At 69.4% G+C, this 56,144-nt stretch carries 47 protein-coding genes and 2 pseudogenes; 28 read left to right on the plus strand and 21 right to left on the minus strand.

Annotated elements, in window-relative coordinates:
* Window positions 1–128 (plus strand): annotated as a pseudogene (locus AB0395_RS32220) (ATP-binding protein); the annotation flags it as partial.
* A 154-nt stretch (window positions 129–282) separates the two neighbouring features.
* Here the strand turns inward: AB0395_RS32220 and AB0395_RS32225 are convergent.
* Both AB0395_RS32225 and AB0395_RS32230 read right to left on the minus strand, forming a co-directional pair.
* Entirely contained in the window at window positions 283–1,089 is an 807-nt protein-coding gene (locus AB0395_RS32225; RefSeq protein WP_366287625.1) for an SAM-dependent methyltransferase, read from the minus strand.
* 473 nt (window positions 1,090–1,562) lie between these two features.
* Window positions 1,563–2,309: a hypothetical protein gene (locus AB0395_RS32230; protein WP_366287627.1), complete on the minus strand. Its 747-nt coding sequence runs from the start codon at window positions 2,307–2,309 to the stop codon at window positions 1,563–1,565.
* 322 nt (window positions 2,310–2,631) lie between these two features.
* On the opposite strand from AB0395_RS32230, the gene AB0395_RS32235 reads away from it, so the two are divergent.
* Together AB0395_RS32235 and AB0395_RS32240 are read left to right on the plus strand one after the other, a co-directional pair.
* A complete protein-coding gene (locus tag AB0395_RS32235; RefSeq protein WP_366287629.1) occupies window positions 2,632–4,269 on the plus strand; it encodes an ABC-F family ATP-binding cassette domain-containing protein in 1,638 nt (545 codons plus the stop codon).
* An 87-nt stretch (window positions 4,270–4,356) separates the two neighbouring features.
* Window positions 4,357–5,337 (plus strand): LacI family DNA-binding transcriptional regulator, encoded by a 981-nt coding sequence (locus AB0395_RS32240; protein ID WP_366287631.1) that lies wholly within the window; start codon window positions 4,357–4,359, stop codon window positions 5,335–5,337.
* A 149-nt stretch (window positions 5,338–5,486) separates the two neighbouring features.
* Here the strand turns inward: AB0395_RS32240 and AB0395_RS32245 are convergent, their stop codons facing one another.
* Complete coding sequence (locus AB0395_RS32245; RefSeq protein WP_366287632.1) at window positions 5,487–5,981, minus strand: hypothetical protein; 495 nt, start codon at window positions 5,979–5,981, stop codon at window positions 5,487–5,489.
* A 130-nt stretch (window positions 5,982–6,111) separates the two neighbouring features.
* Between AB0395_RS32245 and ppgK the strand changes: the two genes are divergently transcribed.
* The 7 genes from ppgK to AB0395_RS32280 all read left to right on the plus strand — a co-directional run bounded on the left by ppgK (window position 6,112) and on the right by AB0395_RS32280 (window position 16,203).
* Entirely contained in the window at window positions 6,112–6,846 is a 735-nt protein-coding gene (gene ppgK / locus AB0395_RS32250) for a polyphosphate--glucose phosphotransferase (protein WP_366287634.1), read from the plus strand.
* Window positions 6,847–6,973: 127 nt separating this feature from the next.
* The gene (locus tag AB0395_RS32255; RefSeq protein WP_366287636.1) at window positions 6,974–7,534 is read left to right on the plus strand and encodes a hypothetical protein; all 561 of its coding nucleotides are present in this window, start codon (window positions 6,974–6,976) and stop codon (window positions 7,532–7,534) included.
* 3 nt (window positions 7,535–7,537) lie between these two features.
* Window positions 7,538–8,209, plus strand: coding sequence for a class F sortase (locus AB0395_RS32260; protein ID WP_366287637.1), 672 nt, complete (start codon window positions 7,538–7,540; stop codon window positions 8,207–8,209).
* Window positions 8,210–8,371: 162 nt separating this feature from the next.
* Window positions 8,372–12,265: an ATP-dependent RNA helicase HrpA gene (gene hrpA, locus AB0395_RS32265; protein WP_366287638.1), complete on the plus strand. Its 3,894-nt coding sequence runs from the start codon at window positions 8,372–8,374 to the stop codon at window positions 12,263–12,265.
* A 216-nt stretch (window positions 12,266–12,481) separates the two neighbouring features.
* Window positions 12,482–13,810, plus strand: coding sequence for a ricin-type beta-trefoil lectin domain protein (locus AB0395_RS32270; protein ID WP_366287640.1), 1,329 nt, complete (start codon window positions 12,482–12,484; stop codon window positions 13,808–13,810).
* A gap of 302 nt (window positions 13,811–14,112) precedes the next feature.
* Window positions 14,113–15,408: an RICIN domain-containing protein gene (locus AB0395_RS32275; RefSeq protein ID WP_366287642.1), complete on the plus strand. Its 1,296-nt coding sequence runs from the start codon at window positions 14,113–14,115 to the stop codon at window positions 15,406–15,408.
* A gap of 150 nt (window positions 15,409–15,558) precedes the next feature.
* Window positions 15,559–16,203, plus strand: a complete 645-nt coding sequence (locus tag AB0395_RS32280) for an HAD family hydrolase (RefSeq protein ID WP_366287643.1) — start codon at window positions 15,559–15,561, stop codon at window positions 16,201–16,203.
* Window positions 16,204–16,313: 110 nt separating this feature from the next.
* Here the strand turns inward: AB0395_RS32280 and AB0395_RS32285 are convergent, their stop codons facing one another.
* Entirely contained in the window at window positions 16,314–16,622 is a 309-nt protein-coding gene (locus AB0395_RS32285; protein WP_366287645.1) for a DUF5709 domain-containing protein, read from the minus strand.
* A 181-nt stretch (window positions 16,623–16,803) separates the two neighbouring features.
* On the opposite strand from AB0395_RS32285, the gene AB0395_RS32290 reads away from it, so the two are divergent.
* The 5 genes from AB0395_RS32290 (at window position 16,804) to AB0395_RS32310 (ending at window position 20,791) form a co-directional block, all read left to right on the plus strand.
* Window positions 16,804–17,349 carry a TetR/AcrR family transcriptional regulator gene (locus AB0395_RS32290; protein ID WP_366287647.1) on the plus strand — a complete coding sequence of 182 codons (546 nt, stop codon included), beginning with the start codon at window positions 16,804–16,806 and terminating at the stop codon, window positions 17,347–17,349.
* A 10-nt stretch (window positions 17,350–17,359) separates the two neighbouring features.
* Window positions 17,360–17,830, plus strand: coding sequence for a DUF5360 family protein (locus tag AB0395_RS32295; RefSeq protein ID WP_366287649.1), 471 nt, complete (start codon window positions 17,360–17,362; stop codon window positions 17,828–17,830).
* Window positions 17,831–17,908: 78 nt separating this feature from the next.
* Window positions 17,909–19,696 carry a SpoIIE family protein phosphatase gene (locus AB0395_RS32300; RefSeq protein WP_366287651.1) on the plus strand — a complete coding sequence of 596 codons (1,788 nt, stop codon included), beginning with the start codon at window positions 17,909–17,911 and terminating at the stop codon, window positions 19,694–19,696.
* A 46-nt stretch (window positions 19,697–19,742) separates the two neighbouring features.
* Window positions 19,743–20,114, plus strand: a complete 372-nt coding sequence (locus AB0395_RS32305; protein ID WP_366287653.1) for a metalloregulator ArsR/SmtB family transcription factor — start codon at window positions 19,743–19,745, stop codon at window positions 20,112–20,114.
* Window positions 20,111–20,791, plus strand: a complete 681-nt coding sequence (locus AB0395_RS32310; protein ID WP_366287655.1) for an SRPBCC family protein — start codon at window positions 20,111–20,113, stop codon at window positions 20,789–20,791. Before AB0395_RS32305 ends, AB0395_RS32310 begins: the two co-directional genes overlap by 4 nt.
* Window positions 20,792–20,915: 124 nt before the next feature.
* Here AB0395_RS32310 and AB0395_RS32315 read toward each other — a convergent pair whose 3' ends face one another.
* Together AB0395_RS32315 and AB0395_RS32320 are read right to left on the minus strand one after the other, a co-directional pair.
* Window positions 20,916–21,389, minus strand: coding sequence for an NUDIX hydrolase (locus AB0395_RS32315; RefSeq protein ID WP_366287657.1), 474 nt, complete (start codon window positions 21,387–21,389; stop codon window positions 20,916–20,918).
* A gap of 131 nt (window positions 21,390–21,520) precedes the next feature.
* The gene (locus tag AB0395_RS32320) at window positions 21,521–21,826 is read right to left on the minus strand and encodes a hypothetical protein (protein WP_366287658.1); all 306 of its coding nucleotides are present in this window, start codon (window positions 21,824–21,826) and stop codon (window positions 21,521–21,523) included.
* 255 nt (window positions 21,827–22,081) lie between these two features.
* On the opposite strand from AB0395_RS32320, the gene AB0395_RS32325 reads away from it, so the two are divergent.
* Window positions 22,082–22,939 (plus strand): helix-turn-helix transcriptional regulator, encoded by an 858-nt coding sequence (locus AB0395_RS32325; RefSeq protein WP_366287659.1) that lies wholly within the window; start codon window positions 22,082–22,084, stop codon window positions 22,937–22,939.
* Window positions 22,940–22,958: 19 nt separating this feature from the next.
* Window positions 22,959–23,198, plus strand: coding sequence for a DUF397 domain-containing protein (locus AB0395_RS32330; protein ID WP_366287660.1), 240 nt, complete (start codon window positions 22,959–22,961; stop codon window positions 23,196–23,198).
* 75 nt (window positions 23,199–23,273) lie between these two features.
* On the opposite strand, the gene AB0395_RS32335 is transcribed toward AB0395_RS32330, so the two are convergent.
* Window positions 23,274–23,627, minus strand: coding sequence for a PRC-barrel domain-containing protein (locus AB0395_RS32335; RefSeq protein WP_366287662.1), 354 nt, complete (start codon window positions 23,625–23,627; stop codon window positions 23,274–23,276).
* 179 nt (window positions 23,628–23,806) lie between these two features.
* The gene (locus AB0395_RS32340) at window positions 23,807–25,657 is read right to left on the minus strand and encodes an ABC transporter ATP-binding protein (RefSeq protein WP_366287664.1); all 1,851 of its coding nucleotides are present in this window, start codon (window positions 25,655–25,657) and stop codon (window positions 23,807–23,809) included.
* Window positions 25,658–25,734: 77 nt separating this feature from the next.
* Here AB0395_RS32340 and AB0395_RS32345 point away from each other — a divergent pair, with 77 nt between their 5' ends.
* Window positions 25,735–26,154: a MarR family transcriptional regulator gene (locus AB0395_RS32345; RefSeq protein WP_366287666.1), complete on the plus strand. Its 420-nt coding sequence runs from the start codon at window positions 25,735–25,737 to the stop codon at window positions 26,152–26,154.
* Entirely contained in the window at window positions 26,154–26,435 is a 282-nt protein-coding gene (locus tag AB0395_RS32350; protein WP_366287668.1) for a hypothetical protein, read from the plus strand. Before AB0395_RS32345 ends, AB0395_RS32350 begins: the two co-directional genes overlap by 1 nt.
* Window positions 26,436–26,633: 198 nt before the next feature.
* Here AB0395_RS32350 and AB0395_RS32355 read toward each other — a convergent pair whose 3' ends face one another.
* Complete coding sequence (locus AB0395_RS32355; RefSeq protein ID WP_366287670.1) at window positions 26,634–27,752, minus strand: hypothetical protein; 1,119 nt, start codon at window positions 27,750–27,752, stop codon at window positions 26,634–26,636.
* Between the two features lie 167 nt (window positions 27,753–27,919).
* On the opposite strand from AB0395_RS32355, the gene AB0395_RS32360 reads away from it, so the two are divergent.
* From AB0395_RS32360 to AB0395_RS32370, 3 genes are all read left to right on the plus strand, one after another.
* On the plus strand, window positions 27,920–30,016 hold the full coding sequence (locus AB0395_RS32360) for a M6 family metalloprotease domain-containing protein (protein WP_366287672.1): 2,097 nt from the start codon (window positions 27,920–27,922) through the stop codon (window positions 30,014–30,016).
* Window positions 30,017–30,353: 337 nt separating this feature from the next.
* A complete protein-coding gene (locus tag AB0395_RS32365; protein ID WP_366287674.1) occupies window positions 30,354–32,885 on the plus strand; it encodes a tetratricopeptide repeat protein in 2,532 nt (843 codons plus the stop codon).
* A gap of 335 nt (window positions 32,886–33,220) precedes the next feature.
* On the plus strand, window positions 33,221–34,018 hold the full coding sequence (locus tag AB0395_RS32370) for a tyrosine-protein phosphatase (RefSeq protein WP_366287676.1): 798 nt from the start codon (window positions 33,221–33,223) through the stop codon (window positions 34,016–34,018).
* 83 nt (window positions 34,019–34,101) lie between these two features.
* Here the strand turns inward: AB0395_RS32370 and AB0395_RS32375 are convergent, their stop codons facing one another.
* Window positions 34,102–35,139, minus strand: coding sequence for a Gfo/Idh/MocA family oxidoreductase (locus AB0395_RS32375; protein WP_366287706.1), 1,038 nt, complete (start codon window positions 35,137–35,139; stop codon window positions 34,102–34,104).
* 73 nt (window positions 35,140–35,212) lie between these two features.
* Window positions 35,213–36,121: a PAC2 family protein gene (locus AB0395_RS32380; RefSeq protein ID WP_366287678.1), complete on the minus strand. Its 909-nt coding sequence runs from the start codon at window positions 36,119–36,121 to the stop codon at window positions 35,213–35,215.
* A gap of 106 nt (window positions 36,122–36,227) precedes the next feature.
* On the opposite strand from AB0395_RS32380, the gene AB0395_RS32385 reads away from it, so the two are divergent.
* Window positions 36,228–36,620, plus strand: a complete 393-nt coding sequence (locus tag AB0395_RS32385; RefSeq protein WP_366287680.1) for an ankyrin repeat domain-containing protein — start codon at window positions 36,228–36,230, stop codon at window positions 36,618–36,620.
* A gap of 143 nt (window positions 36,621–36,763) precedes the next feature.
* Window positions 36,764–37,684: a 4-epi-cubebol synthase gene (locus AB0395_RS32390; RefSeq protein WP_366287682.1), complete on the plus strand. Its 921-nt coding sequence runs from the start codon at window positions 36,764–36,766 to the stop codon at window positions 37,682–37,684.
* Window positions 37,685–37,696: 12 nt separating this feature from the next.
* Here the strand turns inward: AB0395_RS32390 and AB0395_RS32395 are convergent, their stop codons facing one another.
* On the minus strand, window positions 37,697–39,814 hold the full coding sequence (locus AB0395_RS32395) for an AAA family ATPase (RefSeq protein WP_366287684.1): 2,118 nt from the start codon (window positions 39,812–39,814) through the stop codon (window positions 37,697–37,699).
* 152 nt (window positions 39,815–39,966) lie between these two features.
* Between AB0395_RS32395 and AB0395_RS32400 the strand changes: the two genes are divergently transcribed.
* On the plus strand, window positions 39,967–40,146 hold the full coding sequence (locus AB0395_RS32400; protein WP_366287686.1) for a hypothetical protein: 180 nt from the start codon (window positions 39,967–39,969) through the stop codon (window positions 40,144–40,146).
* A gap of 33 nt (window positions 40,147–40,179) precedes the next feature.
* Here the strand turns inward: AB0395_RS32400 and AB0395_RS32405 are convergent, their stop codons facing one another.
* Together AB0395_RS32405 and AB0395_RS32410 are read right to left on the minus strand one after the other, a co-directional pair.
* Window positions 40,180–41,121, minus strand: a complete 942-nt coding sequence (locus tag AB0395_RS32405) for an ABC transporter permease subunit (protein WP_366287687.1) — start codon at window positions 41,119–41,121, stop codon at window positions 40,180–40,182.
* Window positions 41,118–43,790, minus strand: coding sequence for a CocE/NonD family hydrolase (locus tag AB0395_RS32410; protein WP_366287688.1), 2,673 nt, complete (start codon window positions 43,788–43,790; stop codon window positions 41,118–41,120). Before AB0395_RS32410 ends, AB0395_RS32405 begins: the two co-directional genes overlap by 4 nt.
* Window positions 43,791–43,975: 185 nt before the next feature.
* Between AB0395_RS32410 and AB0395_RS32415 the strand changes: the two genes are divergently transcribed.
* Window positions 43,976–45,133 carry a hypothetical protein gene (locus AB0395_RS32415; protein WP_366287690.1) on the plus strand — a complete coding sequence of 386 codons (1,158 nt, stop codon included), beginning with the start codon at window positions 43,976–43,978 and terminating at the stop codon, window positions 45,131–45,133.
* Here AB0395_RS32415 and AB0395_RS32420 read toward each other — a convergent pair.
* From AB0395_RS32420 to AB0395_RS32435, 4 genes are all read right to left on the minus strand, one after another.
* Entirely contained in the window at window positions 45,091–46,125 is a 1,035-nt protein-coding gene (locus AB0395_RS32420; RefSeq protein WP_366287692.1) for a CopD family protein, read from the minus strand. The genes AB0395_RS32415 and AB0395_RS32420 overlap by 43 nt on opposite strands.
* Complete coding sequence (locus AB0395_RS32425; protein WP_366287693.1) at window positions 46,122–46,685, minus strand: copper resistance CopC family protein; 564 nt, start codon at window positions 46,683–46,685, stop codon at window positions 46,122–46,124. The genes AB0395_RS32420 and AB0395_RS32425 overlap by 4 nt, the downstream gene beginning before the upstream one ends.
* A 363-nt stretch (window positions 46,686–47,048) precedes the next feature.
* Window positions 47,049–49,682, minus strand: coding sequence for a glycosyl hydrolase family 18 protein (locus tag AB0395_RS32430; RefSeq protein WP_366287694.1), 2,634 nt, complete (start codon window positions 49,680–49,682; stop codon window positions 47,049–47,051).
* Window positions 49,683–50,176: 494 nt separating this feature from the next.
* Window positions 50,177–50,686: a hypothetical protein gene (locus AB0395_RS32435; RefSeq protein WP_366287696.1), complete on the minus strand. Its 510-nt coding sequence runs from the start codon at window positions 50,684–50,686 to the stop codon at window positions 50,177–50,179.
* A gap of 274 nt (window positions 50,687–50,960) precedes the next feature.
* Between AB0395_RS32435 and AB0395_RS32440 the strand changes: the two are divergent.
* Window positions 50,961–51,812, plus strand: a pseudogene (locus AB0395_RS32440) (DMT family transporter); the annotation flags it as partial.
* A 28-nt stretch (window positions 51,813–51,840) separates the two neighbouring features.
* Here the strand turns inward: AB0395_RS32440 and AB0395_RS32445 are convergent.
* Complete coding sequence (locus AB0395_RS32445; protein ID WP_366287698.1) at window positions 51,841–52,446, minus strand: TetR/AcrR family transcriptional regulator; 606 nt, start codon at window positions 52,444–52,446, stop codon at window positions 51,841–51,843.
* 10 nt (window positions 52,447–52,456) lie between these two features.
* Window positions 52,457–53,815, minus strand: a complete 1,359-nt coding sequence (locus AB0395_RS32450; protein WP_366287700.1) for a HAMP domain-containing sensor histidine kinase — start codon at window positions 53,813–53,815, stop codon at window positions 52,457–52,459.
* 188 nt (window positions 53,816–54,003) lie between these two features.
* On the opposite strand from AB0395_RS32450, the gene AB0395_RS32455 reads away from it, so the two are divergent.
* Entirely contained in the window at window positions 54,004–55,521 is a 1,518-nt protein-coding gene (locus AB0395_RS32455) for an AMP-binding protein (RefSeq protein ID WP_366287702.1), read from the plus strand.
* Here AB0395_RS32455 and menC read toward each other — a convergent pair.
* Window positions 55,511–56,144: o-succinylbenzoate synthase (menC, locus tag AB0395_RS32460; RefSeq protein ID WP_366287704.1), on the minus strand; the 634-nt coding region annotated here is incomplete at its 5' end. The genes AB0395_RS32455 and menC overlap by 11 nt on opposite strands.

Consider the following 56,144-nt stretch of genomic DNA (forward strand, 5'->3'; position numbering starts at 1 on the left):
TGGAGTTCCATCTGCGTAATGCCGGGGCCTGGGCGAACCGGGCCACGGGTGAGGATCTGGCGACCCAGATCGACCCCGACTTCGTCTTCGGGCCCCAGGTCTCGACCGTGGGCACCTCTGCGGCCTGACCTGGCCGATCTCGCTACGGCGAAGGCCGGCCAAGCACCCTTCCTGGTGTCCTGATCTCGAGGTTCCGCGCCATCGGCGACGGGACCACCAAGGCGTTGCCCAGGTGCCCGTGCTTGGTGCTGAAGGCGTCTAGGGAACTCGGGGGAAACGGTCTCAGGGCTTTCTGCCCACCCCGCACACGATCAGCGCCTGCGAGGGGTCGTCGTAGAGCGGGAAGTCGTCAGGCCGCCACTCCGGCAGCCAGACGAGCCCGGGATCCACCAGTTCGAAGCCGTCGAACAGCTCCCGGATGTCCGTCCTCGAGCGCAGCACGAGCGGTGAGTTGGCCCGCTCGTAGACCTTGGTGCCCTTTCTCGCGGCCTCGGCCCGTGAGTCGTGGGTCCCGTGGGAGAGGACCAGGTAGCTGCCGGACGGCAGGGCGTCCCGGAGCGTGGCGATGATGCGGCGGGGGTTCTCGGCCTCGGTGATGAAATGCATGATGGCCACCAGGAGCACGGCCACGGGCTTGGAGAAGTCGAGGTGTTTGTGGACCTCAGGGGACTGCAGGATCTCCTCCGGCCGTCGCAGGTCGCCTGCGGCCACCGTGACCTCGCCCTTGACCCCCCGCAGGAGTGCCCTGGCGTGCGCGAGGACGATCGGGTCGTAGTCGATGTAGGCGACCCGGGCCTCCGGCCTGATCTCCTGTGCGACCTCGTGGACGTTGCCTTGCGTCGGCAGTCCGGTGCCGATGTCCAGGAACTGCTCGATGCCCTCCTGCGCCAGGAACCTGACGGCCCTGCCGAGAAAGGCACGGTTCTCCCTGGCGGCGATCCGCACCTCGGGGACAGCGGCGAGGATCTCTTCCGCGGCGAGGCGGTCGGTGGGGAAGTTGTCCTTCCCGCCGAGGTAGTAGTCGTACAACCTGGCGACGCTTGGAGTGTTGACGTCGATCCCGCGTTGCGTCCACTCTTCGTCGGCCACGTTCACCCTCCGCCTGAACAGTCGTGAAGATCCCTAACCTGAGAGTAATGCCCAATCTGTAGCCGTAGGCAATATTTTCGGGGGAAAGTATTGTCGGTCTGTTGCCTCTGGGCTGCGGTCGGACCGGTTCCGGGCCGTCCCAAGGCGGGGTTTCGGGGCCCGGGTGGGGCTGACGGATTGTGCCGGGATGATGTGGGAGCGATACCAGCGGGGCGTATCGCGCTGAATCGGGGTATTCGGTGCCTGCGCCGTACCGGTCTGGCGGGTCGCCATGCGGGTTCCGTCGCTTCTTCCCGCGCGAGGCCTCCCCCGTCTGTTCGGTGAGGCGCCGGGACCTCGCGCGGGGCGGCGTTCGCACGGCGCGAAAAGCCTGCCCGGAGCGAGGGAAAGGCGGAAGCCCAGGGGCGCCCTGGGCTTCCGCTTTCACATGGGCCTGATGGCTGGGCGCCGTTCCTCGTGAAGGATCACAAGGACTAGCGGCGGTCCCAGCCGCCGCCCCAGACCCGGAGCCGGACCGCGCGGCTGCTGCTCTCGTCGAGCTCGTCGTTGCCCTCGAAGACGGCGCGGTATTCGCCGCTCTTGAAGGCGCGGGCCTTGGCGCGGAACTGGCCGCGCCACTCGCTGTCGGTCGAGGTGACCCACTTCCAGGCGCTGGAGCCGCGCGCACGGAAGTAGATGGCCACTTCCTCATTCTTCACGCCCTCCCAGTAGCGGTCCTCGCGGACCTCCAGGCGGCCGGTGAAGTAGACCCAGCGACCCTTGCGGACCGCGTCCGGGTTGACCCGGAAGCTGCCCAGGCGCGTCTCGGCCTTGCCCCGCTGCTCGTGCTTGACGGCGAAGTTGACCTGGTCGGTCACCTTCTTGCCGTCCTTGTCGTAGGCGTCGGCGATGGCGAGCCAGCGACCCTCGAGGTCGTTGGCGTCGAAGCTTGTGGTGAAGCGCCACAGGTCACCGTCGTGGATGAGCCTGGGCTCGTTGGCGTCCTGAGAGCGGAACTGGTTGGAGGCCGGCCTGAGGTGGAGCTCGACGCGGACCGCCTCCGTCGTGCGGACCTCAACCGTGACGTTCGTGTCCTGGTCGTCGGTGACCACGACCGGGTTGGGGTTCACGCTGTCGATGTGCACGCCGAGAGTGGCGCGCTGCGCGGAGGCCGGGCCCGCGGACAGGAGCAGCGACCCGCCCAGGGCCGCAGACAGGAGGCCGACGGTGATTCTCTTCATCAAGACGTTTCCTTTTCCCCGTTGTCGAAAACGATCAGGGGCGATCGCTTCCACCTCTATGAGACAGGCTCATCGGCGTAAAAGTTGCTTAAAGTCCGAAAAAAGTCCGAACAGAGTTGCCTTCAAGTAACGTTTGCCGGTAAACCCCCAGGTCAAAGCAGTGTGGGTAAGTCATCCCTTTCTTTGACCTCGAAGTAAAACTTGTCCGATTTGTCGGGAATGGGGGTTGTGGTGCCACCGACGCCCCGGATGGGAGGGGTCGCCCTCCTGGCGGAAGATCGGTGTGCGCCCTGAGCGGTGGATCACGGATAGCGTTTCCCCCATGAGTGCCACCATCGTCGCCAAGGACCTCGCCGCCGGGCACGGCGATCGCGCACTGTTCTCCGGCCTGGACCTGGTCGTCGCCCCGGGTGATGTGATCGGCCTGGTCGGCATGAACGGAGCGGGCAAGTCGACCCTGATGAGGATCCTGGCCGGATTGCTGCCCCCCGAGCACGGCACCGTCCGGCTCAGCCCGCCCACGGCGGTTGTTGGCTACCTGCCACAGGAGCGTGAGCGCCGGGCCGATGAGACGGTCGAGGCCTTCCTGGCGAGGCGGACCGGGGTCGCCGGGGCCCAGCGCGCGCTGGACGTGGCGACCGAAGGGCTGGTCGAGGGACGGCCGGGCGCCGACGACGACTATGCCGCGAGTCTGGAGAGATGGCTCGCCCTGGGCGGAGCCGACCTGGAGGAGCGCGCGGAGGAGGTCGTCGCGGAGCTGGGCCTGGCGGTCGACCTCGACCGGCCGATGACGGCGCTCTCCGGCGGCCAGGCGGCCAGGGCCGGGATGGCCTCCCTGCTGCTCAGCCGCTACGACGTCTTCCTGCTTGACGAGCCGACGAACGATCTCGATCTGGACGGCCTGGAACGTCTCGAACGCTTCGTGGCCGGGCTGCGCGCGGGGACAGTCCTGGTCAGCCATGATCGGGAGTTCCTGGCCAGGACCGTGAACCGGGTCGTCGAGATCGATCTTCCCCAGCAGCAGATCCGCTCCTACGGCGGCGGCTACGAGGCCTACCTCGCCGAACGCGAGGTCGCCAGGCAGCACGCCCGTGACGAGTACGACCAGTACGCGGGCACGGTCGCCTCGCTCAAGCAGCGGGCCGGGATGCAGCGTGCCTGGATGGAGAAGGGCGTCAAGAACGCGCGGCGCAAGGCGACGGACAACGACAAGATCGGCCGTAACTTCCGCAGTGAGGCGACCGAGAAGCAAGCGGCCAAGGCCAGGCAGACCGAGCGGCTGATCGAACGGCTTGAGGAGGTCGAGGAGCCGCGTAAGGAGTGGGAGCTCCGGATGGAGATCGCGATCGCACCGCGTGCCGGCGCGGTCGTGGCAACCCTGCGCGGTGCGACGGCCCGACGGGGAGCCTTCGCCCTCGGCCCCGTCGACCTGCAGATCGGCTGGGCCGAGCGGGTGGCGATCACCGGGGCCAACGGCTCGGGCAAGTCCACCCTGCTCGCTGCCCTCCTCGGCCGGATCCCGCTGGAGGAGGGGAACGCCTCACTCGGCCCCGGCGTGGTCGTCGGGGAGGTCGACCAGGCGCGTGGGCTGTTCCTCGGTGACGAGCCGCTGGCGGACGCGTTCGGCGCCGCGGTGGGCGACATGGCTCCGGCCGACGTGCGTACGCTGCTGGCCAAATTCGGGCTGCGCGCGGCACACGTGCTGCGCACGGGCGCGACCCTGTCGCCCGGGGAGCGGACCAGGGCCGCGCTCGCGCTGCTCCAGGCCAGGGGGGTGAACCTGCTCGTCCTCGACGAGCCGACCAACCACCTGGACCTGGCGGCGATCGAGCAGCTGGAGTCCGCGCTCGCCTCGTATCCCGGCACGCTCCTGCTGGTCACCCACGACCGCCGGATGCTCGACGCCGTGCACACCACGAGACATCTGCACGTCGAGCAGGGGAGGGTGACGGAGCGCTGAGGACCGCGATTGGCCGTGGCCTGCTCGCGCGAGGTGTTCTTCACAAGTCGTGATAAGCGGTGGCCCGCTCCGTCGTAGGGTTCCACCATGGCGCGACGGCTTGCGGAAGTGGCCAAGAAGGTCGGTATGAGCGAGGCGACGGTGAGTCGCGTGCTCAACGGCAAACCCGGGGTCTCCGAGGTCACGCGCGAGGCCGTGCTCACGGCGCTCGATGTGCTCGGTTACGAGCGGCCGACCCAGCTGCGCGGCGACAGGGCGCGGCTGGTCGGGCTCGTCCTCCCCGAGCTGCAGAATCCGATCTTTCCCGCGTTCGCCGAGGTCGTCGGGGGAGCGCTGGCCCGGCAGGGGTTCACCTCGGTGCTGTGCACCAGGACGCTGGGCGGGGTTTCCGAGGCGGAGTACGTCGACCTCCTCCTGCGGCAGCAGGTGTCCGGTGTGGTCTTTGCAGGCGGCCTTTTCGCCCTGGCCGACGCCCCCCACGCCCACTACGAGCTGCTGTTCGAGCGCGGGGTGCCGGCCGTTCTGGTCAACGCCGCGGTCGAGCACCTCACCTTTCCCCGGGTGTCCTGCGACGACGTCGCCGTCGTCGAGATGGCGCTCAGCCACCTGCGCTCGCTGGGACACGAGCGAGTCGGCATGGTGCTCGGGCCGCTGGGCCACGTCTCCTCACGGCGCAGGCTGGAGGCCGCGGGCCTGGAGCGGGAGTTCGTCGAGCACGCCATGTTTTCCCTGGAGGGCGGCCAGGCCGCGGCCACCAGGTTGGTACGGCGCGGCGTCACCGGCCTCTTCTGCGCCAGCGACCTCATGGCGCTGGGCGCGATACGGGCGGTGCGCCGTGCCGGGCTGTCCGTGCCCGGCGACGTTTCGGTCGTCGGGTGCGACGACTCGGCCCTGATGAGCTGCACCGACCCGCCGTTGACCACGCTGCGCCAGCCGATCGACGCGATGGGCCGCGCCGTCGTCGACCTTCTCTCGGCCCAGATCGACGAGGCGCCGGTCCCCTCGGACGAACTGCTCTTCGAGCCCGAGTTGGTGGTCAGGTCCTCGACGGGGCCGGCGAGGACTTAGCATCCACCCCTCCTACGGCTCGGGCGCGCGGCCCGGCGGTTATTGGTTGGATTTTTCGTAATGAGATCCATGTATTGCGGACTTACGGGGATTTCTTACAATGATCAGATCAAGGCGCCGGGGTGGGGGAAACGGTGGTTCCGGGGTGTTCACTTCGACACGTAGACGATCTTCCAGGCTCCGCCGTAGATGCAGTTGAGGGAGGGCTTCGCGGCCTTTCCTTCCGAGCAGACCTTCGCCTCAACCTCGTAGACATCGCGGTCGGTGAACGCGAAGGGCTTCGGCGTGCCGTACGAGCAGTTGCGGATGCTGTGGTGCTTGAACGGCAGGTTCCCGCCCGAGGTCCGGTAGGTGATGCGGAAGACGACCCAGCCGCAGGCCGAGTTCTTGGTCAGGTCGTGGAGCTTGCCGGAGATCCTGGCCGTCGCGGCGGCGGGGATGACCGCGTGGTCCTCACCCGAGACCGCCAGGGAGCCGAGCGCCCTGGCCCCGTGTCCCGGAGAGTCGTAGGGACCCCACTGGGTCGCGGCGGTCTCCTGCGAGCCGGTCGCGGCGTTGGCGGCGGCGGGGGCGACTGTGGCGAGGGCGCCTGTGGCGAGGGCGGCGGCCATGGCGAGACCGGTGAGGGCCCGGGTGATCGTCATTGGGGCGATCCTTTCCTGCTGTGGTGCCCTCAGTGTCCGGTGGACCGCTTTCAGCCTGGTTGACCGCTCACTGCAAACGAGTATCAGGCGCCTGCCAGAGGGAAGAAGCCGGAAACAGGAGGTGGTCGTCATGGAGACGCTGGGAATCGACATCGGCGGATCAGGCATCAAGGGGGCTCCGGTGGACGTCGCCAAGGGCGAGCTGACCGGAGAACGGCTGCGCATCCCCACTCCCGTCCCGTCCAAGCCGAAGGCGGTCGCCGAGGTGGTCGCGGAGATCGTCAAGCATTTCGGCTGGACCGGGCAGGTGGGGGTCACCTACCCCGGCGTCGTGGTCGACGGAGTCACTCGAACGGCCGCCAACGTGGACCACGAGTGGATCGGCACCGACGCGCGGGCGCTGTTCGCCAAGACGACGGGCCTGCCCGTGGTGGTGCTCAACGACGCGGACGCGGCAGGCGTGGCCGAGATGGCGATCGGCTCCGGCAGGGATCAGGCCGGAGTGGTGCTGATGCTGACCTTCGGCACCGGCATCGGCACCGCGCTGTTCGTCGACGGGCACCTGGTGCCCAACACCGAGCTGGGACACCTGGAGATCAGAGGCAAAGACGCCGAGACGCGGGCCTCCGACCATGCACGCGAGGAGGGCGGGCTGAGCTGGGGCAAGTGGGCCGGACGGGTCGAGGAGTATCTCCGGCACGTCGAGGCGCTGTTCTCCCCGTCGTTGATCGTCATCGGCGGCGGGGTCAGCAAGAAGGCCGACAAGTTCCTGCCCCTGGTGAAGGTGAACACCCGGATCGTTCCCGCGACGCTCCAGAACGAGGCGGGCATCGTGGGAGCTGCCATGGCCGCCGCGGCACCGTAGCGGGCATGGCGTGTCATATGCCGGAAAGGCCGTTCAGATTTTGATCTTCCTTTGACGGACACACCCTCTGACCTGGGTAGGTAGCGAGAGTTAGCAAGATCGCATCTGCTGGAGGCGGAGAGACGTGATGCAGTCGACTGGCGTGCTGGCCCGCTGGATCGTGGTCACCGGGATGGTGGCCCTCACGGCTGCCGGAGCGACGGGGACGGCCGTCGCGGACGGAGACGGGGACGGCGGTGAGGAGGTGAGGCTCTCGCCGTACCGCGCGGGACCGGGGGCGGATCTCAGGATCACCGCCTACGACTGTCAGGGACCCGCCTTCGCCAGATCGGAGGCCTTCCAGAACGAGCCGGAGCTCGAGGAGGACAGCTCGGGTGTCGCCGTCGGGTGGGCACAGGTGGACTACGGCGCGCAGAGCGGCTCGTACACCGTGGAGGTCAGCTGCCGAGGTGACGGCGGCACCCTCTACGGCGAGTTCTACGTCGTCGACGGATACGGTCCCAACACCGGTGGCGGCGGCCTTGCCCTGACCAAGGGCGCGGCACGGGCGGCGGAGGGCTGGAAGGCGGCTCCCCGGCGTGAGGCGCCCGGCTTCGCCCCCGGCTGGGAGACGGGCGCGGTCGCCGTGCTCGCGGGCGCGGGCGCGCTGGCGCTGATGAGGCGCCGCGGGGCAGCAGGGCGTGGCTGACCTGTGACTGACCCGTGGGCGGCGAGGGCTCTGAAACTCGGGGCCGCGGGGCTCGGGGCCGCACTGCTGCTGTCCGGCTGCAGAGCCGGGGCGGGCAGGCAGGCGCCCGCCGACCTGGTCCGCGCCCTGCCGCTCGTCGCGCCCACCGGCAGGGAGGGCGGAGGGTGGCCGAGGACGCTGCCCGGATCGCCGGGCAGGTCGGAGCCGGTGACGATCGTGCTGCCGCGCGCGAAGGTGAACGCCCCGATCACCCGGATCGACTCCGGTGCCGACGGCACGCTGGAGGCGCCGTCCCTCATGCGGGCCGACCTCGCGGGCTGGGACCGGCTGGGGCCGACGCCCGGTGAGCCGGGCTCCGCGGTCGTCGTCGGCCACCTCGACACCAGGACGGGACCCGCGGTGTTCGCCTGGCTGCCACAGGTTCGCAAGGGGGACTCCGTCGCCGTGATCCGCGAGGACAGGACCATGGCGGTCTTCCGGGTCTCCGCGGTCGAGCGCGTCCACAAGACGGCCTTCCCGGTGAGGAGGGTCTACGGGGCCCCGCCGTACCCGGCGATCAGGCTCGTGACCTGCGGCGGTCACTACGATCTCGAACGTCACTCCTACGACGACAACCTGATCGTCTACGGTGACCTCGCGGGCTGGTACCGGGTGTCCGACTTTCCGCCGGCGTGATCGCTCCTCTCACACCTCTGTGATGCCCGTTCTCGAGCCTGTGACCTTCACGATTCCGCCTGCTGCGCCCTCCCGCGAATATTGGAGTGCGGCGCGGCCGGACCTCGGGCACCATGGGCGGTTGGCTCGTGATCTGTGGGCTGAACGTATTCTGGTCGCAGTATGGGAACGCCTCCGTTGACATCTCCACTCGCAGAACTCCAGGCACGCCTGCCCGAGCTCACGCTGCGTGACCAGCGACGGCTACGGCGCAGGCTCGACGGCGTGCGCAGGGTCAGGAACCGCGCCGCGCAACAGAAGATCGCCGCGGAGATCGCCTCCGACATCGAGAGGGCGGAGCGCCGGGTCGCCGAGCGCCGGGCCGGTGTGCCCGCGGTCACCTATCCCGAGGCGCTGCCGGTCAGCCAACGCAAGGACGACATCCTTGCGGCGATCCGCGACAACCAGGTCGTGATCGTCGCCGGTGAGACAGGCTCCGGCAAAACGACCCAGCTGCCGAAGATCTGCCTGGAGCTTGGCCGGGGGGTCAGAGGCCTGATCGGGCACACCCAGCCTCGCCGGATCGCCGCCAGGACCGTGGCCGAGCGCGTCGCGGAGGAGCTGGACACGCCCCTGGGCGACGCCGTCGGCTACAAGGTGCGTTTCACCGACCAGGTCGGCGACGGCACGCTCGTCAAGGTGATGACCGACGGCATCCTCCTGGCCGAGCTGCAGACCGACCGCGACCTCGCCCAGTACGACACGCTGATCATCGACGAGGCGCACGAGCGCAGCCTCAACATCGACTTCATCCTCGGCTACCTCAAGCAGCTCCTGCCGAGGCGTCCCGATCTCAAGGTCGTCATCACCTCGGCCACCATCGACCCCGAGCGCTTCTCCAAGCACTTCGGCGACGCGCCGATCGTGGAGGTCTCGGGCCGGACCTACCCGGTCGAGGTCCGCTACCGTCCCGTCGGTGAGGACGACGACCAGATCCAGGCGATCGGCAACGCCGTCGACGAGCTGTGCGCGGAGGGCCCCGGCGACATCCTGGTCTTCCTGAGCGGTGAGCGCGAGATCCGTGACACCGCCGACGCGCTGTCCAAACGCAAGGACGCCGAGATCCTCCCGCTGTACGCACGGTTGTCCGCGGCCGAGCAGCACAGGGTGTTCCAGCGGCACTCGGGGCGCAGGGTCGTGCTGGCGACCAACGTGGCCGAGACCTCGCTGACCGTGCCCGGCATCAAATACGTGGTCGACCCCGGGTTCGCCCGCATCTCCCGATACAGCCACCGCACCAAGGTGCAGCGACTGCCGATCGAGGCGATCTCCCAGGCCTCCGCCAACCAGCGCAAGGGCCGCTGCGGACGCGTCTCCGAGGGCGTCTGCATCCGGCTCTACGAGGAGGACGACTTCCTCACCAGGCCGGAGTTCACCGACCCGGAGATCCTGCGCACCAACCTCGCCTCTGTCATCCTGCAGATGACCTCCATCGGCCTGGGCGACATCGCGGCCTTTCCGTTCGTCGAACCGCCGGACCAGCGCCAGGTCAGGGACGGCTACGACCTGCTGCTCGAGCTGGGCGCGTTCGACCAGGCCAGGCAGATGACCCCGCTCGGCCGTAAGCTCGCGGGCCTGCCGGTCGACCCCCGCCTCGCGCGCATGGTGCTGGAGGCCGACCACAACGGTTGCGTCCGTGAGGTCATGGTCATCGCCTCCGCGCTGTCCATCCAGGACCCCCGCGAGCGCCCGGCGGACAAGCAGCAGGCGGCGGACGAGAAACATCGCCGCTTCGCCGACAAGGAGTCGGATTTCGTCTCCTATCTGAACCTGTGGGACTACCTCCAGGAGCAGCAGAGGGAGCTGTCCTCAAGCGCGTTCCGGCGGCTGTGCAAGAGCGAGTTCCTGAACTACCTGCGTGTCCGCGAGTGGCAGGACGTCTACAGCCAGCTCCGCCAGATGTCGAAGTCCCTCGGCGTCACGCTGAACGGCACCCCGGGGGACGAGCAGAAGATCCATGTCTCGCTGCTGTCCGGTCTGCTGTCGCACGTCGGCGTCAAGGACATCGACAAGAAGACGACGAGCGAAGGTCCTCGCAAGCCGGGCGCCGAGCCGCGCAGGCCGTTCACGGAGTATGTCGGCGCCCGCAACGCCCGCTTCGCCATCTTCCCCGGCTCGGCGCTGGCCAAGAAGCAGCCGCTGTGGGTGATGTCCGCCGAGCTGGTCGAGACCTCCAGGCTCTGGGCCAGGGTCAACGCCAAGATCGAGCCGGAGTGGGTCGAGCCGCTCGCCCAGCACCTGATCAAACGCACCTACTCGGAGCCGCACTGGGAGAAGAACCAGGGTTCGGTGATGGCCTACGAGAAGGTCACCCTGTACGGCGTGCCGATCGTGGTGCAGCGCAAGGTCAACTACGGCCGCATCGACCCCGAGCTGAGCCGGGAGCTGTTCATCAGGCACGCTCTGGTCGAGGGCGACTGGGAGACCCATCACGCCTTCTTCAGGGAGAACCGCAGGCTCCTGGAGGAGGTCGAGGAGCTTGAGGAACGGGCCCGCCGCCGCGACATCCTGGTCGACGACGAGACGTTGTTCGACTTCTACGACCAGCGCGTCCCCGCCGACGTCGTCTCGGGACGCCACTTCGACTCCTGGTGGAAGAAGACCAGGGCCGGCCAGCCGGACCTGCTGAGCTTCGAGAAGTCGATGCTGATCAGCGAGGCGGCGGGTGACGTCAGCCAGCGCGACTATCCCGACGTGTGGCGCCAGGGCGGCCTGCGCTTCCCGCTGACCTACCAGTTCGAGCCCGGCACCGACGCGGACGGCGTCACCGCCCACATCCCGCTCTCGCTGCTCAACCAGGTCAACGCCGACGGCTTCGACTGGCAGATCCCCGGACTGCGCGAGGAACTGCTCACCGCGCTGATCCGGGCGCTGCCCAAGAACGTCCGCCGTAACTTCGTGCCCGCGCCCAACTACGCCAAGCAGGTGCTCCAGCGCGCCCAGCCGACCCAGGAGCCGCTGCTCGCGGTGCTGGAGCGGGAGCTGCTCAACCTGACCGGGATCCAGGTGCCGCGGGAGGCGTGGCAACTCGACCTGGTCCCCGACCACCTGAAGATCACCTTCAGGGTGATCGACGGCCGTAAGCACAAGCTGGCCGAGAGCAAGGACCTGGCCGAGCTGAAACGACGGCTCGCGCCCAAGCTGCGCCAGACCCTCTCCAAGGCGGCGGACGGCCTGGAGAAATCCGGGCTGACCACGTGGACCGTGGGGGAGCTGCCCAGGACGTTCGAGCAACGCAGGATGAAGGCCTATCCCGCGCTGGCCGACGAGGGCGCGACCGTGGCCGTACGGATGTTCGAGACCGAGGCCGAGCAGCGCAGAGCCATGTGGGAGGGCACCCGCAGGATGCTGCTGCTCAACACGCCCTCCCCGGTCAAGTGGGTGCTCGGCCGCCTGGACAACCAGTCCAAGCTCGCCCTCAGCCGCAGCCCGCACGCGGGCGCCGTCGCGTTGTTCGACGACTGCGTCGCCTGCGCCGCCGACGAGCTCATGAGTCGGTACGGCGGGCCCGTCTGGGACGGCCCCGCCTTCACCGCCCTGCATGACAAGGTCCGCGCCGAGCTGTTCGACACCACCGCGGAGGTGGTGACCCGGGTCCAGGACATCCTCAAGGTCTGGCACACGGTCGTCACCCTGCTGCCCGACAGTCGCTCGACCCCCGCGATCGAGGACGTCCGCGACCAGGTGGCCGATCTCGTCTACGCCGGGTTCGTCACCGAGACCGGCTACAAGCGCCTTCCCGACCTGCTCCGCTATCTCAAGGGCGCCCAGCGGCGCCTGGAGAAGATGTCCGAGGACCGATTCCGTGACGAGGAACGGATGCACAAGGTCCACGACATCGAGGACGACTATCACGAGCTGGTGGAGAAGCTTCCCCCCGCCCGCCGTTCGGACGACGACGTGCGGCAGATCCACTGGATGATCCAGGAACTGCGGGTCAGCTACTTCGCGCAGACCCTGGGCACCCCATACTCCGTCTCCGACAAGCGCATCCGCAAGGCGATGGACCAGCTCTGAGGCCGGGCCGCCGAGCCGGGCGCCCGGGTCTCCGGCCGGGCTGCCTGGTTTCTCCCGCGGTGGCCCGCCCTCTCCGGATCCGCTGACTCGCCGGTCAATTGATCTTCTTCGTTTCTCGGTGCATTCACGGTCGATTCATGAGCCGTACTCACTTTGCGCCCTACATTGCTCCTCGCAAGGCCAGGTTGTTCGGTCTTTTTGATTTTTTTGAGGAGCATGGTGAAACCGATTGTGCGTCGAACCGTCCGCGCGATCTTAGCGATCACGCTCGCCACGCTGGCGGCCGTGAGCGCCGGGGTCCTGACACCCGCCGCGCCCGCCTTGGCGGCCCGCTCGCCGGAGCGGATCGCCGATGACTGCTACAACGCGAGGGCGGCGCAGCAGGGAGGGCTGATCTACTGGGTGCCTGAGTGTGAGATCGAAGTGCTCTCCAGCGAGGAGGTGTACGCCGCCCCCAAGGTCGTGGGACAGGTGGCCCTCGCCTGCAACTCCAGTGGTGGCAGTACGACCGTCAACGCCTCCACCACCAGCTCGACCTCCTTCTCCTTCGGCCTCGACATCGGTGGCAAGCACAAGTTCGGCAATCTTGAGGAACAGGCCGGTCTCAAGCTCGGCTGGAGCTGGAGCTGGTCCGAGAGCCGAGGCTGGGCCACCACCGTGAACATCCCGGGCTGGTCTGTCGGCTGGATCGAGAGCCGGGACGCCCAGCGCAAGCTGACCGTGAACGTCAAGGCCGACTACGACGACGGCCGCGGCTTTGCCGAGGTGGCCAGGAAGCAGGTCATCTACACCCCGAACACGAAGCGCGACAACCTCTGGCTGCTGCGCAGCCGCCCGCTGTCCGACTGGGAGATCAAGAATCGCTGCGGCAGGAGTGCCGCCGCCGCCTCCGGTGAGGCCGGGCTCAAGGTCACCCCTGCCCCCTCGTTCGCCACGTCTGTCACGGACTCCGCGTCCCCGTCCGCAGCCCCGGCCGTCGTGCCGGATGCTGCCTCCGCGTCCGCGGCCCCGGCTGTCGTGCCGGACGGTGCCTCCGCCTCTGAGGTGTCGGCACAGGGGGGTGGCTACGGCCCCGACTTCCGCTTCTGGGTCAAGAGCCAGGGCCGCCTGCTCAGCACCTACAGCTCCAAGTGCATGACCGTGCACAACGGCGCCTCCGCCGACGGGACCAGAATCGTGCAGAACGACTGCAAGCCCGACCGGCCCAAGGAGCAGCTCTGGGAGACCGTGAACCTGACGGAGGGCCCGCCGTGCTGCCGGGTTCCCTACATCATGTACAAGAACTCCAAGACCAAGAAGTGTCTCGACATCAGCGGGAACGAGCGGGACGACGGGCTGAACCTGGAGCTGTACACCTGCGTGCCCTCGGCGCCGGTGCAGAGCTGGCTGGCGGAGTCCGTCACCGCGGGGATGCCGCCCTACTACGACGGTCAGCCCGCCTTCTTCCTCAGGAACAAGAAGACCGCCAAGTGTGGGGCCCTGGACTTCTATAACGGACTGCTGAAAGAGAGCAGCCCCCTGAAGCAGTACCCCTGCCACCGTTGATCTGACGAACCTTGATTCGAGGCGGGCGCGCGGCCACGGCCGGGCGCCCGCTCCGGGCCGTACGGCGCATGGGCGCCGCCGGAGGCCCCGTTCCGTGACCGGGAGTGAACGTCCACGGGCCACGACATCGAGGACGGATGCCGTGAGCGGCCGGAGAGGTTTCCCCCTGGACCTCGGTGGGATGACCGAGTGATCTTCTTCGTTTCACGGTGCATTCAGGACCGATTCATGAGTTGTGCTCACTTTGAGCTCTACATTGCCCCCTGTCAGGCCGGACTGTCCGGCCGCACTTCCTAAGGATCATGGTGAAACCACATCTGCGCCGAATCGTTCGCTCGTTCCTGGCGGTCGCGCTCACCGCGCTGGCGGTCGTGAGCGCCCTGGTCGCGACGCCGGTCGCGCCCGCCTCGGCGGCCCGCTCCCCGGAACAGATCGCCAGGGACTGCTACGACCCGCAGTGGCGACAGGCGGGAGGCCTCATCTACGCGGTCCCCGAATGCAGGATCACGGTGAAGAGCGGTGAGCGGGTGTACGGCTCCCCCGAAGTCGCGGGAAGCCCGTCCGTCATGTGCAACGGCAAGGGGGGCAGCACGACCATCAACGGCTCCAGCACCACCTCGACCTCCTTCTCCTTCGGCCTCGACCTCGGTGCCAAGAAGAAGTTCGGCGACCTCGAGGGACAGATCGGCGCCAAGCTCGGCTGGAGCTGGAGTTGGTCCCAGACCCGGGGCTGGGCCACCAGCGTGAACATCCCGAGGTGGGGCGTCGGCTGGGTCGGGTTCCAGAAAGCCCTGCGCAAGGTGGTCGTGGACGTCGTGGCCGACTACGACGACGGCCGCGGCTACGCCGAGTACGCCAAGAACCAGGTTGTCTACGGCCCGGACCCGGACAGCAAGGACAAGCCGGTGGGCAAGAGCCGTCTGCTGACCGACTGGGAGATCGAGCACTACTGCCACAGCCTCGCCTCCACCTCCGGCGAGGCCCAGGCCAAGTCCCTCCCCGTTCCCACGGACACCGCGGCCTCGACCTCGGACGGCGCTTCCGGTGCCCCCGCCACGGACGCCTCCGCCGCTCCCGTCTCTGAGGCCGCCGTCTCCGCCGCGGACCCCGCCTCAGCCGGCTCCAAGGTGTCGGCGCAGGGGGTGTACGGCCCCGACTTCCGCTTCTGGGCCGTCACCCAGGGCGGTCTGCTCAACAGCTACAGCAACAACTGCATGGCCGTGAAGGGGGGCAGCTCCGCCAACGGCGCCGCGATCGTTCAGGACGACTGCAACCCCAAGGGGCTCGCGGAGCAGCGCTGGAGTCCCACGCGTCAGTCGAACGGCTACTTCATCTACCAGAACGCCAAGAACAAGAAGTGCCTCGACGTGAGCGGATCCGAGACGGCGTCCGGGCAGCCTCTGGAGCAGAAAGCCTGCGCCCCCAAGGAGCCCGTGCAGAACTGGAACATCGTGCCCGTCACCCTGAAGCTCCCGCCCTACGACGACTCCCAGCCCGGTTACTTCTTCAGCAACAAGAAGAGCGGCAAGTGCATCGCCCTCGACTTCGGCAGCCTGCTGCAGGACGGCGGCCCGGTGGTGCAGCAGAACTGCCCGTGACCGTGAACCGCTGACCTGGTGATTCTCCCTGTCCGGGGCGGGCGTGCGGCAACGGCCGGGCGCCCGCCCCGGCGCACACGGCGCACGGGGCGCCGCGCCCCCTCTCCGGGAGGGAAAGTAGGATCGGGGGCCGATCAAAGGGGGAGTTCCGTGGTCAAGGCGCTGGTGTTCGACGTGGGGGAGACCCTCATCGACGAGACACGGATCTGGTCACGCTGGGCCGACCGGCTGGGCGTCACCCGGTTCACCATGCTCGGTGTGCTGGGCGGTATGGCGGCGCTCGGCAGGTCCTTCGAGGAGGCGTTCCAGGTTCTGCGGCCCGGCTTCGAGGTCGAGGCGGAGCAGGAGGCGTGGCGGCGGGAGGACCCGGAAGGGCTCAGGGTCAACTTCGACGCCGACGACCTCTACCCGGACGTACGGCCCGGCCTGGCCGCGCTGCGCGGCCTTGGCTACGAGCTGATCATCGCGGGCAACCAGCCGCCGCAGGCCTACGACGCGCTGGCCGCGATGGACCTTCCCGTCGACTCCATCCACACCTCCGACGGCTGGGGGGTGGCCAAGCCGGAGCCGGGGTTCTTCGCCAAGGTCGTGGCGGTCTCCGGGCGAGAACCCGGCGAGATCCTCTACGTGGGGGACCGGCTCGACAACGATGTTCTGCCCGCCCGCGCGGCGGGCATGCGCGCGGCCCTGATTCGCAGGGGTCCCTGGGGCCACCTGCACGCGCTGCGCCCGGAGGCGGCGGAGGCTGACCTCGTCGTCGACGACTTCCCCGCGCTCGTCGCCGCTCTGTCCTGACCTGGTTTCCGGGGTGTCCGTGACCCCTGCCCGGGGCGCGTCGCGCGACGATCCCGCGGTGGCTGAAGGGCATCGGCGCCGCGGGCCGTCTCGTGTGGGAGGTCAGGCGGTCAGACGTCCGGCTCGATGTGGATCGCGCGTTCCTCGGCCGACAGATCGCCGCCGTTGGGGCCGACGTCCGTGGCGTACGCCTCCGAGGTCTCGTCGGGACCGATGCCCTCGTCGGGCGCGACCAGCCGGTCCTCGGCGCGCGGGGTTCGCTCACGCTGCTGGGGCGCCTCGCGCCAGAGTCGCTCGTCGAGCGTGTCCTGGTGTGCGGGATCGTCCTCGATGATTTCGTGCTCGAAGCCGAGGTCGTCGGTCCACTCTTCGACCTCGGTCGCCTGCTCGTCGCTCAGACCCTCACGGTCCGGGGGCATTTCCCTCATACTGCCGCCCTACCCGTTTTGTGGATGGGAACCCAAGAAAACCGCCTTCCGCACCTTTTCGCGGTGTTCGATCCGGCTGCCACCCCGCTCGGTGGGAGACGTCGGAGGGAAGCCCTGATACGGGACGGGCTCGGGGTTTAAACTGTACCGGTCAGCCGGTATAGTTTCGGCTGTGCCGAGATCAAGTTCGAAAGACCGCCTGCTCGACGCCGCCGCCGAGGTGCTCCTGGGGGAGGGGGCCGAATCGCTGACCCTGGAGGCCGTCGCCCGGCGCGCCGGGGTCTCCAAGGGTGGGCTGTTCTACCACTTCCCGACCAAGCAGGCCCTGGTCGCCGGGATGGTCGAGCGCCTGGTCGGTGCCTTCGACGAGGCCCTGGCCGATCCGGGGACGCGTCCCGGCGACTTCCTGCGCGCCTACGTCGCCGCGACGATCCCCGAGACCCCCGCGTCCGGAGGGGTTCCGGCCGACCGGATCACCGCCGCCCTGCTCGCGGGCGTGCTCGTCGACCCGGGCGGCCTCGCGCCCCTGCGCGAGCGCTACGCGGCGTGGCAGCGCAGGCTCACCGAGGACGGGATCGATCCCGCCGTCGCCACGCTCGTGCGCCTGGCCGTCGACGGCTGGTGGGCGGCCCGTCTACTCGGCCTGGCCGAACCCGAGGCCGGACTGCACGAGCGGGTCCGCCGTCACCTCATGGAGATGATCGACAATGGTCTGTGACAATCTTCGCGTGCTCACGCCGGGGCGTGGCCGTACAGGGGCGGGCGCGCGCGGGACCGGGGGTTCCCTCGCGGTCACCAAGAGGCTCATGCTGTTCACCGACGTGGGTTTCCTGGTCTACTTCTCGATCACGGGGCTGGGCCTCATCCCGCCCGCGTGGGCTTTCGCCGACTACGCCAACCCGCTGATGGTCTCCTGGAACTGGTCGTTCCTCTGGATCGACCTGCCGGCCAGCGCCACCGGTCTCACCAGCCTCTACCTGCTGCGCAGGGGAGCGCGCAACGGCCCGCAGCTGATGCTCGTCTCCCTGGTCCTCACCTCGGCCTCCGGCCTGATGGCCGTCGCCTTCTGGACGCTGCGCGGAGACTTCTCCCTCGCCTGGTGGATCCCCAACCTCTACCTGCTGCTGTTCCCGCTGCCCGCGATCGCCCGCCTCACCGGTACGGCACGCGTGGGCGAACACGCCGAGAGGGGCCGGTAAAGCGTTATTTGTCCGTTTATCTGGCTTTCATGGAGTCGCCCAGGGAACAGGGTCAGCATCCAACCGGGGGAGGACGACATGATCACGCCGCAGTCGCCGGACGGCGAGCGCGCGGAGGAGGCCGAGGCGCTGATCCGTGACCGGTTGGTCCTGTTCAGGCGGCGCATGCGGCGGGAGGCGACCCTGGACCAGATAACGTGCCGCCTGGCCGTACGGATGAACGTGCGGCCGAGCGAGGCGGCGGCCTACCTGGCGCGTCTTTCGCACGACAGCGGGGTCGACCTGCTCGACGTCGCCCGTTCCGTCGACGAGCGCAACCCCCGCTCACCCGAGGAACTGCACGCCGAGGTGCCCTCGTGGGTCGGTGACGTCATGGGCGCGCTGCAGATGGCCGCCGCCTACCTGACCCCGGTCAGGGACGAGACGGGCCGCGTCGTGGACTTCCTGGTCGCCGCGACCACCGAGCACGCCCGGGACGTGACCGGACGCGGTCCCGAACTGCTCAGGGGACGCAGGATGATCGAGCTCAGCCCCGGAGTCGTCCGTTCCGGACTCCTCGAGGCCTATCTGCGGGTCTACGAGACAGGCAGGCCGTTCTCCAGAGGGCCCTTCGAATACGTCGAGATCAGGGACGACCGGTCCTGGCCCGTCTCGGCCAGTGTCAAGGCCGCGCGGGTCGGGGACGGGGTGCTGGCCACCTGGTGGATCCACGACGAGGAGGAGCGCCTCACCAGGGGCTGGGAACGCGCCCAGCGGCTCGCCGGGCTGGCCTGGGCGGAGTGGGACCTGGCGACCGGGCGGGTTTCCTGGACCCGGGGGATGTACGAGATGTTCGGCAGGGAGCCCTCCGAGGGGCCGACCCCGCTCGACCGGCTGCCGGGGATGGTCGCGGCGGACGACGTCCCCGCCGTCGGGGAGATGATGCGCACGCTGCTGGAGTACCGGGAGGCGGTCGAGGAGGAGTTGCGGATCCAGCACCGGCACGGCATCCGTCACCTCCGCCTGCTCGCCGAACCCGTGCTCGACCAGGACGGCCTGCCGGTGACGATCCGGGTCATGGCCCAGGACATCACGGCCGACCGCCGCAGGGAACGCGCGCTGGCCATGGCCCACGAGCAGGCGTCGCGTGCCAGGCGGCGCGCGGAGGAGGAGCACCGCGTCGCGGTCACCCTCCAGGACACCCTCGTGCCCCTGCGCAAGGGTGTGGTCGACCTGCCCGGTCTGCGCCTCGGGCTCAGGTACCGCCCCGGCGAGGAGGTCGGCAGTCTCGGCGGCGACTGGTTCAAGACCCGCCCGATGCCGGACGGACGGGTGCTGGTGGCCATCGGCGACGCGATGGGGCACGGGCTGACGGCGGCGAGCCTGATGGTCCAGATGCGCAGCGGGCTGGCCGGTCTCGCCTACACGGGGGCCGAGGCCGACCAGCTCGCCACCTGGCTCAACGAGCTGACCTACCACGCCAACCAGGGCATCACCGCCACGGGGACCGCGATCATCGGCCACTACGAACCCGCCGCCCGCACCTTGACCTGGACCTCGGCGGGTCATCCCGCCCCCGTCCTGGTCCGTGAGGGCAAGGCCTCCTTTCTCGAAGGCGACCCCGGCACCATGCTGGGGGCGTTCGAGGCCATGGAGTACACGCTCACCACGACGCGGCTCGAAGAAGGTGACGTGCTGCTGCTGTACACCGACGGCATCGTCGAACGCCGAGGGCGCGACATCGGCGACGGCCTGAACGCGCTGCTCGACGCGGCGGGCCGCTGTGTCGAGGGCGACCTGGACAACGACCTCACATGCCTGCTCGAACAGCTCGGGGACGAGCCCGCCCAGGACGACATCTGCGTGCTGGCCCTGCGGGTGTTGTGATATATCCGGATTGACTTATATAAGCGAAGGGCGATATTTTCCCGGTGTGCACGCGTTCGATGTGCTGGGTGATCCGGTGCGCCGCAGGATCCTGGAGTTGCTCGCCGACAGCGAGATGACCTCGGGCGCGGTGTGCGAGGTCATTCAGCGGGAGTTCGAGATCTCGCAGCCCGCCGTTTCCCAGCACCTCAAGGTGCTGCGCGACAACGGTTTCGCGACGGTGCGCCCGGAGGGGACCCGCCGCTTCTACGCGGTGCGGCACGAACCGCTCCGGGATCTGGACGCGTGGCTCGGCCGCTTCCGGAGCTTCTGGACCCCGCACCTCGACGCGCTGGCCACCGAGCTGGCCCGTGGCAGGCGCGAGCGCCGCCTGCGCGGGCCCGGCGAAGAACACCCCGACCCCAGGAGTAGTTCATGATCGAAACGACCCAGCAGATCAACGCCGTGCGGCGCCAGGTCGGCACACGCGTGCTCGACGCGGGTGAGGCGCGCGTCGCGACCATCAGCCAGACCTACGACGCCACCGTCGAGGACGTCTGGGACGCCTGCACCAACCCCGAGCGCATCCCCCGGTGGTTCCTGCCCGTCTCGGGCGATCTGCGACTGCACGGCCGCTACCAGCTGGAGGGCAACGCGGGCGGAGTGATCGAGTCCTGTGACCCGCCCAAGGGTTTCACCGCCACCTGGGAGTACGGCGGGGACGTCAGCTGGATCGAGGTCAGCCTCTCGAGCGAGCCGGACGGCAGGACACGCTTCACCCTGGAGCACATCGCCCACGTCGACCAGGAGCGATGGGACGAGTTCGGCCCCGGCGCGGTCGGCGTCGGCTGGGACCTGGGGCTGGTGGGCCTCACCCTTCACCTGTCGTCCGGCTCGTCGAGGGTGGCCGTCGACCCGCAGGAGAGCGCCGCCTGGGTGATCTCCGAGGAGGGCAGGCGGTTCATGACGCTCAGCAGCCTGCGGTGGTGCGAGGCGAACATCACGGCGGGCGCGGACGAGGCGGCGGCCCGTGCCGCCGAGGCCCGCACCACGGCCGCGTACACCACCCCTCCGGCTCCTCCCACCGAGTCATCCGAACAGACCGGGCCGTCCTGAGCCTGGCACCCCCGGGACCCGGCGCCGCTCCCGGGCCGACGCCCGGCGGCGGCCCGAGGGGGATACCCGCGCGGGGACGCCGTGGCCGTCCGCTGCCTGCCGTGGCACTCAGCGGTGCGCCGGATCATCCCGGGAGGTAGACGGTCCGCCCCTCCTCCCGGGCGCGGCGGGCAGAGGGGAGACGCGCCGCGGTCTGTGGGGGAAGAAGCATGGCCGCCTCGTCCCAGGGGAGGAAGAGCATGTCGTCGAGCTCGTCCGCCTGCAGCCGTATCCGGCCCGGATCGTCCACGACACCCCCGTCGAACAGGAAGTTCACCATGGGGCGCGGGCGGTCCCCGAACGGCGGCGACCAGTGCACCACCAGGAGCTCGCCCACCTCGACCGACAGGCCCAGCTCCTCGATGATCTCCCGCCTCGCGCAGCTCCGGGGCTCCTCCCCGAGATCGACGGTCCCGCCGGGGATGGCCCAGTACGGCCGGTAGTTCGGCTTGACCAGCAGGACGCGGTCCTCGACGTCGGTGAGCAGCAGGCATGCCGAGGTGAAGGCGCTGGGCAGAGTGGCGTACCACTCGGCGGGCTCAAGATAGGGCTTGCTCATTTCGATCACGCTACCCGCCGCGAGCCCGCTCTTCCCCCGGCCACGCTCTTCCCCGTCCTTCTCCGACCACACTCTTCCTCCGGCCACCTTTTCTCCGCTCCAGCGGAAGGGGGCCACCTCGGTGGGTGTGGCTACACGCCTGCCTCTCCCAGCCAGACGAGATCGGAGTCCAGTCTGGTGGCGGCGCTGAGGGCGCTGCTCCACCGGCCGAACCCCCGGTCGACGCCCACGGTCGCCGCCGTACCGCACGGCAGCTCAAGCCCGTAGGCCACCACCCCGGCCACGCCCTCCTCGTCGTCCTCGAACCCCTGGACCAGGGCGAAGACGCGCGGCAGCCCTCCGGCAAGTGCTCTCACCTCCTCCGCCGTCCAGAAACCGCCGTCCTGGGCCGGGTCGTGGTGGACAATCGGGTGGTCGGAACCAGTGGGGCGCTCCATGGTGGGTGCTTCCTTTCCGATGTCTGAGGCCGGGACGGGCCTGCCCTCCAAGCGAAGCCCGTCCCGGTCCTTACCTTCCTTCGACCCTCACGCGACCGCAGGGCTGTTCGACTGGCCTGAAGCTGTCGAACGGCGTACCCGGTGTGACGGTCTCATTACTTTGTGTATAGTGACACGCAGTTACGAGAGTTCACAAGCTGTGTGGGCCATGGCTGTGGGTTCCATAGCCGCACGGCACAGTTCGGAAGGAAGGGCATGGCTGCTCCGAAGTGGGTGACCCTCCGTGCGCAGTGGCTCGGCCAGCAGCTCCGTGAGCTGCGTGAGGCCAATGGGTTGTTGCTCAGGGACGCGGCCGAATACCTCCAGCGTGACCCGTCCACCGCGGGCCGCTTCGAGTCCGGGGAGTATCCGATCCGACGCCCCGACCTCCTGGCCCTCCTCGACCTGTACGGCGTCGCCGACGGCAGGCGGCGTGAGGACCTGATGAAGCTCAGTCAGGAGGTATGGCAGAAAGGCTGGTGGGACGGATATGCCGGAGAGGTCGCTGGGGCGTTCGTCGACTATGTGTGGTTGGAGTCCCGGGCACGCGAGATCCGTGCGTTCGACAACACGCTCCTACCGGGTCTGCTTCACATTTCAGAGTATGCGCGGGCGGCGATCACGGCGGCGGAGTACAAGGCAAAGAGCGAACGGATCGATCGCTGGGTCGAGCTTCGTATAGCCCGGCAAAGAGTTCTCGGAAGTGATGATCCGCCGCGCTTTTCGGCGATCATTGACGAGGCTGTGCTGCGTCGTGAGGTCGGAGGCCGGGAGTGCCTGGCAGCACAGCTTCGTCATCTCGTCGACCATGCTAACCGACCGAATGTCGAAATTCGGGTCCTGCCGTTCAGTGCGGGAGCTCATGCCAGTCCGACCGGCGCCTTCCGGATTTTCACGATGGCGAAGCCCTTCCCCGAGGTTGGTTATGCGGAGACGCCGAAGGGGGCCATCTATGTTGAATCGCCTGATGCCGAACGCTTTGCGCGGACGTACGATGAGTTGCGAGAGTCAGCGTTCGCGCCCGAGGAGTCGACTGATTTCATCTCCGCGATAGCCGAAAAGCTGTTGCGGTGAACGGATGGAAAGGTATGGCATGTCCAGTTCCGAGGATTTGACTCACGTCGCCTGGCACATCAGCACGAAGAGCGACAACGGCGGGGGAAGCTGCGTTGAGGCGGGCTCCTTCGGTGATGGGAGTGGGCGGGTGGCCGTGCGGCATAGTCATCGTCCTGACGGTGAGGTGATCGTCTATTCCCGGGCTGAGTGGGAGGCGTTCGTCGGCGGTGTCAAGGACGGCGAGTTCGACTTCCCGGTCGACCGCTCACCGTCCTGAGACTCGGGAGACCGGGCACACGGAAAGGGACCGCCCCCTCCCCGGAGCGGCCCCTTTCCTGTCCCACCCCTGGGCTCAGATGACGGGGAAACGGCCGTAGTAGCCGCCGAGGTCGTCGCGGTAGGCGGACGCCTTGTAGGTGGCGTCGTCGAACTCCGGGGCGTCCTTGATCTCGTCCTTTGTGCGGGCGACGTAGACCTTGCGCTCCTGGGGGTCGATCCTGGTGACGGTGCTGGCGGGCAGCACGACCTTCTTGCCGAAGATCCAGAAACCGGTGTCGACGACGACGTAGCTGTCGCCGACCACGTTGCTCTCCTCGTCGACGGAGCCGATCTTGCCGTCGGTGGCCTCGACGTCGAAGCCGATCACGCTCAGGCTCTCGTCACCGAAGACACCGGCGCGGTAGGTCCACAGGCTCTCAGTCGTCATGTTCCGGATCTCCTCGCTGATCATGGGGTCGGGCAGAGGATTGGCTACCCGACCTGGCAGCGATAAACGGATCCGGAGAACGATTTCTCGAAAGCGCCGGCCCGGCGTCTCGTTCTCTCCCGGCTTCCCGCCCGCCGTACCGGCTCATCGCCGGGGCTCGTGGCCCGGCGCGGGGACGGTCAGGCGGCGGGGACCAGGGGGGCGTCGCGCCGGACGAGGGCGGCGTAGCGGCCGTCGGCGGCCAGCAGTTCGTCGTGGGTGCCGCGCTCGACGACACGTCCGTGGTCGAGGACCGCGATCTGGTCGGCGTCGCGGATCGTGGACAGGCGGTGGGCGATCGTGATGGTGGTACGGCCCCGCGACAGGCCGTCCAGAGCCTCCTGGACCGCGCGTTCGGTCTGGGTGTCCAGGGCGCTGGTCGCCTCGTCGAGGATCAGCACGGGCGGGTTGCGCAGCAGCGTGCGCGCGATGGCCAGGCGCTGCTTCTCGCCCCCGGAGAAGCGGTAGCCGCGCTCGCCGACCATGGTGTCGTAGCCGTCGGGCAGCGACATGATGTGGTCGTGGATCCGGGCCGCGCGCGCGGCCTCGACGAGCTCGGCGTCGGTCGCGGACGGCTTGGCGAAACGGAGGTTGTCGGCGATGGAGGAGTGGAACAGGTAGGTCTCCTGGGAGACCACGCCGACCGTCTCGGCCAGCGTCTCGAAGGTCAGCTCGCGCACGTCCACACCGTCGACGGTGACCCGGCCACCGGTCACGTCGTAGAGACGGGGGAGCAGGTAGCTCAGCGTGGTCTTGCCCGATCCGGTCTCGCCGACCACGGCCAGGGTGGTGCCCGCGGGGACGGTGAGGTCCACGTCGGACAGCGTCAGGGCCTCGCCGTACTCGCCGAGCCCCTCAAGCTCGTCGGCGTCGGTGACATCGGTGACATCGGCGGGCTCGCGGGGGGTGTAGGAGAAGTCCACGTGCTCGAAGCGGATCTCGCCGCGCACGCCGTCCAGCGTCTTGCGCCCCGGGTGGATGTCCACGGGCAGGTCGAGATACTCGAAGATCCGGCCGAACAGCGCCAGGGAGCTCTGCACGTCGACGCCCAGCCGCAGCAGCGAGACGGCGGGCCGGAACAGGCTCATCTGCAGCGTGGTGAAGGCGACGACCGTGCCGATGGAGAGCGCGGAGGTCAGCCCGGTGGCCCAGTAGATCATCGCGGGCATCGCCGCCATGACGATCTGGATGGTCGACTGCCGCCAGCGCCCGGCCATGCTGGAGCGGACCTCCAGGTCGGCCAGCTCGTCCGAGGCGGCGGTGAAACGCCGGGTCAGCTCGGGGGCCTGGCCCATCGTACGGCCCAGCAGGATCCCGCTGATCGACAGTGACTCCTGCACCGTCGAGGAGAGGGCCGCCAGCTTTCGCTGCCGCTCGGAGGTGATCTTCCTGCGCTCACGGCCGACCCTGCGGCTGATCCCCACGAAGACCGGCAGCAGCAGGAGTGAGACGGCGGTCAGCCGCCAGTCGAGCACGACCATCGCGACGATCGTCGCGACCACGGTGGTCAGGTTGGAGACGATCGAGGCGGCGGTCGAGGTGACCACCGACTGCATACCGCCGATGTCGTTGGCGATGCGCGACTGCACCTCGCCGGTGCGGGTCCGGGTGAAGAAGGCCAGTGACATGCGCTGCAGGTGGGCGTAGACGGTGGTGCGCAGGTCGTGCATGACGCGCTGGCCGACGGTGTTCGAGACGAGGGTCTGGACGACGTCGAGGGCGCTGGTGGTGACGGCGACCGCGATCATGCCGAGCGCCAGCAGCGTCAGCAGGCCGGTCCTGCCGTTGGGGATGGCGTCGTCGAGCACCTCGCGCAGCATGAACGGCGAGGCCAGCGAGATGAGTGAGGACAGGGCGATGAGGCCGCCGACCAGGGCCAGGCGGCTCCGGTAGGGGTGGAACAGGACGACGATGCGCCGCAACGGCGCGCGGGGTTCGTCGGTCATATCGGTTGTTTCGGGCGGGATGGTCCTTCTGGTTCGCTCAGTCATGCAACTCCTTTGTGATGTTGACTCAAACAGAGGCTAACTCATATTCATTCCCGTGAACAGTGAGATAAGTTCATGGGGTGGAGACGGAACTGGCTGAGCTGCTGCGCGGCGTCAGTCATCGACTGCGCCGGGGATACGGCGAGCGGTTCGGCCCGCTCGGCCTCACCCCGGGCCAGGTGCGGGCGCTGCGGGTGATCGCCGACGCCGAGCCGCCGCTCAGGATGGTCCAGCTCGCCGAGACGCTCAGGATCGTGCCGCGCTCGGTGACCCCGGTCGTGGACGCCCTCGAGGAGGCCGGTCTGGTGCGCCGCGAGGTCGATCCGGCCAACCGCAGATCCACCCTCCTGGTGCTTACCCCGGAGGGTAGGGAGCGTTACGAACAGGTGCGCGAGGCACGCAGACAGGCGGCCGAGGAACTGTTCTCCGTCCTCACCCCGGACCAGCGGGAACAGCTCAGGGGCCTGCTGAGCCTGGTGGAGGGCCGATCCGCCCAGTAGTGCTCGGATCCTGGCCGGTGGCCGACGAGGACAAGTTCTACGCGTCCGGACAGCGGTGGATCACGTTCGCGACGACGATGAGCCGTAATGCGTCGGCCGCCGACACCTACGTCGCCCAGACCACGTCCCGCAACGACGGCGACGACATCAAGGCGTTCGATCAAGACTGGCAGGACACCTTGAACCGCATGACCCGTGGATTGAGGTTCAGCTCAGCCGGCCGCCCGTCCGGGCCGACCAGGACGCTCACCTGCCCGTCGGCCGCCTGGCCGCTGCCCTGAAGCGTGTCCTGTGCCGAATCCCCCAGGTTCTCCAGCCCGGAGAGGGACCGGATGCTCTCAGTCGGCATGTCGTCGAGGCACTGCGGAATCCCTCGCGCGGAGAACCCCTTCACGGAGAACGGCGAGCGATACGGCCGGGTCCGGGCACGCGTCCTGAATCCGTAGGCGGTGGGAAGCCGGTGGATCACCAGGCCAGGATCAGGCCAGACGTCTTACTTCGCCGTCCCCGCCGTCCCCGGCGTCCCCGGTGTTTCCCGCGGCCCCGCCGTCCGCGGTTTCCGTACCTTCGTCGAGACGCCAGCGGGGACGGCCGCCGGTGAAGGTGGCCACGCATCGGCCGGGGCCCTCGTGGAGCAGAGCGGTGTAAGCGGTCTGCTCGTCGGCCTCGACGGCGAAGACGGCGAAGTCGGCGCGACTGCCCTGGCCGAGGCAGCCGAGGCGGTGCGGGCCCTCGGCCATGCCCAGGGCTCGTGCCCCTCCCGCCGTCACCGCCTCGACCAGGAGCCGGTCGAGGTCGTCGTGCTCACCGGGGGAGCCGTCGCGGACGAGCATGCAGGCGGCCGCCAGTGGGTCGCCGCCCGTCCTGGTGCCGAACGCGACCAGGTCTCCGCCGCCCAGCAGTCCCTCAACGGCGAAGGGGGAGGAGATCGCGACCGCCGTACCCCGGGTGCGCAGGAGCTTGCGGTCGGCCTCGTCGAGCGGTCTTGAGACCGCCACGTGGCATCCGGGGCTGAGGGCTCCGACCTCGTCCAGGAAGGCGACCGGGTGACGGCCGAGCTCGATGTGGAGTCGCAGCCCGAACGTCCGCGACAGGATGGCCAGGTCCTCCATGACCATCGGGTCGGGGGAGTGCGCGGCGATGCCGACGGCCCCGGGATGGTCGACCTCACGGATGGCGGTGATCAGCTGGTCTCGCCCCTCGCGCTCCCAGGTGCCCTCGTCCGCGCACCGCGTCTCCAGGTAGGTGACGCCGCCCATGCCGGTGGCGCCGAACGCCGAGGCGGTGTCCAGGTCGCCCGCGACGCCCGCGACCGCGGTGACGCCATGGGCGAAGGCCGGGGTGAAGGCCCGGTCGAGCCGGAGATGGGCGTCGATCAGCCCTGGGGTGATCATGCCCGGCCAGTGCACGAGGGCGGCGCCGGGGTAGGAGGCCTCGATCTCGTGGCGAGCCCCGACCCGGAGCACGCGATCACCCCTGATCGCGACGGCGCCGTTCTCGACGGGCGGCCCGGAGATCGGCAGGACGAGCGGCGCGCTGTGCACGGTGACCGCTGGGAGCGCACGCGTGCCGACAACGTGGCCCGCGCGCGTGGGCATAGACACTCCTGTCTGTTTGTCCCTTTAGAGAGATTAAGTGTATCGGTCCCGTGATCTCAAATGCCGCGCCGAGGGGATGAAGGTGCATTGCTTTCCTACACCTGACAGATGACCTTCCTACAGAAGACGATTGATCGACGCGAAAGCGATCTATAGCGTCGTTTGTCGTGACTCGTCCCCCCAGGTTACTGAAAGCGTTGATCGCGGCCGTCGTGCTGATCCCGATCGGACTCGCCTCGGCCCCCGCCTCCGCAGACCCGGCTCCCGACCCCGAGCACCCCTGGCGCCTCGACCAGTGGCCCCAGACCCAGCCGTGGCAGCAGGACGAACCCACGGACGCCAGCCTGCGCGGCAGGCCCGGCGGACCGGCCCCCATCGACCCGCAGAACTGGAAGAACCCGGACCACATGACGTGGGCCGACTACAAGAAGCCGCCGGGAACCAACTGGGCCGACCCGGCGGCCAAGGGTTCGAAGCGCACCTTCCGTGGGGCGCTCGTGCTGCTCGACTACCCCAACCAGCCGTTCGCGGTCACCCAGCCCAAAGGGTCGACCGTCTTCAGGAACCCCAGCGCCGAGGCTCACGACATTCCCCGTGACCAGGTGGCGCAGTTCTACAAGAACTTCCTCAACACCCCCAACCAGCTCAACCGTGGACACACCATCCATGAGTACTGGATGGAGGACTCCGGTGGTCGGTACGGCGTCGACCTGACCGCCTTCGGTCCCTACCAGATGCCCGGCAAGGCGCACGAGTACGGCATGGAGTTCCAGGCGGGCACCGGTTGCCCGGCCGGGGACAAGTGCGACAGGAACATCAGGACCGACGGGCGGGCCGCGTGGACCGCGGCCGTCGGCCAGGAAGTCCCCGCGGGATTCGACTTCGTCTTCTACCTGAGCGCCGGTCAGGACGAGTCGGCCACCTGGCAGGAGTTCGGGTCGATCAAGTTCCCGAAGAAGGAGGACGTGACCGACGACTTCGGGCCGCCGGACCCGGCCCTGCCCAACTGGGCCAGGACGCGCTACGTGGAGTGGACCTCCTGGGCGTCGGCCTCCTCCATCTGGCCCAACGCGGGAGGCGGCTCCTCGACCCAGGCGGAGAGCTCGGGACAGGGCGTCTACGCCCACGAGTTCAGCCACATCCTCGGCATCGGCGACAACTACAACAACCCGTTCGGGGTGCCGCCGCGCCGTGATTACACCGGCCCCTGGGAGATGCTCAGCCGGGGCACCTTCAACGGTCCAGGCGGCCCGCACAGCCGCTGGCTGATCCCGCCGACCTCGGGCTCCTCCATGGGCGCCCAGCACATGCTCCGCAACAAGGTCAAGCTCGGGATAGTGGACGAGCAGAATGTGCTGCGCCTGTCCCGCGAGGCGCTGGCCCAGTCCGGTCTCGTCGTGGCGAAGGTGACCGCGCGGGCCGTACAGCCGGGCTCCGACGACCTGTCCGGCGTCAACATCGCCTTCGGCGACGGTGACCGGAGTCCCGCCTGTGACACCGCCAAGGACCCGTTCTGCGATGGCGGCGGCTACAACAACTACACCGTCGAGGTCGTCGACCGGATGGGCGCGGACTCCTTCGCCCCCGACTCGGGTGTGCTGCTGGCCAAGACCAAGAACGTGGACGACGCGCCCTTCGAGTGGGTCGTCGACGCCAACCCGCAGGACATCGGGATGACCGACTACGTCCTGCCGGACGGCACCGCCGTGCCCATCGTGCTCGGCGACTACCGTCAGCTGTCCGACGCGCTGTTCCACGCGGGCACCGACTCGGGCTCCGAGTTCGAGTACGTGGACCAGGCCAACCGGCTCCACTTCTACGTCCTCGACGTACGGCGGGACCGCAAGGGCATCCTGTCCTACACGGTGGCGATCCGCTCCCTGGACGGCGCCGGGCCGCAGAGGCACGGCGTGAGGCTGCTCCCCGCCGCCGGGATCCCGGCGGAGAAGGGACTGTCCACCTGCCGCTTCCCGCTGTTCAACACCGGCAGGACCGCTCCCGCCCAGGGACAGCACCCCGAGGACGTGAGCGCCTACCTCAACGAGGACGTCTACCGTCTGTCGGCGACCGTCGACGGCAAGGGCTGGAGCGCCTCGCTGCCCAACCGGCTCGCGACCGCGGGCTTCGGCAAGCAGACGCTCGTGGCCGTCAACGCGCAGCGGGCCTCGGGGGGCACTCGCCTGGCCAAGGTCACGCTGACCGCGACCTCGGAGAGCGACCCGTCCAGGACCGCGAAGGCGACCTGCCACGTGATCGGCCTGTGAGGACTCCCGCGCGCCGCGCGGGAGGGTGACAGGCAGGACGCGCCGTGGCCTCCCTCCAGAGGACCCCTCTCGGGAGGGAGGCCACCGGTGTGCCCGCCGGGCCGGGGCGCCGGGCGATCGGCTCCGACGCCTGCGCTTCGTGGAGTACCGCTCCACCGACTGATCGGTGGACCGGGAGACGCCGCTGTCCGCCGGGCATCTGCTTGAATCGATGTTGAGACAACACGTCGGCCGGGTCGGGGGACCGCGGACGTGCCGTGGTTCTCTCCGGAGGGTGTGAATGCCCGGGCGGCCGAACGTTCCTGATCGTCGTGATGAGAGATCGTCGAAGTGGCGGATGCGGCTGGCGACTCCGCTCCTGGCGGGGGTCACCGTTCTGGCCACCGTCCTGGCGGCCTCCCCGGACGTGCTGCCCATCCCCGTGTGGGCCAAGGTGGTGATCATCGTCACCGCCGGGCTGCTGGCCGGGGTGGGCATCCTCATGAACAGTGGTTCAAAGCAGGAGGAGACCGTCACGGGTGACGGGGCGTCCTGGCGCCCGCCTGACCAGTGGCCGCCGATCCCGGCGCACTTCACCGGGCGCGTCGAGTCGCTGGCCGAGTTGCGCCAGGTGTTCGCCGACCGTCACCGGGCCCGCTCCCGCCCCGAGCACGCCTCGCCGCTGGTGGTGTCGGTGTACGGCAGGGGCGGGGTCGGCAAGTCCGCGCTCATCGCCAGGTTCGGCCACGAGGTCGCCGACCGCTTCCCCGACGGACGCCTGCACGCGGACCTGCGCGGCACCATCGAGGCGCCGGTCCGTCCCGAGGAGGTGCTGATCGGGTTCCTGAGGGCGCTGGGGGTGCGCCTGACCACCGACCCCGGCGGCCTGACCGAGCTGCGCACGCTCTGGCTGACCTGGACCAAGGGCAAGCGCATCCTGATCGGCCTGGACAACGCCCAGGACGGCGACCAGGTCAAGGACCTGATCCCGGCCGATCCCGGATGCACGGTCATGATCACCTCCCGGCAGCCGCTGTTCCTGCTCAACACCTACGACAAGCAGCTGTCGGTGTTCAGCTCGGCGCAGGGCGTCGAGCTGCTGGCCAGGCTGGCCGGGGGTGAGCGGGTCGCCGCCGACCTGGAGGCGGCCGAGGAGATCGTCCGGATGTGTGACCATCTTCCGCTGGCCATCAGCATCTGCGGCGGGCGCCTGGCCACCCGGGAGAACTGGACGCTGCGCGAGCTGGCCGACCGTCTCAGGGACGAGCGGCGCCGCCTGGACCAGCTCGAACTCGCCCGCCGCCTGGACAAGAGCGTGCGGGCCTCGCTGCAGCTGAGCTACGAGGACTGCACCGGCATCCAGCGTCGCCTGCTGCGTCTGCTCAGCCTGCTCACCGCCCCCGACGTGCCCGGCTGGGTGCCGGGGGAACTGCTGGCCACCTCCGAGCTCGAAGGGGCCGACCAGCTTGAGGCACTGATCGACGCCCAGCTCGCCGACTCCTCCGGCATCGACTTCTCCGGCGCGATGCGTTACCGGCTGCACGACCTGGTCAGGATCTTCGCCCGTGAGGTGACCTTCTCCCGCGACGACGAGGCCCACCGCAGGGCGGCCATCGAACGGGTGCTGTCCGGATACCGCCGCCGTGCCGAGGCCGCCGCGGTGGCCCGATGGCCGCAGGACTGGGGCCGCAGCGGCAGGAGGGCGGACTCCGTCCTGTCGGCCGAGGCGATCCAGGCGTCGGCGGCCGACTGGCTCAACGCCGAGCGCCTCACCCTGGTCGCCATGATCCACCAGGCCAGGAGCATGGAGCTGTGGGAGCTGGCCTGGAGCCTGGGGCGCGCCTTCTGCTCGCTGTGCCACTCGCTGCGGGCCTACTGGTCCGACTGGCGCGCGGTCGCCGAGATCGTGTGCGAGGCCGCGGGTCACCTGGACGACCGGCGGCGGGCCCTGGGCATCGCGCTGCTCGACCGGGCCGCGGTGGCCGGAGGACAGGGCGGTCACGACAGCGCCAGGAAGGACGCCGAGCTGGCGCTGGACATCTTCACGGACCTGGGGGAGTCCTGGTGGGCCGCGCGGGCGATGCGCTCGGTCGGCATGAGCCTGTTCAACGACGGCAACCTCGACCGGGCCCAGGGGTACCTGATCGGGGCGATCACCGCGTTCAAGGCGGAGGACGACCGCTGGTGGGCGGCCAGGAGCCAGCGCAACCTGGCCGAGCTCAGGCTCGCCCAGCGCAGGCCGGAGGAGGCCAGGGAACTGCTCGAGGACGCTCTTGAGATCTTCCAGCACGATCGCAACCGCTACTCGGAGGCACAGACCCTGCGCGCCTACGGCGAGGTGCTCGGCGCGACCGCGCGGGCGCTGGAGACCCAGGGCGAGGCCAAGGCCGCGGACGAGAACTTCACCCGGGCCGGGTTCAGCCTGGATCGGGCCGCGGAGATGTTCCGGCTCAGGGGAGAGCTGTGGGAGGAGGCCAGGTGCCTGCGCGCGGCCGGTGAGGTCGGCAACCCGGCCAACGGGCTGCGCGAGCTGACCTACGTGCGGCGGGCCACCGAGATGCTGGTCGCGCTCGGCGACTCCTGGGGAGTGGCCAGGGCCGAGCTGTCCGCGGGACGCGCCCACGGCAGGCTCGGCCGTACTCAGGAGGCGCAGCAGGCGCTGGGGCGGGCCGTACGAAGCTTCGAGGAGCTGGGCGACCGCTGGTGGATGGCCAGGAGCCTGCGCTATCTCGGCGAGACGCACCTGGAGGCGGGTGACTGCGACAGGGCGCTGACCTCCCTCAGACAGGCCCAGGACATCTACCGCAGCCTCCGCAACCAGTCGGGCATGGGCCGTACGCTCGAACTCCTCCGCAGGGCCGAGGAGTGCTCGGGGAGGACGACGTCCTGAAGACGGTCTCCGGGGGGCGCGCTTCGACGACGGCGGGCCAGATCCCGGAGCGCGCCGCTGTCCCGGAAAGGCCCAGGCCGGGCCTTGGGCGAGGGCGTCAGGAAAGGTGGTGCCGGAAAACGATCACCAAAGGGTGACGTTCAGGAGAACGGTCCCATAAAAGGGGCATTCGGGAAATCGATGATACGGAGGGTCGGAGAGGGGGTGATCGGGAAAACATGGTCGGTGAAACGGCATTCCCAAAAAGGACGCCGTGGAAGAGGTGGCATCATTTGCGGCAACAGGCCCCAAGTGTTCACTGCGCGGCCATACCTCGACGTATAAGCTCGGCAGTGATGAACGATCTGACGCGATGGATTGATCTTGAAGGTGCCGTCAACGTGCGCGACCTTGGCGGGCTCGCGACGACAGACGGCGGAACCACACGCTTCGGCCGGGTTTACCGGTCGGACAACCTGCAGGGGCTGACGGAACGCGACCTCGAGCTGCTCGTCGGAGAGCTCAAGCTCCGCCACGTCGTCGACCTGCGCTCGGAGGCCGAGGTGTCCCTTGAGGGCCCGGGGCCGCTCACCGCCGTTCCCGAGGTGAGCATCCACCACCTCACCCTCTTCGCGGAGGGGGGTACGAACACCGACGTCGACGCCGACACGATCGACGCCGACAAGGTGCTGCCCTGGCAGGAAATAGACGAGGAGACCCTCGCCGAGCTTCGGGTGACCGGCTTCTACTACGGCTACCTGCGCGACCGTCCCGACTCGATCCTGGCCGCGCTGCGGGCCCTGGCCCACGACGACGGCGCCGCCATCGTGCACTGCGCGGCGGGCAAGGACCGCACCGGTGTGGTCAGCGCCCTGGCCCTCGAGGTCGCCGGGGTCACCCGGGAGGCGATCGTCGCCGACTACGTCGCGACCGGCGACCGTCTTGAGGGCATCCTGGCGCGCCTGCGGGCCAGCCTCACCTACCGTGACGACCTCGACTCCCGCCCCGCCGACGACCACAGGCCACGCGCGGAGTACATCGAGCAGTTCCTGGGCATCCTCGACGACCGTTTCGGCGGCCCGCTGTCATGGCTCGCCTCCCAGGGATGGACCGAGGCCGATTCCCTGGCCCTGTGGTCCCGTCTGCGCGACTGACCCTCCGCCCCGCCGTACGGCCCGCTCCTCCGCGTCCTTTCCACGCTTCGTGGCGAGGACGCGGAAGACGGGCCTTTTCGCGTTCAGAGCGTGACGACCCGGCCCTCCTCGGCCGACCGGCGGGCGGCCTCGAGGACGGTGAGGGTCTCGATGGCGTCCTCGGGGTCGACCGGGGGAGGGGTCCCCTCGCGCAGGCTCGCCACGACACCGCGGTAGAAGTCGAGGTAGGCGCCGGGCTCGGTGCGCACGGGGCGGGCGTCCTCGTCGGTGCCCAGCGTGCCCCAGCGCTCCCGCGGCTCGTCACCGAACCCGGGGGAGTCCGCGGCCAGACCGGCGCGCAGGCGCTCCTCCTGGACGTCGAGCCCGTTCTTGAGGTATCCCGCCCGTGAGCCAAGCACCCTGAAACGGGGGCCGAGCCTGGGGGCGACCGCGCTCACCCACAGGTGGGAGCGGGCGTCGTTCGCGTGCGTCAGGGCGATGAAGGTGTCGTCGTCGGAGGCGATCCCGGAACGCCGGACGTCGGACTCGGCGTAGACATGGGTGGCGGGGCCGAGCAGGCGCAGGGCCTGGTCCACCAGGTGGCTGCCGAGATCGTAGAGGAGACCGCCGACCTCCTCGGCGCCGCCCGTCTCCCGCCAGCCGCCCTTCGGGACGGGGCGCCAGCGTTCGAACCGGGACTCGAGGCGGGTCACCGTGCCCAGCTCTCCCGAGGACAGCAGCCGCCGGATCGTGAGGAAGTCGCCGTCCCAGCGCCGGTTCTGGAAAACGGTCAGCATCAGGCCGCGCTCGTGCGCCAGCTTCGTCAGCCCCCGAGCCTGCGCCGCGGTCGCCGCCAGCGGCTTGTCGACCACGACCGGCAGGCCCGCCCGCAGCGCCGCCTCGGCCAGCGGGACGTGGGTGCGGTTGGGGGAGGCGACCACGATCAGGTCGCTGGAGTCCCACAGTTCCTCGGCGTCGCCGACCGCCCGCGCGCCGTACTTGTCCCCGACCTCGGCGGCCCGCTCCGGGGACCGCGTCACCACGGCCGACAGGCGCAGCCCCGGCGTCGCGGCGATCAGCGGGGCGTGGAAGAACGCCCCGGCCACGCCGTACCCGATGAGGCCGACGCGCAGGCCGGGCATCGTCCCCGCGGCCGGTTCGGCCGGTCCGGTCCCCGTCTCGGGCACCGTCTCGGCCGTCGTGTCGGTCACCCGGTCAGTCACCGCGCCGCTCGTCGCGCTCGGCGAGGAACGCCTCGAACTGGGCGGCGAGCTCGTCGCCGGTGGGCATCTCGGAGGGCTCGGCCATCAGGTTCTCGCGCTCCGCGCCCGCGGCGAAGGCGTCGTACTGCTGCTCCAGGCCCGTGATGGCGGTCGACAGCTCCTCGGAGGCCGCGATCTGCTCGGCGATCTCGGTGTCCGTCCTGTCCGCCGCCTCGCGCAGACTCTCCAGCGGGAACACCAGGCCCGTGCCCCTGGTGACCGCCTCGAGCGCCGTCAGAGCCGCGGCGGGGTACTCCGCCTGGGCGAGATAGTGCGGGACGTGCACCGCGTAGCCCAGGGCGTCGTGCCCCTTCTCCCCGAGCCGGAACTCGATCAGCCCGGCCACGCTCCCCGGAACCTGAACCCTGCCGAAGGCGCTGTTCTGGCCGGAGACCAACTCGGGACGGCTGGCGTGGCCGGTGATCCCGAGCGGGCGGGTGTGCGGGACGGCCATCGGGATGCCGTGCACGGTCACCAGCTTGCCGATGCCGAGGCGGGTGACCAGGGACTCGAGGGCGGCGGCGAACAGCTCCCACTCGCGGTCCGGCTCCGGGCCCGTGAGCAGCAGGAACGGTGTTCCCGTCGTGTCGTGGGCCAGATGCACGGCCAGCTCGGGACTCTCCACGCTCACCCAGCGATCGGTGTCGAAGGTCATGATCGGCCGCCGGGACCGATAGTCGAGCAGGCGGTCCACGTCGAACGTCGCCACGACGCTGTGCTCAAGCCCGTCCAGCAGGTGGCCGACGGCGAGCCGTCCCGCGCCGCCCGCGTCCACGAACCCGTCGAAGTGGTAGAGCAGCACCGGATCGGTCAGCTCAGGCACCTCTCCGGTGAGCCGGTAGAGATCCGTCGGGTCGAACACCGTCTCCCAGCCTTTCGTCGGTCGTCTCTCCACAACATGAACCCGCGGGCTGCCCGGTGAATTCCGGCCGCCCCCCGGCGATCACTGCGCACCCTATCGGGGCACAATGAATCCCATGCAGTCCGACCCTGAGCTCGAAGAGTTCGCGACCCGCCTGTTCGACCTGGCCAGGACAGGAGAGACCGAGCGGCTTCGCGCGTATGTCGAGGCCGGGGTTCCGGCCAACCTGAGCAACGACAGGGGCGACACCCTGGTGATGCTCGCCGCCTACCACGGCCACGCCGAGACCGTCAGGGCGCTGACCGCCCTCGGCGCCGACCCGGGCCGGCCCAACGACCGGGGGCAGACCCCGTTGTCGGGCGCCGTCTTCAAGAAGGAACCCGAGGTGATCAGGGCACTCCTGGACGCGGGCGCGGATCCGGACGGCGGAACCCCCTCCGCGAGGGACGCAGCCCGCATGTTCGGTCACGATGAGTATCTGAAGTGGTTTGAACGTTAACCCCAATTCGTGATGTCCCATATTTTGAAACATATTGAAATCATCTGTTGTTCGGCCATTCTTGACAGGTGGGAACTACTACTACGCCCCGGTCCAATCGGTACCTCCGCCTCCCCCCGCTGCCCTGCCCCTTCCCGAGCGAGGTGAGTCCTCATGTTGAGAGGGTCAACCAGGAGAACCTGGAGTGGCTCGTCGGCTCGGGAATGCTGGAGAACGCCGAGACGGTCGAGCGCTACCGGCAGGCGAAGTACGGCTGGCTGAGCGGGCGAACCTACCCGTACGCGGAGCACCACCTGCTCCGCCTGGTGACCGACTGGTGCGTGTGGCTGTTCGCCTTCGACGACGCTTTCTGCGAGTCGGCTCGCGGGGCCGCCGAGATGGCCCGGGCCCTGCCCCAGTTCTACGCCGTCCTTGAGGACCTGGACACCGGAAACCAGGTGGACGACAGGTTCGCCAGGACACTGCTGGAGATCAAGGGCAGGATCGCCGTCTACGCCGACGGCGACCAGCTCGACCGCTGGCGCGCCGTCACGAAGGACTATCTGTTCGCGCAGGTCTGGGAGGCGGCCAACCGCGAGGACGAGGTGATCCCTCCGCTGAAGGACTACATCTTCATGAGGCGCAAGACCGGTGCCATGCTCACCGTCTTCGCCCTGATCGACATCGCCGGTGGTCACCGCCTCACCCCCGACGAATGGCGGCATCCCATCATGCGCGCGATCACCGAGAGCGCGAACGACGTCGTCGTCTGGGACAACGACCTCATCTCGTACGCCAAGGAGAGCGAAAGCGGCAACTCCCGCAACAACCTGGTGAACGTGCTGGCCAGGCACAGAGGTTACTCCAGGCAGGCAGCGATGGAGGTGATCGGCGGGATGCGGAACCGTGCCATCGCCGACATGATCCAACTGCGCTCCGCGCTTGAGGGGTTCGGCTCGGAGGCGGTGCGCGCCTATGTGCGCGGCCTGGAGTTCTGGATCAGCGGAAGCGTGGACTACTCGCTGACCAGCTCCCGCTACATGCACGCCTGGCAGCGGCAGGAGCGGGTGTTCTCCGCCGAGTGACCACCCCCGTGGTCAGAACGAGGGGAGCTGGTCGTCCGCGCTCTGATCTCCGAGCGCGAGCTCGATCAGCTCCTCCAGGTTCAGTTTCTTGCCACTGGAGAAGGCCTCCTCGTGAGCCTTCTCGCCCAGCAGGCGCTTGCACTCCTTGACACACCGGTCGTGCTCGGCGTTGAAGAAGGGCGACCCGAGCTGGGGCATGCCGAAGGTGCGCCAGTTCGCCTGGCCGCCGCCCATCAGCCGTGAGGCGAGCACCGGCTGCCCCTCCTCGAGGGCCTGCCTGGCGACCACCTCGATCGCCAGGCCGATGCCGAGCACATCGTGGAAGTAGCGCTTGAGCCGCAGCGCCTCGCGCGCGTTCGCCATGGCCTCCGAGGTGCGGCCCGTCGCCTGGCAGACGCTCGCCAGGGCGTAGATGGCGTAGGAACGCAGCCACAGCTCGCCGCGCTGGGTGCAGACGGTGATGCAGTCGCGCAGCAGCACCTCGGCCTCGCCGGGGTCGTTCTGCATGAGCAGCACCATCGACAGCTCGACGATCGAGGGGAGCAGCCCCGGGTTGAGCTCCCTGCCGCTCTTGTGGAACTCGATGGCGACGCCGAGCAGCGCGCTGGCCTTGTGCAGGTCGTTCTGGAGGAACGCGGCCGTGCCGAGCATCTTGGTCGCCAGGATGACCGCGCCGGAGTCGCCGACGCGCACCGCGTCCGCGCTGCACCGGTCCGCGGCGTCGACGGCGCCCGCGATGTTGCCCTGGGCGCTGTGGATGTAGGAGAGCACCCACAGCGCCTTGCAGCGCTCCGGACTCGGCTGGCGCGACAGCTCCAGGGTCTTCTCGAGGTAGAGCCTGCCCTCGCGCGCCAGCCCGCAGGCCACCCACATGAACCACAGCGACGACAGGAGCTTCAGGCCGGACAGCACCTCGCCCGGGGTGTTCAGGCAGTAGTCCAGGGCCACCCTGATGTTGTCGTGCTCGTGGCGCATCCGGACGTACCAGTAGACCTGGCGGGCGCCCGACCAGGCGTCCTCGCTTCTCTCCGCCAGTCGCAGGTAGTAGTCGCGGTGCCGTTTCCTGGTGTCCCCCGTCTCGCCCAGCTTCTCCAGCCACTCCTCGCCGTATTGGCGCAGGGTGTCGATCAGCCGGTAGCGGTGCCCCGACGGGGTCCCGTCGCTCAGCAGGATCGACTTCTCGACCAGACTGGCGACGAGGTCCATGATGTCCTCGCCCGGCAGGCCGTCCCCGGCGCACACGTAGCGGGCCGCGTCCAGCTCGAAGTCGCCCGCGAAGACCGACAGGCGGGCCCACAGGAGCCGCTCGGCGGGCTCGCACAGCTCGTGGCTCCATCCGATCGCGGCGCGCAGCGTCTGATGGCGGGGCAGCGCCGTACGGCTGGCGCCCGCGAGCAGACTGAACCGGTCGGCCAGCAGGTCGAGGATCTGCTCGACGGAAAGCGCCCGCATCCGGACCGCGGCCAGCTCGATGGCGAGGGGGATGCCGTCGAGGCGGCGGCACAGCTCGGACACGGGGCCGATGTTGTGCTCGTCGAGCTCGAAGTTGGGCACGACCGCGCTCGCCCGCGCGACGAAGAGCTGCACAGCCTCATTGGTGAAGATGTTCTCGCTGGGGGCGTCGCCGGGGACGGCCAGCGGCGGGATGGTGACCGTGTGCTCGCCCCTGGCGTTCAGCGACTGGCGGCTGGTCGCCAGGATGGTCAGGCCGCTCGCCTTGGTCAGCAGATCCTCGAAGAGCACCGCGCAGTCGTCGACGAGGTGCTCGCAGGTGTCGATGACCAACAGGATCTCGCGGTCGCCCAGCCACTCGGTCAGCGTCTCGTCCGCGGAGCGGGACGACTGGTCGGCGATGCCAAGGGCGGAGGTGATCGTGTGCCGGACCATTCCCGGGTCCTGCAGCCGGGCCAGGTCGACGAACCAGGCACCGTCCCTGAACTGACCGCGCATCAGGTGTGCGATGCGCAGCGCCGTACGGGACTTGCCGACCCCGCCGATGCCGGTCACGGTGACCAGCCGGTGCTCACGAAGCCGCTGCCGGAGAGTGGTCAGGAGCCTTGTACGTCCCACGAAGCTGGTGAGCTCGTTGGGGAGATTGCCGTCTCGCCGCCATCCTGATGGCGTTGCCATGGCCGCCTCACGGGGGTAACTGACACCTGACCATCGCATCGTACCCGCCCGCGCCGCCGGCTGTCCCTGGCGTGGGGGGCGGTCGGAGAGCTTTCCTGTTCCGTCCCCTCGTGGTGCGAAGGAGTTACCGTGACGCTGGCTAGCATGGACGCGTGACTTCGCTTGAGCCCGACGACCTGCATCCCGACGATCTGCGTCCCGTCGACCTCTCCGACGACGGTCCGCCGATCCTGCCCGACCAGACCAGCGACGACACCGATCTCGGCTGGGGCGGCTGGCGCGAGCCCGACGACGACGACAGGCTGCTTGAGGACCGTCCGCCCCACTGGTAGGGGCAGACGCTCGGGGTCATCGGACGCCCGGGATCACGACACCACGTCCTTGCGCCGGAACCGGCGGAAGGCGAGGGCGACCAGGATCGCCGAGTAGGTGATCGACACGGCCACGCCCTTGACCATGCCGCTGTAGTCGGGTTGCGGCGCGAGGGCGTCCAGCCATGCCGTGCTCCAGAACGTCGGCAAGAACTCCCTGAGCGAACCGAGGGCCTCGACCGCCTGCAGGATGCTGCTGATGATCACCAGGCCGACCGCCCCGCCGACCGCGCCGAGCGGCGAGTCGGTGCCGACGGACAGCAGGAAGGCCAGCGCCGCGACCACGAACTGGCTGACCAGGACGTAGCCGATCACTACTCCGAAGCGGGGCAGCACCTCGATGGCCGCGATCGTCTCACCTGTCCCGGGCACCCGCACGTCATGCCAGCCGAACCCCAGGGTCCCGGCCAGCAGCGCCATCAGCGGCAGGCAGACGACGGCGGCCGCCGAGTAGGTCATCGCGACGACCAGCTTCTGTCGCAGCAGCCTGTCGCGGGGGATGGGGGCGGCCAGCAGGTAGCGCAGCGAGGACCAGCTCGCCTCGCTCGCCACGGTGTCGCCGCAGAACAGTGCGACCGCGACGACCAGCAGGAAGCTCGCGGAGACCGAGAGAGCGAACGCCGCGAAGTTCAGGCCGCCCTCGACCGCCAGGTCGGACAGGCGCAGCGTGGTCGCGGGCGGGGCCGAGCCGGTGCCGACCTTGAACGCGACCACCAGGATCCACGGCAGCGCCAGCAGCAGGCCGAACATCACCAGCGTACGGCGCCGCCTGAACTGGCGGGCGAACTCCACCGAAAGCGGCAGCGTACGGCCGGCCAGATAGCCGGCGGCGGAGCCGTCCCCTCTCGGGCCTTCGCTCCTGGGGCCGCCGTCCGCCGGGATATCGTCCTCCAGGACGTCGGTCCGGGGGCCGCGCGAACCGTTCACGTCGTTCATACGTTCTCCCCGATCAGGTCCAGGAACACGTCTTCGAGGCGGCTTCCCGAGCCGTTGCCGGAGGCGTGGCCGCCCAGCAGGTCGCTCACCGGCCCCGCGGTGACCAGACGCCCTCGATGCATGACCACCACGTGGCTGCAGGTCTGCTCGACCTCGGCGAGCAGATGGCTGGAGACGATGACCGTACGGCCCCGCGCGGCATAGGCGATCAGGACCTCGCGCATCTCGCGGATCTGCGGCGGGTCGAGGCCGTTGGCGGGCTCGTCGAGCACCAGCAGGTCGGGCAGGCCGAGCATGGCCTGGGCGATGGCCAGGCGCTGGCGCATGCCCTGGGAGTAGGTCCGCACCGCCCGGTCGAGCGCGCCGCCGAGCCCGGCGATCTCCAGGGCCTCGGCGAAGTGCGCGTCCCGCTCGGGGCGGCCGGTCGCCTTCCAGTAGAGCTCCAGGTTGGCCCGCCCCGTCAGGTGCGGCAGGAAGCCGGGGCCCTCGACGAACGAGCCGAGGCGCGACAGCACGGGGGCGCCGGGGGAGATCAGATGGCCGAAGATCCTGATCTCGCCCGCGTCGGGGTGAATCAGGCCCATCAGCATCCGCATCGTGGTGGTCTTGCCTGCGCCGTTGGGGCCGAGCAGGCCGAGCACCTGGCCCTGCTCTACGGTGAAGGACAGGTCGTCGACCGCCAGCTCGCCGTTGCCGTACGCCTTGGTCAGGCCGTCGATCCGCAGCGGGACCGCGTCGAGGGCCGGGTCGTGCTCGCCGGCGCGGCGTCTGCGCCCAACGAGCAGCAGGACGGCCGCGACGACGACGGCGGCGGCGGGCAGCGCCCACGTCCACCAGGTCAGGCCGTTCGACGGGGTCCGCAGCGAGGCGTCCGTCGGGACGGTCAGAGCCTGGGAGGCCAGCTCGACCTCGTAGACGGCGGGGGCGGCCGGGGTGCTGTAGCCGAGGTCGGTCGTGGTGAAGGCGACCCGCAGCCGGTGGCCGGTGTCGAAACGGTGGTCGATGGCGGGCAGGGTGACCGTCGCCTCACCGGTGCCGCTCTCGGAGACGACGATCCTGACCGGGGCGACGAGGCTCTCCGGCAGGAGCGGCGTCTGGACGCCGATCCCGACGTCGTAGAGCTTGGCGAACAGCGTCACCCCCGGCCCTGTCTCGCCGGGCCCTGGGGTGACGCTGTTCGCGTCCCCGCCCGTTTCCCGGCCGGTACCGTCATCGGTTTCCCGGCCCGTGTCCGGCGTCCCGGCCCAGGCCGTCGTGCTCCCGGTGCGCACCCGCACCCGCACGGTCGAGCTGCCGGTGACCTGGAGCGGGGTGGTGAGCGGGGCGGAGTCGAACTGGGCGCTCTGGCCCGCCATGTCGACGGACACGCTCAGGTTGCCCGCGCCACCGCCGAGACCGCCGAAGCCGGGGACGGAGGAGATCGAGGAGGGGGAGCCGCCCGGCGGGTTGGCGACCTGCTGGGCGGGGCCGTTCACCGGCACCGAGGTCGTCGCGGTGCCGGAAAGGCCCGGGTAGCCGGTCGCGGTCGCGTGCAGCTGCACGGGGCGGCGGGTGCCGGGGTCACGGCCGCCGTCACGGGTGACGGTGAACGCGCTGTTCGCCCGGCCGGCGTCCGCGGTGCCCCGCAGGTAGTGGTCGAACCAGGCCGTCGTCTGCTCATGGATCCAGTCGACCTCGCCGTTGCCGCCGTCGTGGCCGCCGTCGAACCAGGCGACGCCGACCGGGGCGCCGGTCGCGGCGACGGCCCTGGCGTTGGCGTCCGCCTGCCCCAGGGGGAACAGCGAGTCGCGCTGCCCCTGGAGCAGCAGCGTCGGGATCTTGATCCTTCCGGGCACGGAGACGGGGCTGGACCTGCGCAGGGTCTCGACCGCCTGCGGTGTCGCCCTGCCCGTCTCCGCGATCCGCTGGTAGATGTCGCAGATCTCCGCCAGAAACCGGCCGCACCTGACATCCTGCGCGGTCAGAGGTTGTGCGGGCGTCGTGGCCCGGTCGCCGCCTGAGGCGGCCTGGAACGGGCCCGCGCCCGGGGTGGGGCCGCCCCTGCTGAAGAACAGCCCGGCCCACATCCGCTTGAACACCCCGTTCAGCGGCCCCTGGCCGCCCGCGTCGGGGAACAGCGCGTCGGCCAGGTCGTACCAGGTGATCTGCGGGACGATCGCGTCGATCCTGCTGTCGTAGGCGGCGGCCATCAGCGCGATGGCGCCACCGTAGGAGCCGCCCGCGATGCCCACCCTCGGGTCCCCGCCCGTGTCGAGCCTGACCTCGGGCCGCCGGGCCAGCCAGTCGACGAGCTGCCGGACGTCCTTGACCTCGTAGTCGGGGGAGTTGAGCGCGATCTGCCCGGTCGAGCGCCCGAAGCCCCGCGCCGACCAGGTCAGTACGGCGTAGCCCTCCCGGGCCAGCCGTACCGCCGCCTCCCGCACGCTCTCCTTGCTGCCGCCGAAGCCGTGGGCCAGCAGCACGGCCGGAGCCCTGCCGCCCCCGGCGGGCGGGAAGAAGCTCGCGTCCAGCGTGACCCGCTGGTCGTCACGGGGCCCGTCGACCACCGTGATGCTCTGCTCCTGGGCCCTCACCTCGGGCGCCGACGGCCACAGAATCCAGGTCGCGACGCCGACGGCCAGCACGGCGACCACCGCGATCCAGGTGACAGGCTTCCCCGCAAGCTTCATGCCGCGAGCTTACTGAGAGGAGCTGAGAGGGACCTGAGACGTTCCGGCGGCGAGCGGAGAGCCCACACGAACCCTGACCAAAGCCGCAAGGGGCGCAAGTGCCCAGACAGGGGGCTAACCCCTACCGATCTCTCGGGGATGTTCCTGATTGCGGACCAAGGTAAAGGACGGGCATCATTTCGCGCGTGAAGTTAGTCGAGAGCTTGAAAAGAAGAGCCACTCCGGTCGTCCTGTGGGCGTTGCCCTACTGGACCAGGGGAAAGGCGGGGCGTGAGACCCCGGAGGACCTGTTTCGGGTGCTCTACCTCGGCTGGCTGGTCGCCTTCTCGTTCAAGGTCCTCGGCGCCTCGTGGGACGTCTCCTGGCACTTCAAGTGGCTTCGTGACGACCTGGCGCCGCCGCACCTGCTCAACAGCGTCGGGACCGCCATCGCGCTCACGCTCACGATCATCCACCTCTACACCGGTTACGGCGTGGACAGGACGGCGCAGCGCCTCGTCGGCTGGGGCACCGCGATCTTCCTGATCGCGGTGCCGCTCGACCTGATCAACCACCGCATCAACGGGCTCGACATCACCTCGTGGAGTCCGTCGCACATGATGCTCTACTTCGGCACGCTGCTCATGGTCTGCGGCGTGACGAGGGGCTGGTTCATGGGGGCACCCCCGGGGCGGGCGCGGACGCTGGTCCTCGGCGGGCTCTTCGTCTTCCTGCTGGAGAACGTCTGGTTCCCGGCGCAGCACCAGGAGTACGGCGTGTTCGGCATCGCCGCCTGGGACAAGGGACGCCCCGAGGCGGAGCCCATCCTGCTGCAGTTCGCCGCCGACCAGATGGGCCGCGCGGTCGACCGGGCCATGGTGGTCAGGTTCTCGCTGCCGGTGCCCGACCAGGTGTATCCGCTCTACGCGGTGGCCGCCGGGATGATCGTCCTGGTCTTCGCCCGCGCGATGACGGGGCGGGCCTTCACCGCGACCATCGTCGCGGCCTCCTACGTCGCCTACCGCGCCCTCATCTGGCCGCTGCTCGGGTTCGCCGGCTTCCCACACTCGGCGGTCCCGGCCTTCCTGATCGCCGGGGCGCTCGCGATCGACCTGGCGTTCCTGATCCGGAACCCGGTGGCGCGGGCGCTGCTCGGCTCGCTCGCGGCCACGGTCGTCGTGGACTGGGCGCTGCGCCTGCAGGGCGGCCTCTATCTCACGCCGCCGCGGGTGCCGCACCTGACCGTGGCGATTGGCGGGGTCATGCTCGCCGTGCTCTGGCTGGGGGCCGAGTGGGGCATGGCCCGCTACCGGCTCCGGGCTCAGGACATGGAGGCCGTGGTCAGCGCGACCGCGAGCCCGTAGGCCAGCCCCATCACGGTGATCTCGGCCGCCGCCCACGCGACGACCGCCGTCCCCTGCCGCGCGGCGATGCGCGGCAGCAGGCGGAACCTGATGTGGGCGGCGAACGGGATCAGCAGCGCCACGCTGGCGGTCTTGGCCAGCACGAGCAGCCCGTAGTGGCTGCCGAACAGCGCTCCCGGCAGCTCGACCCCCTGGGTCAAGGCCATCGAGGACAGGCCGGTCACCAGCCCCGAGACGCTCACCAGCACCAGCGCCAGCGTCGCCAGCCTGGAGAACCTCGGCAGGATCCCGGCCAGCAGCTCGCGATTCCCCGCGACCAGCAGCATGATCGTCAACAGCCCGCCCGTCCAGGCGGCGGAGCCCATCACGTGCAGCTCCATCGAGATCATGATGGGGTCGTGCCACACCGAGTTCACCGCGTGCCCGGTGACGGGGATCGGCAGCAGGCCGAAGAAGGCGATCACGATACGCAGCTCCGCCGGGACCTTCTCGCCGAACCGTACGGCCAGCAGTCCGATCCCGGCGTAGGCGAGCGCGCAGGCGGCGCTGAAGAGCATGCCCTGACCGGCGCCGAAGTCGTCGACGTACTCGGCGATCATCCCCGGCGTCGGGATCGTTCCGGGGTTGAGCTGGGCGGTTTGGAACACGATGACGACCAGCGCCAGCAGCGCCCACGCCCACGCGAACGTCACCGCCAGTGGCCTGGCCCGGCGCATCACCGGCTCGGTCTGGTCGGGGTCGTCGAATCCGAGCATCTTCGGCAGCAGGCTGAGCCCGACCACCGCCACCGCCGTCAGGTCGAGCAGCACCCGCAGCACCGGCAGGCCGTACTCCACCAGCGGCCCGGGGACGGCGATCCCCGGCACCGCCTGCTGGGCGGTCAGCGCCGTCGCGGTCACCACGGCGAGCACGGCCGCCGAGACGAATCCGCCGGTGACCAGCCTCCTGAGCGTGCCCGTCGTCTCCGGCGCGCTCTCCAGGGTCGCCGTCATCGCGGAGCCCCCTGATCCCCGGTACGGCGCAGCGCCACGACGGTGGCCCCGCCCAACAGGACGAGGGCGCCCACGATCCACAGCACGGCCATCCCCGCCCCGCCGTTCTGCGCGGCCTCGGCGGCCTGGGCGCTCAGGCCCGGGGTCTGCGGCGCGGCGGAGTCGGCAGGGGCCGGCTGGGCCGCCGTGCCCGTGCCCGCCACGGTCAGGGTGAAGGTCACCTTGCCCACCACCGGGTGGCCGTCCGAGGACATGATGCGGTATCCCGCGACGTACTGCCCGGCGGGTCCCAGAGGCTTGACCCCGACGCTCACCTTCGCGCCGTCGACGGCCGTCTTCCCGGCCTCCCAGCGGGTCCCGTCGGGGCCGGTCACGCTGATCTGGGCGAAGCCTTGCCGTACCGTCTGGTCGAAGGTGAGGGTGATCCGGTCCGGTCCCGAGGTGAGTTGCGCGCCGTCCCTGGGGTCGCTGCCGATCAGCACGTTGTGGGCCTGCGCCGGGGTGACCACGCCCAGGAGCGCGGTACACGCGAGCAGCAGGACGGTCAGAAGCCGCCTCACCGATCGTGGCCTTCCGTTGGGTCTGTCATGACCCCGCCATGCTCCCATCACTGCCCACCGGCGTGGGAATCGGCCACCAGGACGATGGATCGGACGGCCCCGAGGGGAGGCGCAGGGACGGTTCCCCGGCGGTTCCGTCGTGGTCCCGTGGCGGCTGCCGGGACAGTCCCGGGTGCGGCTCGCCGGGACGGCGGCGGAAACAGTGCCGGAGAACAGTGCCGGAAGACGGTGCCGGAAGACGGTGCCGGAAGACGGTGCCGGAAGACGGTGCCGGAAGACGGTGCCGGAGAACAGCGCGGGAAAAAGGTGGCGCCCGGCGATCCGTGGCAGGAGGGGATCGCCGGGCGCCGATGGGAGGGATGGCTAGTTCAGGCGCTGCCAGAGCGCGGGCACGTTCGCGGGCTCCCATCCCGCGGCGGAGGTGTGCGCCTGGCGGCACTCATAGTTGGCGCCCGAGTAGGAGACCCGGGTGCCGGCGGTGTAGGCCGTGCCCGCCTTCCACGCCGGGTAGGTCCCGGTCGAGGTGACGGTCGGGGTGGGGGTGGCGGTCGGGGTGACCGTCGGCGTCACCGTCGGTGTCACTGTCGGGGTGGCGGTCGGGGTCACCGTCGGAGTCGCGGTGGGCGTGTTCGTCGGGGTGACGGTCGGGCTCACCGTGGGGGTGGGCGACCCGGTGGGGATGACGGTCGGGGAGGGGCTGGTGGTCGCGCAGACGCCGAGGTCGTTCCAGACGGCGTTGGTGCCCGGCTCGTTGTTCTGGGTCCACCACTTGGCCTGCCACAGGTGACCCTTGTGCGTGACCTTGGCGCCGCCGTTGTAGACCTCGCCCGCCGACCACGGGGGAGCCGAGCAGTCGCCGCCGGGGCCGCCGCTGCCGGTGGGCGTCGGCGTCGGGTTGACCACCACGCCGCCGCGGGCGTAGTCACCGGTCAGGCCGTAGGTCTTGCCGCCGAAGCTCACGGTGAAGTTGGCCGGTGCCGGGGTGGGCAGGTAGTAGACGTAGTCCATGCTCAGCGAGGCGCCGGGAGCCAGCGACTCGTTGGCCTTCAGCTTGAAGGAGACCCGGTTGAAGTCGCCCTTCAGGCCGCCGACGTTGTTGCCCGTGCCGTGCTCGCTGCTGATCACGGTGAGGCCGTAGCCGGACTGGTCCTTGGCGGTTCTCGGAGCCGAGCTGGCGTAGTCCCACTGGAACTCGGCGCCGCCGGGGATCGTGGTCTTGGAGTTGTTGGTGACCTTCAGCTTGCCGGTGATCGGGTAGTTGCTGTCACCGACGGGGAACCCGCTGATGTCCACGCTCAGGTCGAGCTTCTCGTTGGGGATGCTCACCTTGGCGCGGGTCGCGCCGTACGGCGTTGCGGTCTTGAAGGTGTTGTAGACCTGGGTGGTGAGCGTGTCGCCCATGAACCACTCGCTCTTGGCCGAGTCCCAGGCGTAGTCGCCGGCCAGCTCCCAGATCATCAGGCCGCCGATGCCCTTGTCCTTGACGTAGTTGGCCTTGACGCCGATCGACTGGTCGTCCTCGGTCGACAGGAAGACCTTCTTGGTGGAGTTCCACAGCCAGGGGGCGGTCAGGGTCGCGTCGTAGTTGCGGGTGTAGGTGCCGGTCAGCTTGTCGTCGGGCTTGTTCGGGTCGAGACCGTAGGCGGGGCCGTAGGAGCCGACCCGGCCGTCCAGCAGGTTCTTGGCGTGCCAGAGCGGGTTGCCGCCTCCGCCGACCTCGCTGTTGTTCTCCATGTCGTGCCAGAGGTTGTCGATGCCGCGCGCGCCGTCACCGCAGGTGGTCAGGCCGGTCGGGCAGCCGCTGGTGCTCTTGGCCGTGCCCCACAGGCCGTTGGTGCCGCCGGTGACGTTGCGCCAGCCCCTGGTGTAGTACGGCACGCCGATGTTGATCCGGCCCGGCTGCATCGCGCCGCGGAAGTAGTGGTAGGCCCAGTCGGTGTTGAGGTAGCCGATGCCGCCGTACGCCTCGGTGGTGTAGACGCTCCACTTGGCCAGCTCGGCGTCCTTGCCGTCGTCGTAGAGTGCCGCGTTCGGGCCGACGAACTCGTTCCACGCGCCGTGCAGGTCGTAGGACATGATGTTGACGTAGTCCAGGTACTGCGTCACCTGGAAGGTCTCCATGCCGCGCAGCAGATAGCCGGAGGATGGTGCGGCGACCGACAGCAGGTAGTACTTCCCGTCGGCGGCCGAGGCGGCGTTGAGCTTGTCGCGCAGCGTCTTCATCAGCACCGCGTAGTTCCTCATCAGCGAGGAACGGCGGGCGTTGCCGATCTGCCAGTCCAGGGGGTTGCCCGCGTCCTTCATCGACGTCGGGTACTCGTAGTCGATGTCCAGGCCGTTGAAGCCGTACTTCCTGACGAACTCGACCGAGGAGTCGGCGAAGGCGTTGATCCCGGCCGTGTTGGCCGAGCCGTCGGTGTTCGTCGTCATCGTGTAGAAGCCGCCGGAGGGCTTGCGGTCGCCCGCGTCGTCGATGTATCCGCCGGTCTCGGCCCAGCCGCCGACGCTGATCAGCGTCTTGGCGTTCGGGTTGGCCTTCTTGTACTTGTTCAGCAGGTTGAAGTGCCCCTTGTACGGCAGCGAGGGGTCGAGGGTGTCGATCCCCGGCCACTCCATGCCGGTCGCCGCGTTGTTGGAGCCGTCGGCGCCGACCGAGATCTTGTTGTCCGGGCCCACGTGCGCGAACGCGTAGTTGATGTGGGTGACCTTGTCCCAGGGGATGTTCTTGGCCAGGTAGGCGGGCTGGCCGTTCTTCCCGGTCCGCCACCCGGTGAAGTAGCCGATGATGCGGCGCGGATGGTCGGCGCCCATCTTCTCCCGGCCCGACTCGTCGTAGACCTGGCAGTAGGGCACGTCGAGGCCCGGTGTGGTGTAGAGGCCGTCGGGGCGGCAGGACGCGTTGTCCGCCGAGGCGGTGGCCGTGCCCGCGAGCGCGCAGGCGATGAGGGCGAACGACGCGCCGGCCGCCGCGAGACCCGCGCGTAAGCGTGAGGACATGGGAGAGCTACCTCCGAATGAGGAAACACAGCAGTTACCCCAACCCCGAGACCCCCCACGGGTTGTTGATTTTGGAAACTATGCGCTCCCACCAGGTCCGTCAATGCTTTCTTTTAAGAAAGTTTCCTGATAGTTAGTAGAGGGTGATCTCGCTGAACCACGGCGGGCGCGGGCCGGGACCGCGCGGCCACGGCTTCCCCCGACCCCGGATCCCGTGAGCCGCGGCGGATGGGCCGTGCCCACACGCAGCGCTTTCACGCCTCTCGGGCCACCCCCGAAAACCCCGCGGGTCCCCCGGCGCGGTACCCCCGCCGCCGGGCGGGCCTCGCCTCTTGTCTTGCCTCCGTTCGTCTCCCCTCGAAACGCGGAAGGGGTGACCGCACCCCCCGGAACGGCCACCCCGCCCTCTCACCGCGGGAGCAACTGGAACTGCGGAAGCAGTTGGAACCGCGGGAGAGGGGTCTTTTCCCGGCCTTTCTCTCGGCCGGGACGGATCACTTCTCGAACGGCCGGGACGGCAGGAGCGTCGAGCACTTCTCGAGGAGCTTCGCGATGACCTCCCTCTCGGCGTCCGTGTCGGCCGGGAGTTCCTTGAAGTCCTTGGGCTTCTCCTCGTCCTTGGTGGCCCCCTGCCAGACGCCGCCCTCCTGCAGGCACTTGGCGTGCTTGGCGTACGCCTCGTCATCCTTGGGGTCGCTGGGGCCGTCGCCGCCGAGCAGGACCGAGTCCCACTCCTTGCACGCCTTCATGGCCGCGTCCCAGGTCTCCTGCCCACTCTTGGTGATGGCGCTGGCATCGATGTCCTGGCCCACCGCGGGATCGGGAATGTCGACCCCGTTCTTCCGCATACAGGTCGCGAACTTCACCGCGGTCTCGTGCCACGCGACGGCTGTGGGACCCGGTGTCTTGCTGGACGCGGTGGCCGCGGTCGAGCCACAGGCGGTCGACAGTGCCAGTACGGGAAGAGCGGCGAGCAGTGCGAAACGATGCTTGGCGGTGATCATCGATGGTTTCCTCTCGTAGTGATTGCTGCGAACTCGAGGCCGAGTCTGGTGTCCCGATGTCTGTGGATCATGAGCGGAATGTCTTGAACGTGTAATAGGTCCGGAGATGCGGGCGCTGAGAGGGAGGCGAACGGCCCGAACGGGGGGTGAAATGAGCGAAGGGGTGTGAGGTCCCTTACATCGGTGTGGTGTCCTTCACCCTGTGTGGTATTCGGGCCACTCTTCACCCGCTTCGTGCCCCGCCGGTAGCTGGGCGTAATGGAATCCTGCTGCTATGGCAGCGGTATCCGCTCCCCGACCCCTCTTGGGAGCCGTGCTTCTGTTGTTCGTCAGCGCCGCCTGGGGGTCGGCTTTCCCGCTGATGAAAGACCTCATGGCCCGCATGCCCGTCGCGGACCTGCTCACCGAGCGTTACGCCATCGCGACGCTCGTCCTGCTCGCGCTGCGCCCGCGCTGTCTGCGGAAACTGCCGGAGAGCACCTGGCTGACCGGCATCCTCCTCGGCTTGCTGTTCGGCGTCGGCCAGACGGCGCAGGCGGTCGCGCTGCACGACCTGCCCTCGTCCGTCTCCGGGTTCACCGTCGGCTCCTACGTGGTGATCACCCCGGTCCTCGGGCTGGTCCTGCTCGGCGCGAGCGTCCCCTTCCGCACCTGGATCGCGGTCGCGCTGGCCACGGCCGCCATGACGATCTTCACTCTGCTCAGGGGGACGGAAGGCGGAGCCGTCCCGCTGCCCGCGCTGGCCGTCACGCTGCTGTCAGCCGTGCTGTACGCGGGGCACACCCTCGTGCTCGGCAACTTCGCGGGCGCGCGGCGCGACGCCTACGCGGTCGCGGTGATCCAGCTCGGCACCATCGCCCTCATGACGGGTTTCCTCGCCGCGCCCGACGGCCTCACCCTGCCTCGGACCCCGATGGACTGGGTCATCATGGGCCACCTGTCGGTCGTGGCATGCGCCCTCGGATTTTTGGCACGTTCCTTCGGACAGATCCACGTGCCCGCCGCGCCCGCCGCGGTGATCCTGTCCGCTCAGCCGCTCTGGGTGACCGCCCTGGCCATCGCGCTGTACGGCGAGCGGCTCACCTGGACCGTCTTCCTTGGCGGAGGGCTGATCGCCCTGGCCATGCTCCTGGTCGTGCTGCCCAGGGGGATGCTCAGTGCAGCAGGGCGTCGGGAGACAGGCCGAGCTCTCCAGCGGCGGCCGTACGGACGAACTCGGCGAGGCGGGCCTGGCTCAGCACACGCCTGTGCACGGTCGCCTGGGTGGACAGGCCGTCGATGAGCGAGACGATCCGCCAGGTGGAGCCGTCGGGATCGGCGCAGGTGAACGCTCCGGTCTCGGCGCCGTCCTCGATGATCGCGCGCAGCGCCTGCTTCCAGCGCAGGTCGATCCTGCGGGACATCTCCTCAAGCTCGGTGTTGCGGATCGACTCGGCCCACGCGTCGATCCACAGCGCCCACGACTTGGACCTGCTCGCCGGGGAGTAGAGCCTGAGCAGGGTGCGCAGCCGTTCGAGAGGTGAGCCCGGCCTGCTCTCCAGCTTGCCGAGTGCCTCGAGATCGCGCTCCGCCGCGTAGGCGAAGGCCTGCGCGAACAGCTTCTCCTTGGTCTCGAAGTGGTAGAACAACAGCGCCTGGCTGACTCCGGCGGCCTGTGCGATGTCGGCCGTCCGCGTGTGCCCGAAGCCCTGGGCCGCTATGACGTCGCAAGCGGTCCGGAGCAGATCTTCGCGACGTAGTCGCCCAAATCCCCGTGCCACAGGGGGAACCCTAGCGGGTACGGGGAAGGCGCAATACGAAACGCGCGCCTTGGGTGCTCTCCGCGAGGACCAGGGTTCCGCCATGCGCCTCGGCGATCTCTCTGGCGATGGGCAGCCCCAGGCCGGTTCCTCCCGCGTCCCTGTTGCGCGAGGCGTCGAGCCGGGTGAACCGGCGGAAGACGACCTCCCACTGGTCGCGGGCGATCCCGGCGCCGTCGTCGAGCACCTCGACGACGGCCATGTCCCCCTGGGCCGTCACGCGTATCGTGACCCGCGAGGTCGCGTGCCGTTCCGCGTTGTCCAGCAGGTTGGTCAGCAGCCGTGCCAGCCTGAGCCGGTTGCCGAGCACCGTGACACCGGGCTCGGCCTCGCAGACCGTCTCGACGCCGCGCCTGCGGCGGCCCACCTCCTCCCGGCACAGCGCGCCCAGGTCGATCGGCTTCCTGATCGCGGGCGCGCCCGAGTCCAGCCTGGCCAGCATCAGCAGGTCGGAGACGATCGCCTGGAGCCGGTCCAGGCTTGCGAGCATCTCGTGGGCCTTCGCCTTCCAGTCGGTGTCCTCCGGGTAGTGCAACGCCTCCTCCACCTGTGCCCGCATCGCGGTCAGCGGGCTGCGCAGGTCGTGGGAGGCGTCGGAGGCGAACCTGCGCTGCTGCTCCGCCGCTCCTTCGAGGCGGTCGAGGGTCTGGTTGATCGTGATGGCCAGTTGCTTGATCTCGTCCCAGGCGGGAGGGACGGGCACCCGGCGGCCGAGGTCGGTCGCGGTGATCTCCGCCAGCTCGTTCCTGATCGCGTTCACCGGGACCAGCGCCCTGTTGACCGTCTGGTAGGCGCCGAACCCGGCCAGCAGCACCAGCAGCGCGCTGGTGCCGACGATGACGGCGAACAGCCCCAGGTGGACGTACCAGGGGACGACGTCGTCGGCGGCGTAGATGATCAAGTCGCCATCCGGCTGGTGGAGACTGAAGGCGACGACGACCATGCACCTGTCCGGGAACTGCGGGCTGTCGCACAGCTCCCGGTCTGTGCTGACACCACCCGGTGGGGGGACGAAACGCGCCATCCTGGGGCTGCCGCGCAGGTTCGGGGTCGAGGAGAGGACCCGGCCCGCCGAGTCGACGACCTGGACGCCGCCGAGCGCCCCCTGGGGCAGCACGGGCGGCAGCTGTTCCCGCATGGTGAGGTTGATGGTCTTCAGGGCGGCGTTCGTGATCTGCTGCGCGCGGAAGCTGCTGGCCAGGCTGTACAGCGAGAGCGTCGCGACCAGGGTGAGGGCGAGGGCGGACAGGGCCGCGACGATGACGGCGATCAGCGTCAGCCTGGTCCGCACCGACCAGGTGTCCTTGGTGACCACGTCAGCTTCCCCCAAGGTCAGACGATCACCCTAGACGGACTAATTGCCGTTTCCTGGTTATTAATGGCCAAGCATGGGCAAAGTTCCTCTCTCCTTCCGTTGCAGAGCATTGATCTGTACGGCCGCCGCACGCTGACTGGAGGGGAGAACGGCCCCGCGGGACCACCTGTCCCGCCGACCGGCGGGAAGCGAGGAGGAGAGCCATGCCCGACGTCGGCACGCTCGCCGGCTTCTACCGGATCGCCGAGGCGGACCCGGACCGCAGGGCGGTGGTCGGCCCGGACGGCGCGGTGACCACGTACGGCGAGCTGCTCGCCAGGGTCAACCAGGTGTCACACGGGCTCAGGTCGAGGGGGCTCGGCAAAGGAGACGTGGTCGCGACGGTGCTGCCCAACGGCGTCGACGCGTTGGTCACGCTGATGGCCACCGGCCAGATCGGTCTGTACCACGTCCCGGTCAACCGGCACCTGACCGACGCCGAGATCGCCTATATCCTGACCGACTGCGACGCCGGGGTCGTGATCGCCGACCGGGCCCGTCCCGTGGACGGGGCGCTCGACGGCACCGCGGGACTGGCCGCGGGACAGCCGAAGAGCGCCCCCGGCGACAGGTCGGCGGGGAGCGTCATGTGGTACACCTCGGGCACCACGGGATTCCCCAAAGGAGTGCAGCGTCCGCTGCCCGACGCCGAGCCGGAGGCGGTCGTCCCGCTCGCGACCTGGTTCCTCGGCGAGACCTGTGACCTGCGCCCCGGCGACGGGGTCCACCTGGTGACCGCTCCGATGTACCACGCGGCGCCGTGCGCCCACACGATGTTCGCCCTCCACCTGGGCCACACCCTGGTCATCGCGCCCGCCTTCGAGCCCGTCACCGTCCTGGAGCTCGTCGACAGGCATCGGGTCACCAACTCCATGATGGTGCCGACCATGTTCCACCGGCTGCTGCGGCTGCCGGAGGAGGTCAGGGAGAGATACGACCTCTCGTCGCTCCGGCAGGTGATCCACACCGGCGCGCCCTGCCCCGTCACCCTCAAGAGGAAGATGATGGACTGGTGGGGGCCCGTGCTGTACGAGTACTACGGCTCGACCGAGACGACCATCGCCTTCGCCGTCAAGCCGCACGACTGGCTGGAGCACCCCGGTACGGTCGGCCGCCCGGCCCCGGGCGTCGAGGCCAGGATCCTCGACCCCGGCGGTGCGGAGCTCCCCGCGGGCGAACCCGGGCTGATCCACATCAAATCGGCCGCTGGAGGCTTCCGGTACCGCAAGGACCCGGCCAGGACCGCCTCCGGCACGAGGGGCGGGTGGTACGCCCCCGGCGACATCGGCTATCTGGACGAGGACGGGTTCCTTTTCCTGTGCGACCGCCGTACGGACCTGATCGTCTCCGGCGGGGTGAACATCTATCCCGCCGAAGTCGAGGCAGCCCTGCTTGAGCACCCCGCGGTCGCCGACGTCGCGGTGATCGGCGTGCCCGACGAGGAGTGGGGCCACGCCGTGGTCGCGCTGGTCCAGCCGGTTCCCGGAGACCGTCCCTCGACGCGGGAGCTGCTGGACCACCTCGGCCCGCGCCTGGCCCGCTTCAAGCGCCCCAAGGTCGTCGAGTTCCGCGACGAACTGCCCCGTACCCCCGCGGGAAAGCTCTCCCGTTCCAGGGTCCGCGAGGAGTATCTGGCCGGGCAGGACGTCGGAACCTTCGCTGCCCGGCGGCTCAGAAGCTGATCCATTCGGTGGAGACGGTGACCTCGCGCAGGAGGTCGGGGATGGGGTCGACGCCGATGCCGGGGCCGGTGGGTACGGGCAGGTGGCCGTCCTGCAGGACGAAGGGCTCGGTGATGTCGGTGGCGTAGTAGCGGTTGGAGCCGGAGGTGTCGCCGGGCAGGGTGAAGCCGGGCAGGGCGGCCAGGGCCACGTTGGCGGCGCGGCCGAGGCCGGTTTCGAGCATGCCGCCGCACCAGACGGCGATGCCGTGGGCGCGGGCGAGGTCGTGGATGCGGCGGGCTTCGAGGTAGCCGCCGACCCGGCCGGGTTTGATGTTGATGATGGAGCAGGAGCCCAGGGTGATGGCGGCGGCGGCGTGGTCGGCGGAGTGGATGGACTCGTCCAGGCAGACGGGGGTGCGCAGTTGGCGGGCGAGCTGGGCGTGTTGGACGAGGTCGTCGTCGGCGAGGGGTTGTTCGATGAGCAGGAGGTCGTGGGTGTCGAGTTTGGCGAGGTGGGGGGCGTCGGCGAGGGTGTAGGCGGCGTTGGCGTCGACTTGTAGGAGCAGGTCGGGGCCGAAGCGTTCGCGGACGGCTTGGACGGGGGCCAGGTCCCAGCCGGGTTCGATTTTGAGTTTGATGCGC

This window comes from Streptosporangium sp. NPDC051023 (assembly GCF_040689595.1).
GTDB lineage: Bacteria > Actinomycetota > Actinomycetes > Streptosporangiales > Streptosporangiaceae > Streptosporangium.

What these genes read in the sequence shown, in the direction of transcription:
- AB0395_RS32230 (WP_366287627.1), bottom strand. Translation starts at nt 2,309, where the DNA reads ATGAAGAGAATCACCGTCGGCCTCCTGTCTGCGGCCCTGGGCGGGTCG.
- AB0395_RS32235 (WP_366287629.1), top strand. Translation starts at nt 2,632, where the DNA reads ATGAGTGCCACCATCGTCGCCAAGGACCTCGCCGCCGGGCACGGCGAT.
- AB0395_RS32240 (WP_366287631.1), top strand. Translation starts at nt 4,357, where the DNA reads ATGGCGCGACGGCTTGCGGAAGTGGCCAAGAAGGTCGGTATGAGCGAG.
- AB0395_RS32245 (WP_366287632.1), bottom strand. Translation starts at nt 5,981, where the DNA reads ATGACGATCACCCGGGCCCTCACCGGTCTCGCCATGGCCGCCGCCCTC.
- ppgK (WP_366287634.1), top strand. Translation starts at nt 6,112, where the DNA reads ATGGAGACGCTGGGAATCGACATCGGCGGATCAGGCATCAAGGGGGCT.
- AB0395_RS32255 (WP_366287636.1), top strand. Translation starts at nt 6,974, where the DNA reads ATGCAGTCGACTGGCGTGCTGGCCCGCTGGATCGTGGTCACCGGGATG.
- hrpA (WP_366287638.1), top strand. Translation starts at nt 8,372, where the DNA reads ATGGGAACGCCTCCGTTGACATCTCCACTCGCAGAACTCCAGGCACGC.
- AB0395_RS32270 (WP_366287640.1), top strand. Translation starts at nt 12,482, where the DNA reads ATGGTGAAACCGATTGTGCGTCGAACCGTCCGCGCGATCTTAGCGATC.
- AB0395_RS32275 (WP_366287642.1), top strand. Translation starts at nt 14,113, where the DNA reads ATGGTGAAACCACATCTGCGCCGAATCGTTCGCTCGTTCCTGGCGGTC.
- AB0395_RS32285 (WP_366287645.1), bottom strand. Translation starts at nt 16,622, where the DNA reads ATGCCCCCGGACCGTGAGGGTCTGAGCGACGAGCAGGCGACCGAGGTC.
- AB0395_RS32300 (WP_366287651.1), top strand. Translation starts at nt 17,909, where the DNA reads ATGATCACGCCGCAGTCGCCGGACGGCGAGCGCGCGGAGGAGGCCGAG.
- AB0395_RS32310 (WP_366287655.1), top strand. Translation starts at nt 20,111, where the DNA reads ATGATCGAAACGACCCAGCAGATCAACGCCGTGCGGCGCCAGGTCGGC.
- AB0395_RS32315 (WP_366287657.1), bottom strand. Translation starts at nt 21,389, where the DNA reads ATGAGCAAGCCCTATCTTGAGCCCGCCGAGTGGTACGCCACTCTGCCC.
- AB0395_RS32320 (WP_366287658.1), bottom strand. Translation starts at nt 21,826, where the DNA reads ATGGAGCGCCCCACTGGTTCCGACCACCCGATTGTCCACCACGACCCG.
- AB0395_RS32325 (WP_366287659.1), top strand. Translation starts at nt 22,082, where the DNA reads ATGGCTGCTCCGAAGTGGGTGACCCTCCGTGCGCAGTGGCTCGGCCAG.
- AB0395_RS32330 (WP_366287660.1), top strand. Translation starts at nt 22,959, where the DNA reads ATGTCCAGTTCCGAGGATTTGACTCACGTCGCCTGGCACATCAGCACG.
- AB0395_RS32335 (WP_366287662.1), bottom strand. Translation starts at nt 23,627, where the DNA reads ATGACGACTGAGAGCCTGTGGACCTACCGCGCCGGTGTCTTCGGTGAC.
- AB0395_RS32340 (WP_366287664.1), bottom strand. Translation starts at nt 25,657, where the DNA reads ATGACTGAGCGAACCAGAAGGACCATCCCGCCCGAAACAACCGATATG.
- AB0395_RS32355 (WP_366287670.1), bottom strand. Translation starts at nt 27,752, where the DNA reads ATGCCCACGCGCGCGGGCCACGTTGTCGGCACGCGTGCGCTCCCAGCG.
- AB0395_RS32365 (WP_366287674.1), top strand. Translation starts at nt 30,354, where the DNA reads ATGCGGCTGGCGACTCCGCTCCTGGCGGGGGTCACCGTTCTGGCCACC.
- AB0395_RS32370 (WP_366287676.1), top strand. Translation starts at nt 33,221, where the DNA reads ATGAACGATCTGACGCGATGGATTGATCTTGAAGGTGCCGTCAACGTG.
- AB0395_RS32375 (WP_366287706.1), bottom strand. Translation starts at nt 35,139, where the DNA reads ATGCCCGGCCTGCGCGTCGGCCTCATCGGGTACGGCGTGGCCGGGGCG.
- AB0395_RS32385 (WP_366287680.1), top strand. Translation starts at nt 36,228, where the DNA reads ATGAATCCCATGCAGTCCGACCCTGAGCTCGAAGAGTTCGCGACCCGC.
- AB0395_RS32395 (WP_366287684.1), bottom strand. Translation starts at nt 39,814, where the DNA reads ATGGCAACGCCATCAGGATGGCGGCGAGACGGCAATCTCCCCAACGAG.
- AB0395_RS32405 (WP_366287687.1), bottom strand. Translation starts at nt 41,121, where the DNA reads ATGAACGACGTGAACGGTTCGCGCGGCCCCCGGACCGACGTCCTGGAG.
- AB0395_RS32410 (WP_366287688.1), bottom strand. Translation starts at nt 43,790, where the DNA reads ATGAAGCTTGCGGGGAAGCCTGTCACCTGGATCGCGGTGGTCGCCGTG.
- AB0395_RS32420 (WP_366287692.1), bottom strand. Translation starts at nt 46,125, where the DNA reads ATGACGGCGACCCTGGAGAGCGCGCCGGAGACGACGGGCACGCTCAGG.
- AB0395_RS32430 (WP_366287694.1), bottom strand. Translation starts at nt 49,682, where the DNA reads ATGTCCTCACGCTTACGCGCGGGTCTCGCGGCGGCCGGCGCGTCGTTC.
- AB0395_RS32435 (WP_366287696.1), bottom strand. Translation starts at nt 50,686, where the DNA reads ATGATCACCGCCAAGCATCGTTTCGCACTGCTCGCCGCTCTTCCCGTA.
- AB0395_RS32455 (WP_366287702.1), top strand. Translation starts at nt 54,004, where the DNA reads ATGCCCGACGTCGGCACGCTCGCCGGCTTCTACCGGATCGCCGAGGCG.